The sequence below is a fragment of the Hymenobacter sp. H14-R3 genome (genome assembly GCF_030063445.1).
In the GTDB taxonomy this organism is placed as follows: domain Bacteria; phylum Bacteroidota; class Bacteroidia; order Cytophagales; family Hymenobacteraceae; genus Hymenobacter.
Map to the genome: position 1 here is coordinate 171,040 of NZ_JASITD010000004.1, position 57,671 is coordinate 228,710.

The 57,671-nt window shown below is 63.3% G+C and carries 44 protein-coding genes and 1 riboswitch (2 of these 45 only partly in view); of the genes, 23 read left to right on the forward strand and 21 right to left on the reverse strand.

What is annotated here, in order from left to right; all coding sequences use genetic code 11:
- The 9 genes from QMK33_RS05750 to QMK33_RS05790 all read right to left on the reverse strand — a co-directional run.
- A protein-coding gene (locus QMK33_RS05750) for a conflict system bpX4 domain-containing protein (protein ID WP_283563607.1) crosses the window boundary here: on the reverse strand, positions 1-222 show its 5' end (the start). It extends 411 nt beyond the left edge of the window; the window shows 222 of its 633 coding nt (coding positions 1-222); the start codon lies at positions 220-222; the stop codon falls past the left edge of the window.
- Between the two features lie 218 nt (positions 223-440).
- Positions 441-1,121 carry a 4'-phosphopantetheinyl transferase family protein gene (locus QMK33_RS05755; RefSeq protein ID WP_283563608.1) on the reverse strand — a complete coding sequence of 227 codons (681 nt, stop codon included), beginning with the start codon at positions 1,119-1,121 and terminating at the stop codon, positions 441-443.
- Positions 1,121-5,638, reverse strand: a complete 4,518-nt coding sequence (locus tag QMK33_RS05760; RefSeq protein WP_283563609.1) for a Pls/PosA family non-ribosomal peptide synthetase — start codon at positions 5,636-5,638, stop codon at positions 1,121-1,123. The genes QMK33_RS05755 and QMK33_RS05760 overlap by 1 nt, the downstream gene beginning before the upstream one ends.
- A 482-nt stretch (positions 5,639-6,120) precedes the next feature.
- Positions 6,121-7,545: a T9SS type A sorting domain-containing protein gene (locus tag QMK33_RS05765; protein WP_283563610.1), complete on the reverse strand. Its 1,425-nt coding sequence runs from the start codon at positions 7,543-7,545 to the stop codon at positions 6,121-6,123.
- 77 nt (positions 7,546-7,622) lie between these two features.
- Positions 7,623-8,498 (reverse strand): glycoside hydrolase family 16 protein, encoded by an 876-nt coding sequence (locus tag QMK33_RS05770; protein ID WP_283563611.1) that lies wholly within the window; start codon positions 8,496-8,498, stop codon positions 7,623-7,625.
- A gap of 182 nt (positions 8,499-8,680) precedes the next feature.
- On the reverse strand, positions 8,681-9,931 hold the full coding sequence (locus tag QMK33_RS05775) for a PKD domain-containing protein (protein ID WP_283563612.1): 1,251 nt from the start codon (positions 9,929-9,931) through the stop codon (positions 8,681-8,683).
- 58 nt (positions 9,932-9,989) lie between these two features.
- Positions 9,990-11,465 carry a RagB/SusD family nutrient uptake outer membrane protein gene (locus tag QMK33_RS05780; RefSeq protein WP_283563613.1) on the reverse strand — a complete coding sequence of 492 codons (1,476 nt, stop codon included), beginning with the start codon at positions 11,463-11,465 and terminating at the stop codon, positions 9,990-9,992.
- A gap of 107 nt (positions 11,466-11,572) precedes the next feature.
- The gene (locus tag QMK33_RS05785) at positions 11,573-14,737 is read right to left on the reverse strand and encodes a SusC/RagA family TonB-linked outer membrane protein (protein ID WP_283563614.1); all 3,165 of its coding nucleotides are present in this window, start codon (positions 14,735-14,737) and stop codon (positions 11,573-11,575) included.
- A gap of 336 nt (positions 14,738-15,073) precedes the next feature.
- Positions 15,074-17,104 (reverse strand): 7TM diverse intracellular signaling domain-containing protein, encoded by a 2,031-nt coding sequence (locus tag QMK33_RS05790; RefSeq protein ID WP_283563615.1) that lies wholly within the window; start codon positions 17,102-17,104, stop codon positions 15,074-15,076.
- A gap of 205 nt (positions 17,105-17,309) precedes the next feature.
- Between QMK33_RS05790 and QMK33_RS05795 the strand changes: the two genes are divergently transcribed.
- Positions 17,310-18,410 (forward strand): sensor histidine kinase, encoded by a 1,101-nt coding sequence (locus QMK33_RS05795; RefSeq protein ID WP_283563616.1) that lies wholly within the window; start codon positions 17,310-17,312, stop codon positions 18,408-18,410.
- A gap of 13 nt (positions 18,411-18,423) precedes the next feature.
- Here the strand turns inward: QMK33_RS05795 and QMK33_RS05800 are convergent, their stop codons facing one another.
- Positions 18,424-19,374: a hypothetical protein gene (locus QMK33_RS05800; RefSeq protein WP_283563617.1), complete on the reverse strand. Its 951-nt coding sequence runs from the start codon at positions 19,372-19,374 to the stop codon at positions 18,424-18,426.
- 148 nt (positions 19,375-19,522) lie between these two features.
- Between QMK33_RS05800 and QMK33_RS05805 the strand changes: the two genes are divergently transcribed.
- The 6 genes from QMK33_RS05805 to QMK33_RS05830 all read left to right on the forward strand — a co-directional run bounded on the left by QMK33_RS05805 (position 19,523) and on the right by QMK33_RS05830 (position 26,459).
- Positions 19,523-20,257 (forward strand): LytR/AlgR family response regulator transcription factor, encoded by a 735-nt coding sequence (locus QMK33_RS05805; RefSeq protein ID WP_283563618.1) that lies wholly within the window; start codon positions 19,523-19,525, stop codon positions 20,255-20,257.
- Positions 20,258-20,562: 305 nt separating this feature from the next.
- Complete coding sequence (locus tag QMK33_RS05810) at positions 20,563-21,378, forward strand: glucose 1-dehydrogenase (RefSeq protein ID WP_283563619.1); 816 nt, start codon at positions 20,563-20,565, stop codon at positions 21,376-21,378.
- 201 nt (positions 21,379-21,579) lie between these two features.
- Positions 21,580-24,204 (forward strand): MGH1-like glycoside hydrolase domain-containing protein, encoded by a 2,625-nt coding sequence (locus QMK33_RS05815; RefSeq protein ID WP_283563620.1) that lies wholly within the window; start codon positions 21,580-21,582, stop codon positions 24,202-24,204.
- Positions 24,205-24,359: 155 nt separating this feature from the next.
- Positions 24,360-24,989 (forward strand): cyclase family protein, encoded by a 630-nt coding sequence (locus tag QMK33_RS05820; protein ID WP_283563621.1) that lies wholly within the window; start codon positions 24,360-24,362, stop codon positions 24,987-24,989.
- A gap of 96 nt (positions 24,990-25,085) precedes the next feature.
- Positions 25,086-25,607, forward strand: a complete 522-nt coding sequence (locus QMK33_RS05825) for a gluconokinase (RefSeq protein ID WP_283563622.1) — start codon at positions 25,086-25,088, stop codon at positions 25,605-25,607.
- Positions 25,608-25,742: 135 nt separating this feature from the next.
- Positions 25,743-26,459 (forward strand): hypothetical protein, encoded by a 717-nt coding sequence (locus tag QMK33_RS05830; RefSeq protein ID WP_283563623.1) that lies wholly within the window; start codon positions 25,743-25,745, stop codon positions 26,457-26,459.
- Between the two features lie 13 nt (positions 26,460-26,472).
- On the opposite strand, the gene QMK33_RS05835 is transcribed toward QMK33_RS05830, so the two are convergent.
- Positions 26,473-27,330, reverse strand: coding sequence for a hypothetical protein (locus QMK33_RS05835; protein ID WP_283563624.1), 858 nt, complete (start codon positions 27,328-27,330; stop codon positions 26,473-26,475).
- Positions 27,331-27,570: 240 nt separating this feature from the next.
- Between QMK33_RS05835 and QMK33_RS05840 the strand changes: the two genes are divergently transcribed.
- Complete coding sequence (locus QMK33_RS05840) at positions 27,571-29,715, forward strand: hypothetical protein (protein ID WP_283563625.1); 2,145 nt, start codon at positions 27,571-27,573, stop codon at positions 29,713-29,715.
- 47 nt (positions 29,716-29,762) lie between these two features.
- Positions 29,763-30,527: an ATP-grasp domain-containing protein gene (locus QMK33_RS05845; RefSeq protein ID WP_283563626.1), complete on the forward strand. Its 765-nt coding sequence runs from the start codon at positions 29,763-29,765 to the stop codon at positions 30,525-30,527.
- Here the strand turns inward: QMK33_RS05845 and QMK33_RS05850 are convergent.
- Positions 30,524-31,606, reverse strand: coding sequence for a metallophosphoesterase (locus QMK33_RS05850; RefSeq protein ID WP_283563627.1), 1,083 nt, complete (start codon positions 31,604-31,606; stop codon positions 30,524-30,526). The two genes, QMK33_RS05845 and QMK33_RS05850, sit on opposite strands and share 4 nt — an antisense overlap.
- Positions 31,607-31,998: 392 nt before the next feature.
- On the opposite strand from QMK33_RS05850, the gene QMK33_RS05855 reads away from it, so the two are divergent.
- Positions 31,999-33,660, forward strand: a complete 1,662-nt coding sequence (locus tag QMK33_RS05855; RefSeq protein ID WP_283563628.1) for a CotH family protein — start codon at positions 31,999-32,001, stop codon at positions 33,658-33,660.
- A 9-nt stretch (positions 33,661-33,669) separates the two neighbouring features.
- On the opposite strand, the gene QMK33_RS05860 is transcribed toward QMK33_RS05855, so the two are convergent.
- Positions 33,670-35,799: a TonB-dependent receptor family protein gene (locus QMK33_RS05860; RefSeq protein ID WP_283563629.1), complete on the reverse strand. Its 2,130-nt coding sequence runs from the start codon at positions 35,797-35,799 to the stop codon at positions 33,670-33,672.
- 69 nt (positions 35,800-35,868) lie between these two features.
- Positions 35,869-36,402 (reverse strand): right-handed parallel beta-helix repeat-containing protein, encoded by a 534-nt coding sequence (locus QMK33_RS05865; RefSeq protein ID WP_283563630.1) that lies wholly within the window; start codon positions 36,400-36,402, stop codon positions 35,869-35,871.
- Between the two features lie 119 nt (positions 36,403-36,521).
- Here QMK33_RS05865 and QMK33_RS05870 point away from each other — a divergent pair, with 119 nt between their 5' ends.
- Both QMK33_RS05870 and QMK33_RS05875 read left to right on the forward strand, forming a co-directional pair.
- Entirely contained in the window at positions 36,522-38,999 is a 2,478-nt protein-coding gene (locus QMK33_RS05870) for a TonB-dependent receptor (RefSeq protein WP_283563631.1), read from the forward strand.
- Positions 39,000-39,275: 276 nt separating this feature from the next.
- The gene (locus QMK33_RS05875) at positions 39,276-39,602 is read left to right on the forward strand and encodes a hypothetical protein (RefSeq protein ID WP_283563632.1); all 327 of its coding nucleotides are present in this window, start codon (positions 39,276-39,278) and stop codon (positions 39,600-39,602) included.
- Positions 39,603-39,676: 74 nt separating this feature from the next.
- On the opposite strand, the gene QMK33_RS05880 is transcribed toward QMK33_RS05875, so the two are convergent.
- Together QMK33_RS05880 and QMK33_RS05885 are read right to left on the reverse strand one after the other, a co-directional pair.
- Positions 39,677-40,960, reverse strand: a complete 1,284-nt coding sequence (locus tag QMK33_RS05880; protein WP_283563633.1) for a chloride channel protein — start codon at positions 40,958-40,960, stop codon at positions 39,677-39,679.
- 467 nt (positions 40,961-41,427) lie between these two features.
- The gene (locus QMK33_RS05885; protein ID WP_283563634.1) at positions 41,428-41,784 is read right to left on the reverse strand and encodes an ASCH domain-containing protein; all 357 of its coding nucleotides are present in this window, start codon (positions 41,782-41,784) and stop codon (positions 41,428-41,430) included.
- 182 nt (positions 41,785-41,966) lie between these two features.
- On the opposite strand from QMK33_RS05885, the gene QMK33_RS05890 reads away from it, so the two are divergent.
- The 3 genes from QMK33_RS05890 to QMK33_RS05900 are packed head-to-tail and all read left to right on the forward strand — an operon-like array spanning position 41,967 to position 44,455.
- Positions 41,967-42,614 carry a cytochrome-c peroxidase gene (locus QMK33_RS05890; RefSeq protein WP_283563635.1) on the forward strand — a complete coding sequence of 216 codons (648 nt, stop codon included), beginning with the start codon at positions 41,967-41,969 and terminating at the stop codon, positions 42,612-42,614.
- Entirely contained in the window at positions 42,611-42,868 is a 258-nt protein-coding gene (locus QMK33_RS05895) for a hypothetical protein (protein WP_283563636.1), read from the forward strand. The genes QMK33_RS05890 and QMK33_RS05895 overlap by 4 nt, the downstream gene beginning before the upstream one ends.
- A gap of 45 nt (positions 42,869-42,913) precedes the next feature.
- Positions 42,914-44,455: a WD40 repeat domain-containing protein gene (locus QMK33_RS05900; protein ID WP_283563637.1), complete on the forward strand. Its 1,542-nt coding sequence runs from the start codon at positions 42,914-42,916 to the stop codon at positions 44,453-44,455.
- Between the two features lie 79 nt (positions 44,456-44,534).
- Here the strand turns inward: QMK33_RS05900 and QMK33_RS05905 are convergent, their stop codons facing one another.
- Complete coding sequence (locus QMK33_RS05905; RefSeq protein WP_283563638.1) at positions 44,535-45,671, reverse strand: XdhC family protein; 1,137 nt, start codon at positions 45,669-45,671, stop codon at positions 44,535-44,537.
- A gap of 119 nt (positions 45,672-45,790) precedes the next feature.
- Between QMK33_RS05905 and QMK33_RS05910 the strand changes: the two genes are divergently transcribed.
- Together QMK33_RS05910 and QMK33_RS05915 are read left to right on the forward strand one after the other, a co-directional pair.
- A complete protein-coding gene (locus QMK33_RS05910) occupies positions 45,791-46,675 on the forward strand; it encodes an AraC family transcriptional regulator (RefSeq protein ID WP_283563639.1) in 885 nt (294 codons plus the stop codon).
- Between the two features lie 121 nt (positions 46,676-46,796).
- The gene (locus QMK33_RS05915) at positions 46,797-47,678 is read left to right on the forward strand and encodes an NAD(P)H-binding protein (RefSeq protein WP_283563640.1); all 882 of its coding nucleotides are present in this window, start codon (positions 46,797-46,799) and stop codon (positions 47,676-47,678) included.
- A gap of 433 nt (positions 47,679-48,111) precedes the next feature.
- Here the strand turns inward: QMK33_RS05915 and QMK33_RS05920 are convergent, their stop codons facing one another.
- The 3 genes from QMK33_RS05920 to QMK33_RS05930 form a co-directional block, all read right to left on the reverse strand.
- Positions 48,112-50,388 carry a xanthine dehydrogenase family protein molybdopterin-binding subunit gene (locus QMK33_RS05920; protein ID WP_283563641.1) on the reverse strand — a complete coding sequence of 759 codons (2,277 nt, stop codon included), beginning with the start codon at positions 50,386-50,388 and terminating at the stop codon, positions 48,112-48,114.
- Positions 50,389-50,393: 5 nt separating this feature from the next.
- Positions 50,394-51,419, reverse strand: a complete 1,026-nt coding sequence (locus QMK33_RS05925) for an FAD binding domain-containing protein (RefSeq protein WP_283563642.1) — start codon at positions 51,417-51,419, stop codon at positions 50,394-50,396.
- Positions 51,420-51,548: 129 nt separating this feature from the next.
- The gene (locus QMK33_RS05930) at positions 51,549-52,127 is read right to left on the reverse strand and encodes a (2Fe-2S)-binding protein (protein ID WP_283563643.1); all 579 of its coding nucleotides are present in this window, start codon (positions 52,125-52,127) and stop codon (positions 51,549-51,551) included.
- A gap of 383 nt (positions 52,128-52,510) precedes the next feature.
- Positions 52,511-52,629, forward strand: a riboswitch (SAM riboswitch).
- A gap of 143 nt (positions 52,630-52,772) precedes the next feature.
- Here QMK33_RS05930 and QMK33_RS05935 point away from each other — a divergent pair.
- Positions 52,773-54,002, forward strand: a complete 1,230-nt coding sequence (locus QMK33_RS05935; RefSeq protein WP_283563644.1) for a homoserine dehydrogenase — start codon at positions 52,773-52,775, stop codon at positions 54,000-54,002.
- A 167-nt stretch (positions 54,003-54,169) separates the two neighbouring features.
- A complete protein-coding gene (locus tag QMK33_RS05940) occupies positions 54,170-55,204 on the forward strand; it encodes a Gfo/Idh/MocA family protein (protein ID WP_283563645.1) in 1,035 nt (344 codons plus the stop codon).
- A gap of 112 nt (positions 55,205-55,316) precedes the next feature.
- Here QMK33_RS05940 and QMK33_RS05945 read toward each other — a convergent pair whose 3' ends face one another.
- Positions 55,317-55,595 carry a GNAT family N-acetyltransferase gene (locus QMK33_RS05945; protein WP_283563646.1) on the reverse strand — a complete coding sequence of 93 codons (279 nt, stop codon included), beginning with the start codon at positions 55,593-55,595 and terminating at the stop codon, positions 55,317-55,319.
- Between the two features lie 178 nt (positions 55,596-55,773).
- Between QMK33_RS05945 and QMK33_RS05950 the strand changes: the two genes are divergently transcribed.
- The 4 genes from QMK33_RS05950 to QMK33_RS05965 all read left to right on the forward strand — a co-directional run.
- Complete coding sequence (locus tag QMK33_RS05950; RefSeq protein WP_283563647.1) at positions 55,774-56,211, forward strand: hypothetical protein; 438 nt, start codon at positions 55,774-55,776, stop codon at positions 56,209-56,211.
- A gap of 6 nt (positions 56,212-56,217) precedes the next feature.
- The gene (locus tag QMK33_RS05955; RefSeq protein WP_283563648.1) at positions 56,218-56,568 is read left to right on the forward strand and encodes a hypothetical protein; all 351 of its coding nucleotides are present in this window, start codon (positions 56,218-56,220) and stop codon (positions 56,566-56,568) included.
- Between the two features lie 113 nt (positions 56,569-56,681).
- Positions 56,682-57,416, forward strand: a complete 735-nt coding sequence (locus QMK33_RS05960) for a hypothetical protein (RefSeq protein ID WP_283563649.1) — start codon at positions 56,682-56,684, stop codon at positions 57,414-57,416.
- A gap of 10 nt (positions 57,417-57,426) precedes the next feature.
- Positions 57,427-57,671, forward strand: partial view of a hypothetical protein gene (locus tag QMK33_RS05965; protein ID WP_283563650.1) — the beginning only. Its footprint extends 313 nt past the window's final position; 245 of the gene's 558 nt are visible here — the first part of the coding sequence; its start codon is at positions 57,427-57,429; its stop codon lies beyond the right edge, outside the window.

Here is a 57,671-nt window from a genome sequence, read left to right on the forward strand (position 1 = left end):
CTGCATGGTGCGGTACAGGAACCCGGCGGCCCACTGCGCCGCCGCGGGCGCAAAGGCCGGCACCTGGTGGGCCTGGTGCAGGGCATCGGCGGCGTGGTAGCGGCGCAGCAGCTCGGTGGCGGGGGCCAGGTCGGCGGCGGCAAACGGGGTGAGCTGGCCGGCCACCGTCACCTCGCCGGTAGCCAGCAGGGCACGCAGAAAATCGAGAAGGGAGGGCGGCATGGGCGGCAATATAGCGCGGCGACCCGCGGCCGGCGGGTCGCCCGCCACGGTTCACCCCACCTCTTGGCCCCTTTCTATATAGAGGGGAGAAGTCTAGGGTCAGCGCCGCTAAGTTCGGGGTTTGTGGCCCTCCGTGGGCGTCCACGGAGGGCCACAAACCCCCAGGGTAAACCGCGCAGGGCAACCTCAAACGCACTAGCCCTGAAGGTAGCAAAAAGCTATAAGTCAATCGGATAGCTAAAGTGCTGAATTGCCGGCTCAGCCCTGCTGCCCAGCGTAGCAATTGCGCCCTGGTAGTCTATTCCAACGCTAAAACTAAGCAGCCGGCACCCCGCCGGCGCGCTGAGCGCGGGCGGCGCGCCCGGCCGAAATTCCAGTACCGAAAACGCGGCAAACGGCATTCCCAAACCCATACCCAAGGCCTTGGCATAGGCCTCCTTACGCGTCCAGATGAGGTAAAATAGTGGCCAATAATCGGCGGGCGCGGCGGCGCGCAGGGCCGCCTGTTCAGAGGCAGAAAACAGCTCCTGCACCAGCGCGGCCGCGTCGGCCAGTGGGGTTAGCGGCTCCACATCGGCCCCCACGGGCCCGGCATTCGACACGGCTAGCAGCGCCCGGCCGGGCCGGTAGGAGAGGTTGAAATGCAGGCCGCCCGCCGCTAGCTGAGGTTTGCCGTTGGCGTCGGGATTTAGAAGTAACTCTTTGTCAGTAAGCGTATTATAATTACTGAGTACGCTTCGTAAAAAGCCGTGGGCCCGGCCGTAGGTCTGGCGCAGGGCGGGGCTGCGCAGGCGGGCCAGCCGCGCTAGCTCGGCCGCTGATAACGTGGTTTCGGCCGCCGGCCAGCCGGGGTGGTCGGTGGCGAGGTCAGCTTGCCAGATGTGCAGAAAAGGGCCCACTATTGGCCGCCGGCAATGAAGGCGCTCGGGATGCCCTGCCAGCGAGTATTGGCGGGCAGCTGCTCGCCCTTCATCAGCAGCGAGAGGCTTTTGAGCGTTGCGCCGGGGCCGATAACGGAGTCGTAGAGCACCACGGAGGAGGTGCCCACGGTGGCGTAGCGACCGATGCGCAAGTTGGACATTTTCATGACTCGGTCCTCAAACAAATGGGTTTGAATGGTGGAGCCGTTGTTGAGAATGGCGTGGTCGGCGACCCAGGCCAGGTCGAATTCCGTGATTTCGGTGGTGTCCATGTACACCGAGTGGCCGAAGTGGCTGCCCATCAGCTGGAAAAACCAGGTGGCGAAGGGCGTGCCCAGCAATGCGGCTTCCCAGAAAGGGTATACGTAGCTTTCGCACAAGGAATTAACCAACTCGTTGCGCCATACCCACGACGACCATAACGGCTGCTCGGAAGGCCGGTAGCGCCCGATGAGCACCCACTTGAGCAGGGCCGTGAGCAGCGAAAAGCCGAAGATGAGGCCCACCATGGCCCCCGTGCCCACGCCCACGCTGCTCCAGAAGGGGTAGTGCAGCAGGTGCCAGTGGCAGTAGTGGTAGAGCACCGCAAACGTGACAAAGGTGAACGTAAACGGCAGCACGATTTTGACTAATTCGATGCTGCTGCGCGCCCAGACGAGGCGGGCCGGTGGGGCAAACGTGAGCTCGGGCGCGAAGGACGTGGATGCGGGCCGGTTGGGCAGCAAAAAGGCCGGCGAGCCCACCCACGACGTGTTATCAGGCGGCGTATCGAGGGGGGCGGAGGAGAGCGCGCCAATCAAGTTGTTGGTACCCAGTACGGTGCCGCCGGCCAGCACGGCCCCGTTGCCCACGAAGGTGCGCGGCCCCACCACCGTGGGCAGCACCGACACTAGCCCGTGCTGCACGCGGGGCGCGCCCACGCTCACCGAATCGGCCAGAAACGAGCCGGGGCCCACCGTGAGGTGGTCGGCCGAGATGTGGTTGAGGGTCGAAACCTCGGCCCGCGCGCCGATTTTGGCCCCCAGCAGCCGCAGCCAGTAGGGCGTGTAAATGGTGGTGTAGAGCGGCCGCAGCAGCGTGAGGCTCTGAGCCAGCACGGCATCGGCCACCCAGTGGCGCACGTAGGCGAGGCTATACAGCGGCAGGGTGCCGGCGGCCTGGCGGCCGGCTACCAGGCGCTTGGTGCCGGCCAGCACGGCAATCAGCAGCAGCACATAGAGGGCCGATAACGGCATGAGCGTCAGCAAAGAAGCCTCCGCGCCGAAGTGCGCCACGCTTTCATAAAGCAGCGCAATAATGGGGAGCGAAGCCACCGTGGGCACCAGCAGCAGCAGGGCAATGGCCGCCAGCTGGGCCGCCAGATAGCCCGCGCCCGGCGCGGCCACCGGCCGCAGCGGGCCGGCGGGCACCACCTGGCGCACGCGCTGGGCCGGCGAGCCCAGCCAGCCCTCGCCGGCCGGCACCTGCTGGCCGGCGGGCAGCACCGAGAGGTCATCTAGTTCGGCCCCGTCGCCCAAGCTAGTGTCGCCCTCCATGATGGCGCGCAGGCCCACGTAGGCGGCGCGGCCCACGGTGGTGGCCCCAATGATGAGGCGGTCGCGCTCGATGCGGTAGCCCAGCAGCGCCGCCTCGCGGGCCAGGCTGGCCCCGCTGCCCACCGTGAGCAGGTCGAAGCACAGCACGCGGGTGGTGCCCAGGTACACGTTGCGGCCGATGCGGGCCCCCAGCAGGCGGTAGAAAACGGCCAGGAAGGGCGTGGCCGACAGTAGCTGCACCGGGGCGGCTTCCACCAGCTTCTTCACTACCCAGAAGCGGTAGTAGTAGAAGCCCCACAGCGGGTATTCGCCGGCCCGGAAGCGGCCGATAACCAGCCACTTCACCGCCACTACCAGCAGGCAGGCCAGCGGCACGTACAGCACCACCGAGGCCACGCCGGCCGCTATTAATTCGGCCCACGACCACTCGGCAAACACGGGCCGGAAGTGCAGCGACAAATTCAGAAAAAACACCGGCACGGCGTAGAAAACCGCCACCGAAACCAGCTGCAAAATGGCCGTGGCCAGCCGGGTGGCGGTGCTGGCGCGGGCCAGCGGCATGGCCAGGGCCGGGGCGGCGGCGGGCGCGGCGGCCTGGGCGCTGGCCGTGGCGGCCACGGCGGCGGCCAGCGCCTCAATGGTGCGCCGGGTATACATCTCCTTCACCGAGAGGCCCTGAAAATCAGCCTGCTGGCGCAGCTCGGAGGTGATGAGCGAGGCCAGCAGCGAGTTGCCGCCAATGTCGAAGAAGTCGTCGGTTATGGAGAGGTCGGCGGTGTCGAAGCGCTTTTGCCACACGGCGTAGATGGCGGTTTCGAGCGGAGTGCGGGGCAGGGTCAGCTCGCGGGCGGGGGCCTGCGCGCCCACCACGGGGTAGGGCAGGGCCTTGCGGTCTACTTTGCCGCTGGTGAGCAGCGGGAACGACGCCAGCGGCACCAGTGCGGCGGGCAGCATGTAGGGGGCCAGGCGCTCGCGCAGAAAGGCGCGCACCGCCTTTTCGTCCAGCAGTTGGTTGGGCTCCAAAATGAGGTAGGCGATGAGCTTCTTCACGCCATCGGCGCTTTCCTTGAGGGCCACGGCGGCGTTGCGGATGCCCGGCCATTGCAGCAGCAGGCTCTCGATTTCGGCCAGCTCGACCCGAAAGCCCCGGATTTTTACCTGCGTGTCGATGCGGCCCAGGAAGTCCACGTTGCCCTCGGCCTCGAAGCGGGCCAGGTCGCCGGTGCGGTAGAGGCGGCCCGCGAAGCCGTTTGGCAACTCACTCACGGTGTTGAACTTAGCGGCGCTCAGCTCGGGGCGGTTGAGGTAGCCAGCGGCCAGCGCCGCGCCGCCAATGCACAGCTCGCCGGCCCCGCCCAGCGGCACCAGCTGGCCCAGCTGGTCGAGCAGCAGCACTGCATAGCCCGCCAGCGGCCGGCCAATGGTGAGGCGCTGGCCGGGCACGAAGTCGGCGGCGGTGGCCACTACCGTGGCCTCGGTGGGGCCGTAGGTGTTCACCACCCGGCACTGCCGGCTGGCCCACTTGGCCAGCAGTTCGGGCGGGCACACCTCGCCCCCCAAAATGAGCAGCCGTAGCGTGGGAATGGCGGCCGGCAGCAGCGAGAGCAGCGTGGGCACGGTGGAGAAGATAGTGACCTGATTTTCGACTAAAAAGCCGGGCAGCGCGTCGGGCGCTTTCATGGTTTCTTCGGGCACCGGCACCAGGGTGGCGCCCGCGCCCCAGGCCAGCCACAGCTCTTCGAGCGAGGCGTCGAAGGCCACCGAAAAGCCCTGCACCACGCGGTCTTGCGGGGTGGGCTGAAACAGCAGTTGCTCGGCCCGCACCAGGTGGCAGATGCTGCGGTGCGGAATGAGCACGCCCTTGGGCAGCCCCGTGGTGCCGGAGGTATAAATGACGTAGGCGATGGAATCGGGGCCCACCGCCACGGGCTCCATAAACGAGGGCACCGCCGGGGCGGGTACGCGCAGGTCGAGCACCAGGCCGGGCCAGCCGTCGAAGCCGGCGGGCAGGGGCTGGGTGGTGAGCAGCACCTGCGCCCCACAGTCGCCGAGGATAAACGTGACGCGGTCGGGCGGAAACGATAAATCGAGCGGCACGTAAGCCGCACCGGCCTTGAGCACGGCCAGCATGCCCACGTACAGCTCCACCGACTTGGCCATGAACAGGCCCACAAAGTCGCCGGCCCGCACGCCCTGGTGCTGGAGGCGAGCCGCCAGCTGGTCGGCCTCCCCGTTGAGCTGGCGGTAGGTGCGGGTATCGCCCAACCAATTAAGCGCCAGTTGATTGGGGTATAGCCGGGCGGTTTCCTCAAACAGCTGGTGCAGCTGCTGCGGGCCGCCCTTGGCCACGGTTTGCGGCACCGTCAAAAACTGGCGCAGCAGGCCCATTTCCTCCTCGGCCAAAAAGAACACGTAGCCCACGGTGGCCTGCGGGCTCGCCGCTATTTGCTCGAACACGCGCTGCACGTGGGCCGGCAGGTAGGCCGCGCCCCAGGGCCCCGGCAGCCCGCCGGTGCAGGCAAAGCTGACGGCCACCGGGCCGTCGGCCGCAAAGTCGAGGGTCACGCACCACTCGTGGTCGGGGCTCTGGGCCTCGGGGGCCGGGAAGGCGATGCGCGCCCGCGTAATAGCCGCCCCCAGCTGCTCGGCCACGCCGGCCAGGCCCATCACGAGCTGGCTGGCGGCCTCGGCAGCCAGCTCGGCCAAGGTTGCTATATCACTGATATGGAGTAGAATAGCCGCGGGTGGAAAGGCCGCCGTAGCGTTCTCGACCCGCAGCGTGGCTTGCAGCTGAATGGGGCTGCGCTCGGCCGGCTGGCGGTAGTACACCACCGCGAAGGCGGCCAGGTAGCTGGCAATCAGGGCTTCTTTTTGCCGAAAGGCCAGGGCAAAGTCGGCGGGCGGGGGCGTAGCGTTGGGTTCCGCAACGGGGGCCAGGGGCAGGTCGGTAATCGAACTCATGGGGAGGGCCGGCCGCGCCGGCGGGCAGCGGGTGAAAGAACAAACGGGAGAGCGCCGTACGAAAAAGGCAGGCTGGGCGGGGTGCACCACCATCACCCACCGCCAAATAGCGCCAGAGAAGGTGAACCAACCGTGAGGCCCGGCCGGCCGCGGTGCGGCGGCTCCTGGCCACTGCCCAGCTTATACGCTTTTGGGCCCGCCTTTGCCCAGCTGAACCGGCTGGGCACTAAAAAACCGGCGGGCACTTCGCTCAGAAGTGCCCGCCGGCCACCGGTTTAAGTCAAGCCGTTTTTAACGATAAGCAGTTGATATTAAATATTTTAGCATTTTAGACCGTCACGCTGAGCCCGGCGAAGCATCGCTACCGCTCATCACCTCAATCGTCCAACGATGCGAGCTAGATGCTTCGCCGAGCTCAGCATGACCGCCTTCTACATGCTCAATTCCACCAAACTACTTAGCTCAGAAAACGCTCGCGGGCGTTACTCCACGCTCAGGGCGCGGGTCAGGGCTACGCCATCTACCACGAGGCGGCAGGTGTAGAGGCCGGGGGCCAGGCTGGTGGTGCGCAGGTCGGCGAGGTAGTCGCCGGCGGGCTTGGCCTGGTTGTCGAGCACCGAGGCCACGCGGCGGCCCATGGCGTCGTACAGGGCCAGGCTTACTACGGCGGGCTTTTGCAGGCTGTAGGGCAGGTGCGTGAGGCCGGGGCTGGGGTTGGGGTAGGCGGTGGCCAGGGCGGCGGCGCTGGTCTGGCTGGCGCGCGTGGCCGTAATGGTAGTCAGGCCGGGGCCCGTCAGGTCATCAAAGTAATACGTGCTGCTGCTGGCCGAACCGCCCGCGATGAGCAAGCCAATCTGGTCGATGTTGGTGGCCGTCACCGTGCCGTCGCTGTTGCCAGCATTGAACTTAAACGTCAGCGTTTCCCACGTATTGGCGGCGGCCGAGGTGGTAGCATCGAAGGTGCCGGCGAAGTTGCCCTGCGGGTACACGTAAGGTGATGCGGTAGCCTTGGCTTTATTCTGGAGCACCAGCTGCACCGGCGTGTTAGCGGCCGGGCTGCGAAACTTCAGGGTAATGGTCTGCGCCCCGCTGATGTAGCCAGCTACGTCGGCAAACTTACCGGCCTTGGGCACGATGTTGATGGTAGCATACTGCTGCGAGCCATCGCGGGCATAGCTGGCGCAGGTGGCGCTGGTGTTGCCCGCGCTGCTGCCGGGGTTAGCGGCCGCCTCATCGAGGGTGCCCTGCGCCGAAGGGTAGCTGAGCAGACGGGTGGTTTCGAAGTTATCGAGCAAAACGGGAGCGGCAACTGTGCTGGTCACCAGCTCGGGGCCCATCAAATCGTCGAGGTAGTAGGTGGCCGCAGTGGCCATGGCAGGGGCTACCAGCATGGCTAGCTGGTCGATATCAGTGGCGGTGACCGTCGCGTCGGCCTGGCGCGCGCCAAACGTGAAGGTCAGGGTTTCCCAGATGCCGGCGGCCGCCGTGGTCGTGGCCAAGAAGCTGCCCGCATAGTCGCCCTGCGGATAGACATAAGGTGCCACGGCAGCCTTGGCTTTGTTTTGGAGCACTAGCTGCACAACCGTGCCCACGCCGGGGCTGCGGAACTTCATGGATATTTTCTTGGTACCCGCCATGTAAGCACTCACATTGGCCATGCGGCCGCTGATGGGATTGATGTTGACAACCGCATACTGCGAAGCGTCGCGGTCGTATTTGCCGCAGGTGGCGCTGGTGTTTACGGTGCCGCCTCCTGGGTTGGCAACGGGGGCCAGTGCGCCGCTCACGTTGTTGTAGGCCACAATGCGCGTGTTCTCAAAGTTGTCGTAGAGTACCTGCGCCGAGGCCGCGCGGCTGCCGAGGGTTACCAGCCCAGCGGCCAGCAAATACGTAGTAAAAGTGTTCATAATCAGCAGGGTGGGAAAATAAATTGGGTGAAAAAATGGGCGGCTCCACTACGAAGCCGCCCGGCACTGTGCAGCTGCTACTGCTTGTACTGAAAAAACTTCACGTAGTCGACCAGCATGGTTTGCGGGAAGGTGGTGCTGGCGTCGGGGTTGCCGTCGAAGTCGCCGCCCACGGCTACGTTCAGAATCACGTAGAACGGGTTGTTGAACGGATAGGGCGAGGCGTCGGCCGAGGTAAAGGTGTAGTAGCTAACGCCATCCACAAAAAACTCCATCTTATTCTGGCTCCGAATGCAGGTAAAGAGGTGGAAATCGGCCGAGAAATCGCCGCTCGGCAGCGAGTAAGCCGTGCCCTTATACTGGTGCGTGGCCACCGAATTGCCATAGTGCATGGTGCTGTTGTTCACCGACGGCGCGCTGCCGCGCAGCTCCATGATGTCGATTTCGCCGCAGGCCGGCCAGCTCACCTGGCTGTCGTTGGCGCCCAGCATCCAGATGGCGGGCCACACGCCCTTGCCCTTGGGCAGCTTGGCCCGCACGTCGAGGCGGCCGAAGGTAAACTCCTTCTTGTCCTTCGTAATGATGCGGCCCGAGGTGTAGGTGCGCCCGTTGTAATTTTCCTTAATGGCCGTGATGTTGAGGTTGCCCCCGGTCACGGTCACGTTGTTGCGCGAGCTGGTGGTGGCTTGCAGCTCGTTGTTGAACCACACATCCTTCACCTCAGGTGCCCACTTGTTGGCGTCGAGGCTGCTGGTTTCGAATTCGTCGCTCCAGGCCAGCTCGGTGTAGTCGGCGTAGGCGCGGGCGTCGGCGTTGGTGGCGGTGCTGCCCGCGGTGCCGGTGGCCGTGATGGTGGGGCCCGGCGGGTTCTGGGTGCAGCCCCCGGCCGACAGCGTGAGCAGCAGGCCGGCCGATAGCGCCCGCAGCAGCGGCGGATTAACTAGATAAGTCATTAGAATCAGAACTAGAAAAGGGTGGGAGATAAAGCGGTTTTACTTAGGGCTTAGGCAAAGCCGTCTGTCCTTGCGAGCGCAGCATGCTACGCTCGCGAGGACGAGCGGCTTTGCGCAAGGCCAGTAGCCAGCAATAGCTATCAGCTTACGATTTGATTGATAGAATGTTATAAGATAATCAGCTATTTAGCTACCATCTTAAACTCAAACAGCGGGTCGTCGGTGGGCCCGCCGGCGCGCAGCGTCATGTGCTTGTCATCAATCGAGATGATGCGGTAGATGCGGCTGGTGGCCGCGTTGGTGACCCCAATGAAGGAGCCGGGCGCGGCCAGCACAAACTGCGCCACGCCCGCGCCCGAAGCGGGCCCAAACGTGAAGGTGGTGTTGTTGGCCCGGGCGGCCTGGCAGGTGTAGTCGATGGCCACAAACGTTTGGCCATTGGCATTATAGGTGAAGTTGCCGGCGGTCGAGAACGTGTATTCGTCGTCGGCTTGGCAGGCGGGCACGCTGCCCGCCGAACCGCTCTTGTTGTAGCTGCTGATGTTGGCCTCGTTGCCCACGATAATGGCATCGGCTACCGAGTTGTCAATCAGCCAGGTGCGCGCGCCGCCACCGGTGAGCAGCTGCTTGGCCCGGTCGAGGGCCGAAAGCTGGGGTATGTAGGTAGTGACGGTTTTGGTGCCGTCGGGGTTGGTGCCTTGCAGGCGCAGGCGGGTGGCGGTGGCCTCCACAAGGTCGTAGGTCTTGTTCACCACCGAGTCGGGCAGGCCAATGAACGACTTGTTACGTTGCAACACAAGCTGCCCCAGCGTGCCGCTGGGCCTATACACAAAGTCGGAGTTGCCGGTGCGGGCTGTGCCGCAGGTGCCGTTGGCGAAGGTGCCCGCGCCCGCATCGTAGGCGTAGGAAAAGTTGCTGGTAAACGAAAACACGTCGTCCAGCTGGCAGGCGTTCAGCACGGGCGAAGTCGAGAGCACCGCCCCGCTGGCCGAGAGCTTCACCACCGCGCCCGGCTGGTCGGAGAGCGTCCAGGAAGTAGCGCCCGAGCCGCCGCAGGCCGTGAGCACCGCGTAGCCCGCGTTGCCGCAAATGGTGGGAATGGTAACCGGCAGCTGCGGCGACACGCTGGAGCCGCCCCGGCCGGCCGCCGTTAGGCGCACGCGGTAGGTATCGGGCAGCTTGTAGGTGTGCGTCACGTTCTGGCCCGAGGCCAGCGGCGAGCCATCGCCAAAGTCCCACTGATAAAGAAAGGCGTCGGTGGTGGTGTTGGTAAAAGTGGCCGTTACCGGGTACTGGCTGGTGTTGAGGGTCACCGTGAAGGCGGGCGTCGGAATAATGCCTTCCAGGCTGGTAGCGCCGGTGTCTTTGCGGCAGGCCGCCAGGGCCGCCGCCCCGGCCAGCAGCAGGGCCGCGTGGCGAAAATAAGTAGACATAAGATTAGTGCTTAGGAAGTTGGCAAGCTCGCAATGACGGGCCTGCTTAACCAGTAAGTTAATAGCCAGGGTTTTGGGTCAGATTGGGGTTGGCGTCGCGCTCCGATTGGGGAATGGGCAGCAGGCTATTAAACGGCTTCACGCCCTTGGCTACCAGCGCAGGCAACTTGGTGAGGTCGCCGGTGCGCTTGAGGTCAAACCAGCGGTCGTCCTCGAAGGCCAGCTCGTAGCGGCGCTCTTTCACCACAGCCTGCGTAAAATTGGCCGTATTGGCCGTGAGGTTGGGCAGGCCAGCGCGGGTGCGCACCTTGTTAACGGCGTCGAGGCCCTCCTGAGTGGGGCCAACGGCCTCAGCCAGAATCAGGTACATCTCCGACAGGCGTAGGACCGGGAAGTTGAGGGGCGAGTCCCAGACGTTGGTGTTGACCTTGCCCACAAACCACTTTTTGCAGTTGTAGCCATAGGGCGAGGTGGGGTCTATGAAGTCGGGCTGCACCTTGGCGGTGCTGCCGGCGGGGTAGGCATCGCCGGGCTTCCAGATGGTGACGTCGCGGCGCTTATCGCCAGCCTCGTAGCCATCTACAAATTCCTTCTCCGGCACGTTGAAGCCGTAGCCGCCCTGGGGCACCAAGCCCTGGCCGCGCGGCGCAAAAAACTCGTTGCCCACAAAGCCCAGGCCGTCGAAAATGTACTCGTTGAAACCGTTCAGGTACTGCACCTCAAATAGTGACTCTTGGCCATTTTCATTGGCTACCTTGAAGTTATCGCCGTAGTTGGCCCACAGCGCTTTGCCCGAGCCCGTAATGACGGAGCGGGCCTGGGTGGCGGCCCCGGCCTTGTTGCCTTGCGTGAGGTATACCTTGGCCAGCAGGCCCGTGGCGGCCCACTTGGTAGCCCGGGTGAGGTCGAGGCCCGAGTAGCTGCCGTCGAGGGCAATGTTGGCGGCTTGCAGGTCTAGCACAATCTGCTCATACACCTGGGCGGCCGGGGTGCGCGCAATGCGGGCTTCGTCGGGGCTGGCCGCCGGGATGAGAATGAGGGGCACATCGCCGTAGGCCCGTACCAGGTCGAAGTAGTACTTGGCCCGTAGAAACTGCGCCTCACCCAGGCTGCGCTTGCGCACGGCCTCGCTCATGGTAGCAATGCCGGGCACCTTCTGCAGCACCAGGTTGCACGCGCCAATGCCCACGTAGCTGCCGTTCCAGAGGCGCGTGGTCATGGGGTTGCTGGGCGGAATGTTGAACAAATCGAGCTGAATTTCCTCCACCGCGTCGCCGCCGCCGCCGCCGCCGGCCGTGGAGTTATCCGACATAATCTCGCCGATGCCCCAGAGCGCGTAGTTGTACTGCCCGCCCCGGCTCAATTGCGAATAACAAGCCGTAACGGCTTGAATAGCATCGGATTCGTTCTGGTAAAAATTCTCGGTCGTAATGCTATCGGTGGGCTTCAAGTCAAGAAATTGCTTGCCGCAGCTGCTGAGTAGGGCCAGGCCCAGCAGGGTACCGGTAGTGAGTTTGATGGGAAGGTAGCGCATGGGTGGATGGGAAGTAGGGGATTAAAAGGTAGCGCGCCGAAGAAGAGCGTTGGGCTTCGATAAGCAAAGCCTGCTGCTCTTCTCCGGGCTTCCAAATCCATAATCGTTTAAAAACCAATGTTTAAGCCAGCCAGGAACACGCGCGACTGCGGGTAGATGCCGCGGTCGATGCCTAGGCCGCCGTTGCCCACGGGGCCTACCTCAGGGTCGAAGCCGGTGTATTTGGTGAGGGTTACCAGGTTTTGGGCCGTCACGTACACACGCAGGGTTTGGCCGGCAAAGCGGTTGATGAGCGCTTTGGGGAAGTTGTAGCCCAGCGACAGCACCTTGAGGCGCACGTAGGAGCCGTCTTCCACGTAGTAGCTGCTCACGCGCTGGTTTAGGTTGGGGTTGGTGGCAATGGCGCGGGGCACATCGTTGCTGCTGCCCTCGCCCGTCCAGCGGCCCAGCACGCGGGTGCTGCTGTTGCCATTGCCATAGAGGCCACCTTCAGTATATACCCGATTGAGGTTGTAGATTTTACCCCCCTGCGAGCCCTGCACAAATGCGGTGAGGTCGAAGCCTTTCCACGTTACCGTGTTGTTGAGGCCGAAGGTGTAATTGGGGTTGGGATTGCCAATAAAGCTGCGGTCATTCGTGTCAATAACGCCATCACCGTTCAAGTCCCGAAACTTGAGGTCGCCGGGGGCAGTCCCTGTTTGCTGCGTGGCGTGGGCATCAATCTCGCCCTGGTTCTGAAACAAGCCGTCGGCCACGTAACCAAAGAACGAGCCCAGTGGCACGCCTTGGTCATAGCGCACAATGGCCGTGCCATCGCGGGTAGTGGTGCCATTAAAAGGCGCAGCCACGTTCAGGCTCTGAATCCGGTTGCGGTAGGCCGAAAACGTAAGGCCCGTGTTCCAGCTCACGCCCGTGGGGTTCACGATGTTGCGGGTGTTCAGGCTAATATCGATGCCCCGGTTTTTGAGCGTAATCGCGTTGGTCGGCACCGGGTCGTAGGTACCCGATACGTAGGGTGGGGGCACGTCGCTGATGAGGTTGGGCGAGCGGCGGGTATATATGTCCACCGACAGCTCTATGCGGTTGTCCAGCAGGCCCAGGTCCACGCCCAGGTTGGCCTGGTAGTTATCCTCCCAACGCAGCAACTGGTTGCCGGCGCGGGTGGGGGCGGCCCCGTTGAGCACCGTGCTATTAGCCCCAAACGGATAGGTGATGCCCGTGTTGATAGTGGCCAAGTAGGCGAAGCGTCTGGCATTGAGAGGATTGCCTACTTTGCCATAGCCGCCGCGCAGCTTCAGGTTGCTGATGGTCGAGATATCCTTGATGAAGCTTTCTTCCGAGAGGCGCCAGCCCACCGAAGCGCCGGGGAAGAAGCCAAACTGGAAGCCGGGGGCAAACTGCGAGGTGCCGTCGTAGCGGGCCGTGGCCGTGAGCAGGTACTTACCCGCAAACTCGTAGTTGACGCGCCCGAAGTAGCTGGCCAGCCGGTCGGTGGTGGGTGCCACGCCCGTGCCGCCGTTGGTGACCGGGTAAGCCGGATTGGCCGACGGCCCGGCATTGATGGTCTGGAGGTTGTTGTTGACGTAGCCCGCCCGGTTGGCCGAAACGTAGGAATACTGAAACTGCTGAGCCGACTGCCCCGCCAGCACCGTAACGTGGTGCTTATCGGCAAAAGTACGGTCGTAAGTAGCCGTGTTTTCGATGAGATACGTGGGGTTGTAGTTGCTCACCGAGTAGGCCCCAGCCACCGAGTTGCGGGGCGAGTTGGGGCCCAGCGACGGCGTAAAGCCGTTGCTGTTATCAAAAATGAGGTCGGCCCCCACGTTGGTACGGAAACGCAGGCCCTTAAGTGGCTCTACCTCAGCAAAAAAGCTGCCAATGACGCGGTTGCGGCTGAACTTAGAATTCGTTATTAGCGATTGCAGCACCGCGTTGGGCTCGTTGAAATTATCGGCCGCAGTGGTGGGTTGGTAGTAGGTGCCGTCGGGGTTATACACTGGAATGGTGGGCGGTAGTTGGAGCACGTTGTTGAGTACCCCAAACTCGTCGTTGCCGGTGTTTAACTGGCGGTCTTCCTGGTGCGTCACGGCCAGGCTGTTACCCACCTTCACGTACTTATTAAGTTGCAGGTCGCCGTTGGCCCGAATGGTAAAGCGCTCAAAATTAGAGCCATTGAGCGTGCCATCCTGCTGGAAGTAGCCCGCGCTCAGTGCGTAGCGCGCCTTGTCGCTGCCGCCGGTGGCCGATACGTTGTAGCTCTGAATCACGGCCGTGGGCCGAAACACTGCTTTCTGCCAATCAGTGCTGACGGGCAGGCTAGTGGGGTCGGCGTACTTGGCATTGATGGGCCGGCCGGCCGCCAACTGGCTCTCATTGTTGATGGTGGCGTACTGCTGCGAATTCAGCAAGTCGAGCCGCCGCCACACCTGCTGAAAGCCCCGGTAGCCATCGAGCGAGATGGTGGCCACGCCCGCCTTGCCGCGCTTGGTGGTGATGATGACCACGCCGTTGGCAGCGCGCACCCCGTAAATGGCGGTAGCCGAGGCATCCTTGAGCACGTCGATGCTCTCGATGTCGTTGGGGTTGATGGAGTTAAGTTGGTTTTCCACGGCGTTGCCGTTGGCATCGGCCGAGGGTAGCGGGAAGCCATCGACCACGTAGAGCGGCGAGTTATTACCGGCCGACGACACGCCCCGAATCCGCACCGAGGTGCCGCCCGCCCCGCCCGGCGCGCCCGAGTTTTGGGTAACCGTAACGCCCGCCGCCCGGCCTTGCAGGGCCTGGGTAGCATCGGCCACCGGCTGGGTGGCTATTTCGCGGCCCGAGATGGAGGAAATGGCCCCGGTTACATCGGCTTTCTCCTGGGTGCCGTAGCCCACCACTACCACCTCGTTGAGGTCTTGGGCCGATTCGCGCATCGTAACGCTGAGGCTGCCCGCCGTGGCGCCAGCGAGGGGCAGCGACTGCGCCACGAAGCCCACGTAGCTGAACAATAAGGTGCTGCCCTCGGGAGCCTCCAGGCTGAAGCTGCCATCGGCCCCGGTGGTAGTGCCGATGCTGGAGCCCCGCACGAGCACTGTTACGCCGGGCAGGCCCGTGCCGTCGGCCCCCGTTACCCGGCCGCGCACCGGGATGGTAGCGGCGGTGTGGTGGGGCACTGTTGCCTTGGTGGCAACCGGAGCTGCCAGGGCAAAGCTGGCCGGTAGCCCGCAGGCTACTACCACCGCCGAGCGGCGCAGCAGCCAGCCAATAGGGTATAACTTTTTATTCATAAAAAGAATGGGTGGGAAAAGACTTTAGGCAGCGGGAATTACCCAAAGCTAACCCGGGTGTTCAGCTAAATGCAAGCCCAAAAAGTGCCTTTTTGACCAGAAAATGGCTATTTTCACGGCTTTGGTGGCTTAGGCGTTACGCTTACTACACAAGCCAGTGCCGGGCATTATGGGGCTGGGGCTGGCCTAAAGCACTATTGTGCTGCCCGTGGGACAGGCTAAAAAACAACGAGCCCCCACCCATCTTTTTCTAAAAGATGGGTGGGGGCTCACTTACCAGGCCCGTAGTGCCGGGCAATAATTACGCAATCGTTACCGGTAGGTGCGGTGGCCAGCTCAGGCTTCGTCGCTCACGTCGGATAGCTCCTCCTGCTCCATCTCAGCGGTGGCATCCAGCAGCACATGCGTCCAGGGCTCGTGCTCGTCAAAGTCGGGGGCCTGGCTGCGGCGCTGTAGGGCGGCCAGCACCTTTTGGGCAAAGGCCCAGCTGGTGGCGGGGCGCAGCTCCAGCACCCGCGCCAGCTCGGCCGGGGCATAGCGGCCCCGGTGCGTGTGCAACAGGAAAACAGCATACAAGGCCTTGGGAATGGGAAACTTGCATTTTTGCAGCAGCGTGCCAGTAGTGGCCGACTCTACGTAGCGGCAGCGGGTGCAGCGCCGGGCAAAGGGTTCGCGGGCCTCGCAGCTCTTTTCGTGGCCACACTTGCGGCAGCGGTAGCCGCCCTGCCACTTGAGGTCGGCGAGGTAGCGCAGGCAGGCGTCCTTATCAGGATATAACTGGCTGAACTCGCCAAAGTCGAAGTCGCGGGCCTGCAGGCGGGCCTCCTGCTGGTGTTGCAGGTCGCGGCGCAGGTCGCGGTTCAGCTGGTCGATGGCGGCCGACTGCAAAGCCAGCAGGCTGTTGGTTTCGAGCAGCTCGCGGTTTTGGGTGGCAATGGTGTCGTTTTGCTGGCGCAACTCGTCGGTGCGGCGGGTCACCAGGGCTTCCAGCTCGGTGTTGAGCCGGTCCTTAAGTACTTGGTTTTCACGCAATTGGTCTACTAGTTGGTCCTGAGCCTGGTGGCGCTTGCGCAGCTGCTTCAGCAGGCGGCGCTGGGTGTGCAGGGTGGTGTCCATCAACCCCTTAATCTTATCGGCCAGCGCGTAGCTAAGCACGGCCACCTCCACCACAAACGCCACGTTGAGGCTGTACACGGTGTAGGCGTTGTTGTAAAAGTCGATGCCCAGCTTGCGGCTGATGAGAAACGCCAGGCTGCCCGCCACCAGCGCCTGGGCCAGCAGCAGGTAGCGAGCCGGCCGCAGCCCGCCCCGGTAGGCGCGCCAGGCCACGTAGTACAGCAGCCCATACGGCAGCAGGTACAGCCAGAAGCTGAACCCCGAGTGCACCACGGCCACATCGAGCACCAGCAGCACGCCACTCAGCGACACCACCCAGCGCACGGCCCGGTCGAGGGCGGGCAGCCGCGCGGCGGTGTCGAGAAACGAGCGGGCGTATTGCCCAAACGCCAGCAGCAGCAGCACCGGCGCCGCCGCCCCAATGAAGTGGTTGAGGAAGGCGCTGCCCGGCCACAGGTACTGAAAGCCCAGGCCATCTTCCGACAAAAACAGCAGCGCCCCGCTCAGCACGTAGAGCACGTAGTAGAGGTACGACTTCTCCTGCAAAAAGAAATACAGGAACAAATTGTAAACCAGCATGATAAAGAGCACGCCGTAGAAGCTGCCGAGCAGCCAGTATTGCAGGCTCATTTCGGGCAGCAGGCCGGGGCCGCTGTGCAGCATGGCCCGGAAGCTGGTGGGCGTGTCGGAGCGCAGGCGCAGGTAGTACGTGACGGGCGGGCCTTGGCGCAGCGCCAGGTCAAACAGGAAGTTTTTGTAGGGCAGGGGCCGGGTGGCAAACGGGTAGTTGGCCCCGGTCAGCACGCTGTCGTAGGCCAGGGGCGGGCCCGTGCCGGCCGGGCCCACGGGCCGAAACAGCGTAGCCGAGCCAATGTGCGGGTCGTAGAGCTCCAGGTACCAGTCGTTGGCGGGCCGGGCCTCGGCCCGCACCGTGAAGCGCAGCCAATAGGTGCTGTGGGGGTGCTGAATGTTGGGCGGCTGACCGGTGCTGGCCTGGTTCACGAAGCGCCCGGCCCAGGCCGGGCTGCTCACCGTGCGCAGGGGCAGGTGGCCGCTGGGGTCTTCGAGCACGCTGTAAAAGCGCTCGTGCAGGTACTGCGCCGGCTGGGCCGGGGTGGCCACCAGCGGGGCAGTGGGTGGGGTGGTAGCAGCACACGGGGCCAGCGCCAGCAGCGCGGCAACGCCGGCCAGCAGGGCCCCGCGCCAGCCGGGCCCAACGCCACCGACCCAGCAGGTCAGCCAGCGAAGCAAGGAGTGGAAAAGTAGCAAGAGCAGCGTGCGGTTGGGTGGGAGGGAAGCGCGCAACGAGGGATAGGGGTAAAAGTAACCCAAAAAAGCGGCCGGCCGGGCGGTGAAAGCCGGGCCCCAGTCGGCACAATTGGCCCGGTGGTCGGGCGCGGGCGGGGCGGGCGGCGGGCCCCGCTACTTTTGGCCTGCTTATTTCTTGGGAGGCCCTATGTCCACATTTTCTTTCCAGCGCTTTCTTACGCCCCTTATTCACGTGCTGGCGTGGGGGTTGCTGGCCCTCACGCTGTTGCTGTTTCAGCCCATGCAGGGCCGGGTGGTGCTGCCCCCGCAGTACTGGGTGCGGCAGGGCGCGCTGCTGGTGCTGTGGCTGGCGGCGTTTTACCTGACTACCCGGCTCAGCGTGCCGCGCCTGCTGCTGCGGGGGCGCACGGGCTGGTTTGTGCTGGCCCTGGCGGCTACGGCGGCGGTTATTATCCTGCTGGGGCAGTTTCTGGAAAGCACCCTGCACCTTTCGGAGCTGATGCGCCAGGCTTTTCACGCGGCCGGGGAGGCCGGGCGGCGCGGCGCGGTGCCGGGCGCGCCGCCCCGGCCGCGCGGCAACCGCTTCGACCTGGTGAGCCTGCTTATTACGCTGCTGGTGCTGGGCATTGGCACGGCCATTACGGTGGTGCAGCATTGGCAGCAGGAGGCGCGCCTGCGCGAGCGCCTCGACCAGCAGCGTGTGGAGGCCGAGCTGAGCCTGCTTAAGGCCCAAATCAACCCGCACTTCTTCTTCAATACCCTCAACAACATCTATTCGCTCACGCTCATCGATGGCGACCGGGCCCGCGCCGCCCTGCACCGCCTCTCGCGCATGATGCGCTACGTGCTCTACGACACGGCCTCGGGCCACGCCCAGCTCAGCCAGGAAGTAGCTTTTATTCAGGACTATATCACCCTCATGCAGCTGCGCTTCACCGACCGCGTGCAGGTCACCTTCGAGCACCCCGAGCCGGTGCGCGAGGTGCTCATTGCCCCTATGCTGCTGCTGCCGTTTGTGGAGAATGCCTTTAAGCACGGCGTGGCGGCCACCGCGCCCAGCCACATTGCCATTGCCCTGCGCCAGCCCACGCCCGGCCAGCTCGAAATCGACGTGCGCAACACGCTCTTCCCCAAGGCCAGCACCGACCTGGCGGGCTCCAACGGCATTGGCCTCACCAACACCCGCCGCCGCCTCGACCTGCTATATCCCGGCCGCTACTCGCTGCAAGTAACTGAGCACACGCCCGATAACGAATTTGAGGTGAAGCTCAGCCTGCAAGTAAGCTGAGGCCCACCAGGCGTTATTTCAGCCTGACGGTGTGGGCAAAATCCCGGACTGCCTGCGCGCTGCCCTCGGCCCCGGCCGGAATAACCCCCTGAATGATAACCGCTTTGCTGCCATTCGTGACGAATAGCTCGTAGAAATGGGCTTTTTTCCCCTTCATCATCCCCGTAACGTCGGCCTCGTAGGCGTCGTAGTTGTTCACGCGCTTAGTAGAGGCGTTAGTAATCTTCTTATCAGTCAGGCCGTTGCGCTCCAACGTCTCCTCCAGCAAGGTGGCCATCGCCGCTGGCGTGTTGTCGGGGTCGGCCGGCAGGGGCGTAACGGTGACGACGGCGCTGGCGGCCGGGTCTTGGTGGCCTTCCTTGACCCCGCCAATGGAATAGATGTACATGTTGCCCGAAAACATCGCAAACTTGAATTTTGACTGGCTTTCGTCCAGGCTAAAGGGCGCGGTGGCAAACGGGTCAACCTTCAGCTTTTTATCGTAGGTGGCCGCCAGCATGGCCTGTTTCAGCTGCTGGCCCGTTTGCGCATCCTCGGTTGGGAACGAGGCCATTAGCGTAGTTGCGAAAGTAGAATCGCCAAAAACCACCCAGTAGGCCTTGGTGGCCGGGGTGGGCTGCACAAACAAGTACTTGGCCGGGTATCCGCTGATGGTAGTGTCTTGAAAATCAAATACCTCAACTCCTTTCCCTTCCACTTCGGCGCGGTTGAACGTAGCCGCGTTTTTATAGTAGTTGCCCACCATCAGGTCCATCACAATCACCGCGGTCTGCTCGTCGCGCTCCAGGCCCACGAAGCTGGTCGAATTCTTGAAGCCCGCGGGGGGAGCCAGGAATAGCCGGGTGCCGGGAATGTTGATTTTGGCCGGGCTCGTGCTGGTAGGCTGCGCCCCGGTGGCTACTTTGGGCTGGCTACAGCCCGCCAGGGCCACCGCGGCAAGTACTACAACTAAAAGGCGAACCATACGCTAGAAGCTGGCTAAGACGTAAGAAGTGACGGGCCGCATTCTGGCGGCCCCGGCCAGCATACGGCGGGCCTCCACTTTTGGCCGAAGCGGCGGGGCCACTTGCTCCGCCACCGCGTGCTTGAATTTCTAATTTCCCTTCCCTCACATGCCCATTACCTGCATCGCCGTCGACGACGAGCCCCTGGCCCTGGCCCTGCTCTGCACCTTTATCGAGCAAACCCCCTTTTTGCGCCTGGTGGGCCGCTACGGCAGCGGCGTGGAGGCCCTGCAAGGCCTGCACGAGCTCACCGAAAAGATAGAAGTGGCCTTCCTCGACATTCAGATGCAGGAGCTCACCGGCCTGGAGCTGGCGCGCGTATTGGGCCAGCAGGCCGCGCCGCCGCGCATCGTGTTTACCACCGCTTTCCCGCAGTATGCGCTGGAGGGCTACAAGGTCGACGCGCTCGATTACCTGGTGAAGCCCTTCAACTACGAGGAGTTTTTGCGGGCCGCCCACAAGGCCCGCGTCTACGCCGAGCTCACCCACGCCAGCGCCGAGGCTGCCGCGCCTGCCGCCGAGGAGGAGCACATTTTTCTGAAAGTGGAATACCAGCTCGTGCGCGTGGCGCTTGGCGACATTCTCTACGTAGAGGGCCTGAAGGACTACGTGAAAGTGCACCTCAAAAGCACGCCGCGCGCCCTGCTCTCGCTCATGAGCCTGCGGGCAATGGAAGAAAAGCTGCCCGCCCGGCGCTTCCTGCGCATTCACCGCTCGTTCATCGTGTCGCTCGACAAGATTGAGGCCGTGCGCCGCCTCACCGTGCAAATCGGCACCGAAACCATCCCCGTGGGCGAGCAATACAAGGAGGCCTTTACGCAGTTTTTGAGCCGTTGGAGTTGAGAACCGATGTTGCGCAGCTGGGGTCGCCCTCCGCGGTTACCTCAGCTAAGAATTTATCCGAATAGCCTGCCCAATGCCCGCTTGGATGGCTGCCAAGTATCCTGGTTTCCAGGCCGGCCCGGCCAGCAACTGATTCTAAGCTACCGCAGTAGGCGGCCGGCTAATGAAGCCTGCGTGAGGTTTGTAAATCAGCACCGCCCGCGGAAAACCTCAACCGCTAAACCTGCGTCTTTACGCTCGGCGGCGGCTCCAGCCCAGGGCGGGGCCGGCCGTTGCGCTCTTCGTTTCTTCCCCTTTTTTAGCCCATGTCTCCAACTACTTCAAATCGCCTCACCGGGCAATTTGCCCTCGTCACGGGCTCCAGCTCTGGTATTGGGGCCGCCGTGGCCGTGGCGCTGGCCGCCCACGGGGCCGGCGTGGTCGTCAACTACAGCCGCGATGCCGCCGGCGCCGATAAGGTCGTCAAAATCATCACCGACGCCGGCGGCCAGGCCTTTGCCGTGCAGGCCGACGTGAGCCAGGAAGCCGATGTGCTGGCTATGTTCAAGCAGGCCACCGATAGGTTTGGCACCCTGCACATTGTGGTGGCCAATGCGGGTATTCAGGTCGATGCGCCGCTGCTCGACATGACCCTGGCGCAGTGGCAAAAGGTAATCGACGTGAACCTGACTGGCCAGTTTCTGTGCCTGCGCGAGGCGGCCCGCGAGTTTACCAAGCGCGGCCCGCAGCCCGATATCAGCAAGGCGCTGGGCAAAATAATCTGCATGAGCAGCGTGCACGAGGTTATTCCGTGGGCCGGCCACGTCAACTACGCCACCAGCAAGGGTGGCATCATGCAGCTCATGAAAACCAGCGCCCAGGAGCTGGCCCCGCACAAAATCCGGGTCAACAGCATCGCGCCCGGGGCCATTGCCACGCCCATCAACCTCACGGCCCGCGACACGCCCGCCGAAGAAAAAGCGCTGCTCACGCTCATTCCCTACAACCGCGTGGGCGACCCCGCCGACATCGGTAACCTGGCCGCCTGGCTGGCCTCCGACGAAGCCGACTACATCACCGGCCAAACCATTTTCATGGATGGCGGCATGACGCTCTACCCCGGCTTTGCCGATAACGGCTAGGGGAGAGTCGGGAATTTGAAAGGAAGAAGGAGTCGCTTTTGCAGTTGCTTCGAGCTGCCGCTTTTCAATTCTTTCTTATGTACTAGTGCAAATTTCTGCTTATCAGCCGATAAGCAGGAAGCAAGGATTGAAGCTGTAGCCACTCGCAGCTTCCGCAGTTTCAATTCTTGCTTCCTCCTTCCAAATTCCTAACTACCAAGCATGACTGCCGAGCACCAGCGCCTCCACGAAGCCGATACCAAGCAGAAGCACTGGCGGCGATTTGGACCTTATTTATCTGAGCGCCAGTGGGGCACGGTGCGGGAGGACTACTCGGCCGGCGGCGATGCCTGGAACTATACCACCCACGACCAGGCCCGCAGCCGCGCCTACCGCTGGGGCGAGGAAGGCTTGGCCGGCTTCTGCGACAGCAAGCAGCACCTTTGCCTAAGCCTGGCCCTCTGGAACGGGCAGGATGGCCTGCTCAAGGAGCAGCTTTTTGGCCTGAGCGGGCCGCAGGGCAACCACGGCGAGGACGTGAAGGAGCTTTATTATTTCCTGGACAACACGCCCACCCACTCCTACCAAAAAGCGCTGTATAAGTACCCGCAGCAGGCTTTTCCCTATGAGCGGCTGGTGCAGGAAAACGCGCAGCGCGACCGCACGCAGCCCGAGTTTGAGCTGCTCGACACGGGTATTTTTGACGAGCGCCGCTACTTCGACGTCTTCATTGAATACGCCAAGGCCGACACCGACGACCTGCTGCTGCACTACACCATCGTGAACCGGGGCCCCGACGAGGCTACGCTGCACGTGCTGCCCCAGCTGTGGTTTCACAACACCTGGGCCTGGGGCTACGACGAGTACCGACCCAGCCTGACCGCCACCACCGCCAACCAGTTTACCGTGCAGCACCGCGACCTGGGCGAGCTGGTGTGCTACGCCGACGGCGGCCCCGAGCTACTGTTTTGCGACAACAACACCAATTGCAAGCGGCTGTACGGCACCTCGTCGCTGGAGCCGTACTTTAAGGACGGAATCAATAACTATTTGGTTGAAAAGGACTTACAGACCATCAACCCGGCGCGCACCGGCACCAAGGCGGCGGCGCACTACGTGCTCACGCTGGCGGCCGGGGCCACGCAGCAGGTGCGCCTGCGGCTGGGACCGGCCGGGCAGGCCCAGCCCTTTGCCGATTTTGAGGCGCTGCTGAGCCAGCGCCAGGCCGAGGCCGACGCGTTTTACGCTGCCATTCAGTGCGATATACCAGATGCTGATGCGCGGCTGGTGCAGCGCCAGGCGTTTGCGGGCATGCTGTGGGGCAAGCAGTACTACAACTACAACGTGCCGCGCTGGCTGGCCGGCGACCCCGCCCAGCCCGCCCCGCCGCCCGAGCGCCTCACTGGCCGCAACGCCGAGTGGAAGAACCTGGATAACAACGACATCATCTCGATGCCCGACATCTGGGAGTACCCCTGGTACGCCGCCTGGGACCTGGCTTTTCATTGCATTCCGCTGGCCCAGATTGACTCCGAGTTTGCCAAAAACCAGCTGCAACTGCTGTGCCACGACTGGTACATGCACCCCAATGGCCAGTTGCCCGCCTATGAGTGGCGCCTCGGCGACGTGAACCCGCCGGTGCACGCCTGGGCGGTGTTCCGGGTGTTTAAGATGGAGCAAAAGCGGCGCGGCGACGCCGGCGACCACGCGTTTTTGCAAACCATGTTTCACCGGCTGCTGCTCAACTTTACGTGGTGGGTGAACCGCAAGGACCGCGACGGTCGCAACATTTTTGAGGGTGGCTTCCTGGGGCTCGACAACATTGGGGTGTTCGACCGCTCGGCCACGCTGCCCGGCGGCGCCTACCTGGAGCAGGCCGACGGCACGGCCTGGGTGGCCATGTTTGCGCTCAATATGATGCGCATTGCGCTGGAGCTGAGCCAGTCCAACCCCGTGTATCAAGACTTGGCGGGTAAGTTTTTCGAGCACTTTCTCTACATTGCCGAGGCCATGACCAACGTCGGCAACACCGACCTGGACCTCTGGGACGAGGAAGACGAATTCTATTACGACGCCCTCAAAACCGAAGACGGCGGCCACGAGTTGCTGCGCGTGCGCACCATGGTGGGCCTCATCCCGATGTTTGCGGTGGAGGTGCTGGACGAGAACGTGCTGGCCGGCGCGCCCAAGTTTGTGGCCCGCATGAACTGGCTGCTCGCCAACCGCCCGCAACTCGCGGCCCTGGTATCGCACTGGCAGGAGCCCGGCAAAAGCGCCACCCGGCTGCTGAGCCTGCTGCGCGGCCATCGCCTCAAACGCTTATTATTCAGGATGTTGGATAGCAAGGAGTTTTTGTCGGACTACGGCGTGCGCAGTCTCTCGCGGGTATATCTGGAAAAGCCCTATGTGTTCCGCGACACCGACATTACGGTAAATTACCAGCCGGCCGAGTCCCAAACCAGCGTGTTTGGCGGCAATTCCAACTGGCGCGGGCCCGTCTGGATGCCGGTCAACTTCATGCTTATCGAGTCGTTGCAGCGCTTTCACCACTACTTCGGCGACGATTTTAAGGTGGAGTATCCCACGCACTCGGGCCAGTACGTGACGCTGCTCGACGTGGCCGATGAGCTGGCTAAGCGCCTCACGCACTTGTTTTTACGCAACCCGGATACCGGGCTGCGTGCCTGCTTCGGCAACCGCGCGCTATTGCAGCAAGACCCTCATTTCAAGGATTATCTTTTGTTTAATGAGTACTTCAACGGTGATACCGGGGAAGGACTCGGCGCCAGTCATCAAACTGGCTGGACGGGGTTGATTACCAAGTTGTTGCAGCCAAAAGGAGCGTAGGGTAAGCTTCAGCTTGCCGCCGTTGTTTAGTAAGCTGCTCTGTTAGCGGCAAGCCGAAGCTTATCCTACCTTGCTCCTGGCGGCGGCAAGCTAAAGCTTACCCTACATCTTCCTTACAATGGCAAGCTAAAGCTTGCCGCACAGCTACTTACCTTATGCCTATTCCTGCTCCCTGGCTCGATGCCACCACCGCCATGCGCGACCAGATGGTGCACTGGCCCGATAACCTCGGCGTGACCGTGACCCGCACCCTCAGCCAGGACCGCGGCGATGCCGCCAACGTAACCGAGCTGCACCTGAGCGCCCACACCGGCACCCACGTCGATGCGCCGTTGCACTTCAGCAGCGGGGCCGGCGACACCACCACCCTCGACCTGGGCCACCTCATGGGCCCGGCCACGGTGGTGGCCATCCAAGACCCCAAAAGCATTAGCCTGGCCGAAGTGCAAGTACTTGACATAAAGCTCGGTGCGCGGTTATTGTTCAAGACGCGCATCTCGGATAGCGAGTGGAGCACCGAGCCCTTCAAGCCCGATTTTGTGGCCCTCGATGGCGATGCGGCGCGCCACCTGCGCGAGGCGGGCGTGGTGTGCGTGGGCGTCGATTACCTCTCCGTGGGCAAGGCCGATGCCCACCACGCCCTGCTCGACGCGGGTATTTGCGTGATTGAGGGCCTGGCCTTGCAGCACATTGCGCCCGGCGAGTACGAGCTGCTGTGCCTGCCCCTCAAAATAGTGGGCAGCGACGGCGCCCCGGCCCGCGTGCTGCTGCGGCCGCTGGGTTAAGCTGTTAGCTAGTAGCTGCTAGCTGTTAGCTTTCCGTTGACTTACAAGTAGATAAAGAAGCTAATAGCTAGCAGCTATCGGCTAATAGCTGAAAAAATGGACCAACCAATTATCATTGTCATGGGCGTGTCGGGCTGCGGCAAAACGACCGTGGGCGCGCTGCTGGCCAGGCAGCTAGGCCGGCCCTTTTACGACGGCGACGACTTTCACCCGGCCGCCAACGTGGCCAAGATGGCCGCTGGCCACCCCCTCACCGACGCCGACCGCGCCGGCTGGCTGGCCACGCTGGCCACCAAAATCGGTGAGTGGGAGCAGGCCGCTGGGGCCGTGCTGGCCTGCTCGGCCCTCAAGGAAGCCTACCGCCAAACCCTGCAAGCCGGGGCCCACGCGCCCCTGCACTGGGTGTTTCTGGATGGCGACCCCGCCGTGCTCTACGCCCGCCTCGAAGGCCGCCACGACCACTACATGAAGGCCGATATGCTTGATTCGCAGCTGGCTACGCTCGAAAAGCCTGCCTATGGCCTGCGCATCGACATCGACAACACGCCCGAAAAGCAGGTGGCCGAAATAGTGGAAAAGCTGCACCTGAACGACGGGCCAGAGAAGCCGAACGCATAAAAACCACGCCCGCCAAACGGTAAAAAACCACGCCCGAGCGTGTGGGCTACGCGCCCGGCGTGGCAAGGCGGCGGCAGGTTATTATCTTGCCCCTCCATGCTGTATTGCACCGTAAAAGCCTGTATATCTTCACAATTGCTTCATGCAGCGCTGGGCTTTTGGGGGCTGCTGGTGGCGCTGCCGGCCCATGCGCAGCAACCGGCCGACAGTACGGCCAGCCCAGCCCCCCGCCCGGTGCGGGTGGCGCGGTTTGTACCCAGCATTATCCTCGATAATCGCAATTCCTTTGTGCAGGCCTCGGCCGTGCGCATCATCGGGCTCAACCTGGGCCTGACGCCGCGCGGCAAGCGCTACCGGCTGGGCCTGGGGGGCTACACCCTACGCCGCAGCTACTCGCAGCTCTACACGTACTCGGGCAAGGGCAAGCGGCAGAAGCTTAAGGACACGCTCACGCCCGAGCTGAGCCTGACGTATTTCACGCCTAATTTTGCCTATATCTTTTTTCACAGCCGCTGGCTGGAGCTGAGCATTCCGGTTGATGTGGGCATGGGCCGCAGCCACTACACCGTGACGGATGAAAACGGAAAGGTGACAACCGACAGCAAAGGCCTGTTTTTTCCGGCCGAAATTGGCTTGGGCGTCCTGCTCAGGCCCACGCGCTGGGTGGGGCTGAGTGGCGCGGCGGGCTACCGGGTGTCGCTCAAGGAAATAGATTACCAGGAAGATTTCAACGGGTGGTACTACAGCTACCGCCTCAATTTCTTTGTCGGGGCTATCTGGCAGGATATCAGGTACGCGCGGGCCCGCCGGGCCGCCCGGCGCGCCAGTAGTAGCCAGCACTGTGCTGATTAAGAGCCAATTTTCACTACCAAAACGTGCGGCTAATTCCCAGCGTGAAATAAAAAAACGACGCATCGTAGCCGCCCACCGGCACGTGCAGCGGCACGAGGTAGCTAGGGGTGGCCGCCACGCTAAAGCGCCCAGCTGCCAGCGTAACGGGCAGCGACAGCGTGTAGCCCAGCGTGCTGAACGCGGGCGTGGCCGGCTCCTTGAGCACGGTGGTAGTGCCGCCGCGCTTCCGGGTTTTCACCCGCGAGGTGGTGGCCAGCGACGCGGCGTAGAAGTGCTGGCTGCCGGCCCCCAGCTCTATGGTGGGCTCTATTGAGAGGGTGTCGTGGCCCAGCACGGGCAGCTGAAAGCGGTGGCTGAGGTCGGCGGTCAGGATAAAATCGTGGGTGCTGCCCACGAAAGCGTCGGCGCTGAGGCTGGCCGTAACGAGTCCAAAAAACTGCGTAACGCTGGCGCTGAAATCATTGCGCAACGAGCTCTGCACCAGCGCGCTCTCGCCGTAAATGAATAGCCGGGTGTACTGCACCGTCCAGTACGTGTCGGAGTTGCGCACCGATTGCCAGCCCACCATCGCCTCGCCATAATTTATAAAGGGCTCACCTATTATCTTGTACACGTAGGAATGGTTGAGGTAGAGCGAGCTGATGAAGCCCGCCGGGGCCTGGTAGGTGAGGGTGGTGCCCAGGTAGCCCTTGTCGTTGGTGCGCTCGGGCACGCGCTGCAAATACGTGGTGCGGCTGGCCGAGGTGAAGCCCACCGTGAGGCGCGGCGGTGGGGCGGTGGCGAGCGAGTCGGGCGGCGGGGCCGGGGCGGCGGCGGCCAGGTGCGCCGCCAGCAAGGCCAGCGGCAGGCAGCAACTAAAGGCGCGGGGCATAGGGTAGAGAACGGGGGAGTAGGAAGGTCCGAAAGGTTTGATTAGCACCCGTGTGCATTGCGTGAACGCGTGGGTTGCCGGCGTGGCCCGCAGCCCCTGGCGGCCCCGACTGGGATGCCGGCCCCCGCCCCGGGTTTAAGGGCCCGGCCCACAAAACCCGGGCGCTGCCTAAAAAAAATACTATTGGGTTGGCCTGTGGCCCCCTGGCGCGGACCTTTGCAGCGATAACCCGTGCTCGCTATGCTAAGAAAATACTGGCTCATTCTGCTCACGCTGCTGCTGGCGGCCGGCGGGGCCCGCGCCCAGGGCGCCGCCCCCAACACGCCGCTGCTGCGCAGCCTGTCGCTCACCTTCGACACCGTGCGCTACACCCTGGGCGAGCAGATGCTGACCGTGGCCGGCGAGCCGCGCCTCTACTTCTACTACCACAACGACGACCAGGTGGCCGAACTGCGCCTCGTGCCGCTGCGGCCCGGCCGCCCGCCGCGCCTGCTGCCCTCGCCCGAGTTTGTGGTGCAAGACTCGCTCGTTGCCGGGCCGGGCGGCGAGTACCGGGGCATGCTGCACTTCCGCAACCTCACGGGCGCGCCGTTTGTGCGGCTGGCTTTTGCGCCGGCCGCCGATTCGGCCGGGCAGCCGGCGCGGGCCCAGCAACTGGTGAGCCTGCTGCCCCTCACGCGCACCACCCTCGACCTGCGCCTCACCAGCCCCGAGCTATTCATTGGCGAAGAGAAAGTGCTGGAAATCAGCACAAATAACCTGGCCAATGTGCGCGTATCCAACGAGTGGACCAAGAACCAGGACATCGACTACAAGCTGACGCGCGAGAAAAACGGCCTCTTCCTACACCTCGTGCCCAACACCCTGGGGCCGCACACCGTGACGGTGCGCGCCCAGAGCGAGCGCCCCCGCCTCGACGGCGCGGGCCGCCTCACCTACCAGCTGCCCCCGCTCAGCCTGGCTTTCAATGTGCGGGCCAGCCGCCTGCGCTTCCTCACCGCCGAGCGCAAAGACGTGACCTACGACGAGGCCGGCCGCAGCCAGGGCACCGAGTTTGTGCTCGACGATGGCCACAACTTCGAGCTGCGCCACACCTACCGCATCGAGGCCCAGCAGGAGCCCGGCGGCGCGCTCGTGGCCGAGCTGTTTACCCGCAGCTATTTGTCTAACGACCGGGTGCTGTGTCAGTTGCGCGTGTACAACACCCACCGCCAGGCCGATGGCTACCTCTACATAAAGGACGGCGACGTGGCCAAGTACATCACCAACTTCGACATTACGCCCCGGCCCACCATCACCACGCTCAGCGTGCTGCACCGGGGCGGCGACTGGGGCAGCAACACCACCATCAACCCCGGCGAAACCGTGGACGTGCGCCTCGAAGGCGAGTCGCTGCTGAAGGGCCGCTATCACTTCGACGGGGCCAATATCATCCCGTCGGACTCGTCTACGCGCTCCGAAAAGGTGGTTATTTTTCGGGTGCAGGTGCCGCTGAGCAGCGTGCGCAAGCGCATTGTGGTGTTTGATGCCAGCACGCCCACCACCTTTGGCCTCACCGTGAAGGAGGCCCAGCGGCCCCACCCGCTCAGCTTTGTGCAGGTGAACTACGGCAACGGCGCGCGCCCCATCACCCAGCTCAACGGCCCGGTGCTCTACGACAAAACGATTCCCGACGTGGTGTTTAGCTTCAATGCCAACGCCATCGACGAGAGCGGCATCCTCTACGGCCGCCAGTACCTGACGATGGATGTGCGCACGGTGGACGAAAAAGGCAATCTCATTGACCAACGCACAGTGGACCAGCTGGTTGTGTGCCCCGGCGAGTCGTCGCCGCGCTACGCCTACTACCAGGGCAACGATTGCCAGGTGGGCAATTTCAGCCTCAACAGCATCTTGGGCCGCAAAACCTACGACCTCGACGCCTGGTACCGCATCATCATCACCGTGCGCGACGACGCCCGGCAGTACGGCGGCACCAAGGGCTACTCGCAGCAGATAGAGCTGGTGCTGCGCCGCCACGTCAACTTCGATATCAGCGTGAGCTTCCCGGCCGGCCTGCTCACCAAGTACGCCGGCGAGTCGAGCTACAACAGCTTCGGCGGCATCAGCCTGGCCACGCTGGCGCAGCTCAGCTTCTACGCCCCCGACCGCATCAACAGGCTGCGGCCCTACCGCATTGGGGCGGGCTTTGTGGCCCTCAACGCCTTCAACCTGTCCAACAACGCAACGGTAACGCGCGACCTGGGCATCGTCATCCTGGGCTCGGTGGTGCCGATACGCACGGGGGCGCGGCTCACGTTTCCGCTTTATCTGGGTGGGGGTTACCTGTTGTCGGCCGGTAAGCCGTTTCTGCTGTTCGGGCCGGGCATCGGGGTTACGTTGTAGGGGCGGGGAGTAATGGTTTTGATTAATAATCTATAAATCAGCATTTTATGCTCAATATTATTCTTCCCAGCCTGCCCTATAGCCGCGCCCTCGACCCCATGTGGGCCGCCGAAGCCGCCGAAGCCCGCCGCCTGGGCTGCCAGGTATGCCTGTATGATGCGGAGCAGCCGCGCCTCTATCAGCCGCCCGCCGTGGCCTGGCCCACCCTGTACCGGGGCTGGATGCTAGGCGAACCGGAGTACCGGCAGTTGGCCGCGCTTACGCCGCTGCTGGTCAGCCCCGCGCAGTACCTGGCCTCGCACTACGCCACTGGCTGGTACGCGGCGGTGGCGCCGCTCACGCCGCGCAGCGTGTTTGCGCCGGCCGCCGAGGCTGCGCCCGCTGTGGCCGATTTTCTGCGCGCCGATGGCCGCTGTTTTGTCAAAGGCCTGGCCAAGTCGTTCGGGGCCGACTCGGTAGTGACCTCCCTGGCCGACGTGGCGGCGCTGCTGCGCAAGCACGACGTAGCCCCCGGTGAGCAGCTGTTTATCCGCGAGTTTGTGGCGCTGGCCGACCAGCCCGAAGAGCGGTTTTTTGCCGTGCGGGGCGCGGCGTTTGGGGCCAGCGGCCAGCCGCTGCCGGCGCGCTTGCGGCCCGCGCTGGCAGCGCTGCAAAGCCGCTGGCTCTACACTGTTGACGTAGCCTATACGGCTGGTGGCGAGGCAATTATTATTGAAATCGGCGACGGCCAGGTATCCGACACCAAGGAGTGGCAGCTTGCTGAGCTCTACCACACGGTGCTGCGCCAAGTGGCTGAGCAGGCGGGGCGCTAGTCAATCTGCACCTTCGTTACCCGCGAGGAGTTGCCGCCGTGCAGCTGCAAATAGTACAAGCCGGCCGGTAGCCCGCTGCGCGCCCACTCCAGTTCGTGCCACCCGGCAGTGGCCAGCCCCTGGCGCAGGGTGGCCACTGCCTGCCCCAGCGAGTTAAACACGCGCAGGTCTATGGTAGTGGCGGTGGGTAGCGAAAAGGTCACCCGCGTCGTTTCCCGAAACGGGTTGGGGCTCACCGGGTAAAGCCGGGGCTCGGGGCTGAGCGCCTGGCGGAGCACGTAGGTGTCAACCAGCTCCTGCTTGCGGGTGAAAAACGCCATCGTCAGGCTGTCGGGCGTGGCCACGAAACGCATGGCGCCATAGTCGCTATTGAAGAAAAACTGGCTCCTGGCCATTCGCGGCCGGTTGGTGCGGTGGAGGCTGCGGCCCCCCAGCCCGTTCACGATGTAGGGCAGGCTATCCACCCGCAGGCGCTCGTAGTCATGGTCGTGGCCCGCCACTACCACCGAGGCCCCCCACTCCCGAAAAGGCCATTGCAGCGCCATCGTGCCGCCGTGGGGCCCCGATGAGTGTGGCGCGTGGTGCAGGTACACCACGTTCCAGCGCGAGGTAGACGCCGCCAGCGCCGCTTGCAGCCATTTGGCCTGCACCGAGCGGGCCGAAATGCCGTCGGGCTCGGCCGGGTCGCTGTCGAGAGCAAACAGGTGCACATCGCCGCGCACAAAGTCGTAGTAGCGGCCATTGCCGGGCAGCGTGAAGTAATCGCGGTACGCCTCCCCATTGCGGGTGTAGTAATCATGATTGCCCAGCGACGGAAAAAACCGGTTGCTGAACGTGCGCGGGCCGTAGCGCCCCTTGTAGTTATAGATGTACTCGTGGTAGTACTGCCCGATGTTCTGGTCGATGGTAGTTGAGTCGCCCACATCGTAGTTGTTGTCGCCTAGCGTGATGATAAAGTCTGGGTTCCAGCTCTTTACCAGGTTGGCCACGTCGCGCTCGGCCGGCCCCGCATAGCCGTAGTCGCCGATGGCCGCAAAGCGCTGGCCCCAGGCCCCGCCACTAGCCACGCCCAGCCACACTATGCTAAGTAAAAGCCTTGAAAGATAGGTAGATAGATAATTCATGCGGGAAGCGCGGTCAAAAGATAAGTAGCGGAGAAAAGCCAAGTTAACGCTGGTAAATCCCTGGCACCAAGCGTTGCACGGGTTGCTGGAAAAAGAAAGTAGTAGTTCTCTCTTGCACAAGGGAATTATTTTCTGTCGAACCCAGCGACTTGATAATCAAATATTTGCTGAAAGTAGAAGCGAGCGCAGGCATTTTCGCGGAGAAATACTAGTTTTTCGTACCGAATATTGCGGCACTTTTTGAGTATTCCGTCTTTTCTGCAAGCAAACATTTAAACAATATAATGTCAAGGTTTAAAGTTCATTTTTTTAGTAAAAAAATACTATTTTCTATACTACTGCTGGTAGTGGCCAGTGCTACGCATGCACAAGGTAGCCTGACCATCGACCCGCAATTTGCCCACGTCGATTCCGCCAAACACCTGGTGCTGATTAATGCACCCGTGCACCAGCTCAACGCCGGCCACGATACACTGCGCGCGCTCCGCCTGCGTGGGCAGGAGTTCGTATTGGCGCAGCCGGTAGCGCGGGTAAACACTCGCCAAGCCTACCCGGCTACCGCCGGCAGCACCCACTATACACTGTATTTTACCCAGCTACCTATTATTGAGATTAATACTCATTATCAAATAGTTGACGAGCCAGGTGTTCGCGCGGTCTTCTCGCTGGTAGACACGGCTGGCACGGCTATGCAGTCGGCAATGGGCATCGAGATTCGGGGGGGCTGGTCGCAGAGCCTGCCTAAAAAATCGTATGGGTTCGACCTGTGGGCCGACACGCTGGGCACGGCTTCCCAAGACCTGGCGCTGCTCGGGATGCGCACCAACAGCAAGTGGAACCTGCAAGCTATGTACACCGACCAGTTGCGGCTGCGGAGCAAAGTGGCCTACGAATTGTGGGATGAAATGAATAAATTGTATTATCAGGCGAAGGAGCCGGATGCTAAGAACGGCATCGCCCTGGCCTATGCAGAGTTATTTCTCAATGGAAGCTACCAGGGTATTTATTCGCTTACCGAACGGGTTGACCGCAAGCAGCTGAAGCTCAAAAAGTACAATAAGGGAATACAGGGCGAGCTCTACAAAGGCATTAACGCGGCCGATGGGGCGAGCACTTTCGTGAGCGTGCCGCCGATTGACAACAGCAGTCTCATCTGGGGCGGCTTCGAGTACAAGGAACCATCGGAGCTGACGGACTGGGCCAATCTGCGCAGCTTCGTAGACCTGGTGGTAAACGGCTCAGATGCTGAATTTTATAACCAATACCAGAGCCTGTTTCGGCTGGATAATGCGGTAGATTATTTCATCTTTATCAACCTGCTGCGGGCCGCCGACAACACCGGTAAAAACGCCTACATTGCCAAGTACAAGCCCAACGAGCCCTATTTCTACGTGCCCTGGGACCTCGACGGCACGTTTGGCAACAATTGGTTTGGGGCCAACGACGCGGAAACGGACGACCTGCTTTCCAACGGGTTCTACGACCGGCTGCAAAAGGACTACGCGCCCGGCGGCTTTCGGGCGGCGCTGGCTAGCCGCTGGGCCGAGCTGCGGGCCTCGGTCGTCACCAAGGAGCACATTGTGGCCAAGTTTACGCAGCACAACCAGTACCTGCTGGCCAGCAACGTGTACGAGCGCGAACACCTGGCCTGGCCTGACTACCAATACGATACCGCGCAGCTCACGTACCCCGCTAACTGGCTCACGGGCCGGATAGCCTACCTCGACTCGGTGTTCATCAAGCCGCACGCCGCACTCGGCGTGGCCGATGCCGCGCTGGCCACGCAGCTGCAAGTGTATCCCAACCCAGCCAGTGGCTACCTGTCGGTAACCGTGGGCCCGGCCCCCTGCCAGCTCGTGATTCGGGATGTGAGCGGCAAGGTGATGGAGCAGCTGGCCCTCGCTGGCGGAGTTAATAAATTAGATATCAGCAGCTTACCAAAAGGCATGTACTTGGTGAGCGCGCTGAGCAAGTCGGCCACGGCCGTGCGCAAGCTGGTGGTACAGTAGGGTTGCCCGCTACCAGCGCCAGCCCACCAGCGCGCCGCCGTAGTAGTTGCGGCCCGCTGCGGGTTGAAAATACCGCCCGCCAAAGGCGTTGAGGTCGTTGCCCAGGCTGTAGCGCCGGTCGGTGGCGTTCTCAATGCCGGCGTACAAATCGAGCTGCAAGCGGCCGAGCACCGTGCGCCGCCAGCCGGCGCGGCTGCTAAAAACCCAGTAGCCGGCCGCATAGTCGGTGTTGGCATCGTTGAGGGGCAGCGTGGCCTGGTGGCTGACCGTGGGGCTGAGGTAGAAGCCCAGCGCCTGGCTGAAATCGAGGCCCGCGCTCAGCGTGTGGGGCGCGGTGCCGGTGAGCCGGTTGCCGCCGTACTGCTGGCCGGTGGCCGACTCGTAGCTGCCGAAGCGAAAGCGGTTGTAGGCGTAGCTGGCCCAGGCGCGCAGGCCGGCCGCCGGGCTCGCGGCATCGGCCGGGGCCGCGGGCTGCCACAGGTAGCCGCTGGCCGCCACCTCGGCCCCGCGCTGGTGGGTGGTGCCCGCATTAGCAAACAGCTGGATACCCTGCGCATTGGAGCGCGACACGATGGTGTTGCGCAGCTCCAAATCGAACAGGGCCACGTCGAACAGCAGGCGGCCGCCCAGCAGCGTGCCCCGGCTGCCTACCTCATAGCTGGTGCCGCGCTCGGCCTGCAAGTCGCGACTGATGGTGCCATCGGAGGGGCGCAGCTCGGCCTCGGTGGGCGGCGAGTAGCCGCCACTCACGCTGGCGTAGGCCGAAACCTGACCCGTAATTTCCTTGAGTAGCGCCACGCGGGGCAGCACCTGGGGCCGGAAATCCTGCGTGACCACGTAGCCGCCGGGGTTGGTGGCGGCCGACGATACGCGGGCAATCTGGTAGCGCAGGCGGTTGTAGCTGGCCCCGGCCGTGAGCAGCAGCCCGGCCGGCAGCTCGTAGTCGGCCTGCGCAAAGGCGAAGCCCGTGCGGGTCGTTATCTCATCGTCGTAGCGCAGCGTGGTGGGCGCGCCGCCCACGTTCAGGTAGCTGCGCGAATCGACGAAGGCCGCCTGAAACTCGCCGCCGCCCTGCACCCGCAGGGTGCGCCCGGCCAGCTGGCCGCGGTAGTGCAGGGCCGCCCGGCCGCCGCCTTCCAGCCGCGCCTCACGCGTCCAGTCCACCAGGTAGGGCGTCTGGATGCTGCTGGCCCGGCCGTAGAGCGTGCTCACCGCCTGCCACTTATCCGAAAAGCGGTACGTGTGCGTGGCCCCCAGCAGGCCGGTTTGGGAGGCGTAGAACGTTTTTTGGGCCACCGTGCCGGGCGCGGAGGCCGTGCCCGGCCGCGCCTGGCGCGGGTCTTGCGCGGCCTGGGCGCGGGTGAGGCCGCCGGGCAGCTGGTAATCAATATCAGTATAGAGCGCGTGCAGCGCCAGCGTTTGCTTGGTGGAGGGCGAGAGCTGGCCATCGAGGGCAAATACCTCGCGGCGCAGCGCGCTCTGCTGGCGGTAGCCGGCCAGCTGCTGATGCGCGTACTGGGCGCGCCAGTAGTCACCGTTCGGGCCGTTGGCCTCGGCCGTGGCCGTGAAGCGCCGCAGCCCATAGGAGCCCACCGCGTAGCCTACCTGCGTCCGGCCCGTGCCGGCCGCACCGGTGGGCCGGCGGTTTTCGAGGCGCACTACGCCGCCCGTGCCGGCCCCGTACACGCTGCCCGCCGGCCCCTTCAGCACCTCGATGCGCCCGATTTGCGCGGGGTCGAGCAGGTTGAGCGGCGAGGTGCCGTTGGCCTCCGTGAAGGGAATGTCGAAGTAGTACATTTTCACGTTGCGCACCCCAAACGGCGAGCGCAACGTGCTGCCCCGCACGCTGATGCGGTAGCTGGCGGTGGCCCGCTCCTCCAGCCGCACGCCGGGCAGCGTATTCACCGCCGAGGCCAGCGAATTTTCGTTAAAGCGCTCAATGATAGTATTATCCACTACGCCCACGCCGGCCGCCATGCGGCGCAGCGGCAGCCGCTGGCCGTAGCCCACCACGGTGGCAGTGGGCAGGGCGCGGGCATTGAGGGTGTCGGCAGGGGCGGGGGCCTGCTGCGCCGCCAGGCGCAGGGCCGGCAGGGTAAGCAGGGGCAGCAGGGTGGCTAGCGAGTAGCGAAGTGGCATAGTGGCGTAGTGCAGTTGCTACGCCAAACGGTCGGTCGGCGGATAAGTTTGGGCAAATAGCAGGCTGGGTTAGCGTAGTTCCTCTTCAGCTTCGACAGTTAGAACCCCATTATTGCCCAGTCTGATAGGCGCAATGTCAAACGTGATGAGCTGCTTTTTGCTGTCAATATTTGTTCCCTTGCTGAATAGATTATCACGGATGATAACCTCGCCTTTGTACCAACAGTCGAAGAAATTTACGAAGCCGAGAAAGTGGCAATTCTCGATAACTACCGGGTATCCAGGGCTATTATGGCCGCCAGCCTGAAAATCCAGGTCGTTGTCAAAGGTGCAGTTTTCGATAACCAAGCCTTGCAGAAAGTAGGCAAATACGAAGGAGCAGTTCGTAAAATGGCAGGCCGTGAAGGTTACCGGCCTGGTAAACTGGGTGAGGCAGCCGTCGAAATCCTCGATAACACAGCGCTCAAACTGCACCGGGTGCCCCCAATTGTCGCCGATTGCAGGAGCCAGCTTATCCATAATCGTGGCGTTGGCCACAGCTAGTCCTTCCTGCAGCCGGGCTAGGGCTGCGGTGGCCGACAGGATGGGTGGTTGTGTGCGCATAAGTTAAGGAAATGGCCAAAGTGAGTGCCCCCGACGGGTAGTGCCAAGGCCCAAGCTACCGCCCGCCACTCAGAATTGCCCCAGAATCGGCCGGTAGCTTTGCGCTCTGCTTGCGCGCTATGCTGTCTTTTACTGAAAAAATAACCGGGCTGCTAACCATCGTAGCCCTGGCCGCCGCGCCCCGGCTGGCCCAGGCCCAAACCGGTGCGGTGCGCGGCACCCTGCTCGACGCGGCCACTGGCCAGCCGCTGCCCTTTGCCGCCGTGGTGCTGCTGAGCCTGCCCGACTCCACGGCCGTGGCCGATGCGCAAACCACGGAGGCCGGCGCATTTGCCCTCGAAAAGCTGCGGCTGGGCACTTACGTGCTGCGTGCCAACGTGCTGGGCTATCGCACTGGCCGGCGCGCGCTCAGCCTCACCGGGGCCGCGCCGGTGGCGCAGCTGGGCACGCTACGGCTGCGCCCGGCCGCCACCCAGCTCGCCGAAGTGGTGGTGCGGGCCGAGCGCCCGCCCGTTACGGCCGACCTCGACAAGCGGGTGGTGAATGTGGCCCGGGACCTCACCGCCGTGGGCGGCACTGCCACCGACGTGCTCCAGAACGTGCCCTCGGTGAGCGTGGACCAGACCGGCGCGGTGAGTTTGCGCGGCAACCCCGGCGTCACCATCTTCATCGACGGCAAGCCCAGTGGGGCGGCCGGCGGTGGCAACGGCACCAGCCTCGACCAGATTCCGGCCAGCAGCATCGACCGGATTGAGGTGATTACCAATCCCTCGGCGCGCTACGACGCGGCCGGCTCGGGCGGCATCATCAACATCATTCTCAAGAAAAACCAGCGCGATGGTCTTAACGGCACGGTAGCGGCCGGCGCGGGCACCCGCAACAAATACAACACCTCGCTCACGCTCAATTACCGCCGCAACAAGCTGAACGCGTTTGGCTCGTATGACTTTCGGCACGACCAGCGCTTCACCCTCGGCAGCCTCGACCAGACGACCACCGCGCCGGTGCTTGACCCCGCTACCGGCCTGCCCACTACGCTGCCCCACAGCCTGTTGCTGCGCCAGGACCGCAGCGGCCAGGCCTACCAAACCACCCACGCCGTGCGCCTGGGCCTGGAGTACACCCTGCCCGCCGACCAGACCCTGAGCCTGGCCGTGCAGCCCCGCTTCAACCAAAGCACTGCCGCCGAGGCGCTGCGCTCGCGCCAGCAAGACCTGACCCTCGGCCAGCCCGTGTACGTGGGTAGCACCGACCGCCAGAACGCCACCGCCGGCCGCAGCCGCTCGGCCGATTTTACGCTCGATTACCGCCGCGTGTGGCCCGCCCGGCCCGGCCGCACGCTCTCGGCCGGGGCCGTGTACACGCCCCTGCGCAGCGACAATGCCGTGGTCTCCGACGTGGTGTATATAGCTGATAATGTGCGCGCTGTGCAGCAGCAGTCCTTTCACAACCGCCTCGACCAGGGCGCGGCGCAGGTCGACTTTGCGCAGCCGCTGGGCGAAAAGGGCCGCCTGGAGGCTGGGGCCAAAAGCACCTGGCGGCGCTACAACAACCAGTACGATTTCGGCAGCACCCAGCCGGTTATATACCAGCAGTCTGTTTTTATGTACCAGGAGTACATTCAGGCGGCCTACGCTAGCCTGGGCGGTGAGCGCGGCAAGTGGCAGTACCAGGGCGGCTTACGCCTGGAGCAGACCAACACGCACGGGCTGCAAGTTATCACCGGGGAGGAGTTTCGGCGCAGCTACTTCAATTTATTTCCCAGTGCCACGTTAGCCCGCGAACTGCCCCGCGACCAGCGCCTGCAACTCGGCTACTCGCGCCGGGTGCAGCGCCCCGACCAGGGCGAGCTCAACCCCTTCGCCGACCGCGCCGACCCGCTCAACCTCAGCACCGGCAACCCCAACTTGCTGCCCGAGTACATCGACCTCGCGGAGCTGGGCCACCAGAAGTCGTTTGAGAACAAAGCCACGCTGGCTACCACGGCGTTTTATAGCGTCGAGAGCCAGACTATCAAGTCGTTCCGGCAGGTGATTGCCGACCCGCTCACCGGCAACCAGGTCACGAGCACGAGCCGCATCAACCTGGGCGACGAAATCAACTACGGCCTCGAAGTGGTGGGCAGCCTGCCGCTGGCCGCGTTCTGGAAGGTGAGTGGCACGGCCTCGGCCTTCCGGCGCAGCATCCGGGGCAGCGTGGCCAATACCGACATTACCAACAGCAGCTTCGTGTACACGAGCCGCCTGAACACGACCATCACGCCCATAAAAAAGCTCGATGTGCAGGTGTCGCTCAACTACCGTTCGCCGGTGGTTACGGCGCAGGGCCGCCGCCAAACGGCCGTCAACCTCGATGCCGCCGCCAAGTATACCTTCTTGCCCCAGGACCGGGGCACGCTCACGCTGCGCGTGTCCGACGTGTTCAACACGCTGCGCTACAACTTCAACGCCTACGGCCCCGGCCTCGATGCCGTGAGCTACAACAAACGCGAGTCGCGGGTGGGCTTCCTCAATTTCAGCTACCGCTTTGGCCGCGATGGCGAGGCCGCCAAGCCCCGCAAGGAGGAAAAGGACCCCGGCGGCGGCGGGTTTGAGTAAAGACGAAGCGGTAATTTCTTTATTTGGATAAATTCTAAATAAAGCTTGCCTGCTGCGGGGCTGGCCGCTACATTTGCTTTTATGTTTAGAAAGAGTCTAAACATAAAAGCAACTGCTTCCGCCCGCCCGGCACCGAACTGGGGCGGTGGGAGTGCGCTAAAGCCCGGCTTGGGTACCCCGACCATTAAATTGGTACTATTGGCTCTTGGTGAGGCCATTGCGAGCGGGGTGCCCGGGCCGGTACTAGGTACCACGCTCCTTTTTCCCTGCTGCCTTATGTCGCGCTGCCTCCATCATAACACGCTGGGCTGCATTGCCCAATGCGCCGGCCGGTGCTGCCTGCACCTCTGCTTTGGCCACGTGGGCCTGCGCCTGCTGCCCCACGAGCTACGCAAGTGGCGTGGCACCGTAGCCGAGCGTTGCGGCCACCACGCCCTGGCCACCCTCGACGCTACCGAGCGCTGCCTCAGTCTGCCCGGCCCCGTGGCCAGCCAGGTATTCCTGTTTTCGCTGGAGGAGCTGTTCCTGCTGCACGACCTGCTGGTGAGCGCCGTGCTGCTGCTGGAAGTAGACACGATACTGGAGCGCGCCGTAAACCCATAGGTTAGTAATTAACTGACAGAAAGATAGTTAAGAATATGTCTGTCTGCTAATCGTTTCGTCAGGTAGCCGCCTCGCTAGTCATCGTGCGCGCCCGGCACGGCCAACTGGGCGTTGATGAGCGGCGTTTTGGGAGCCAGAAAAAACCCGGTGAGGCTGGCAAACAGGATGGGTATCGGCTGCTGAAACCCGGTGAGAGTGGCCAGCAGAATAGCCGTGCTGATGGGCGTGCGCGTGGCGCAGGCATTGAGCGCCGCCATGCAGCAAATCATGGCCAGCGGCAGGTTTTGCGACGGAAAAACGGTGTGGATGAGCAGCCCCACGGTGGCCCCCACAAAAAACAGCGGAATGATGAAGCCCCCGCGCCAGCCCGACGTGACGGTGAGGGCAATGGCCACGATTTTAACCACCAGCAGGGTAAGCAGAAAAGCCACCGTGAAGTGCCCTTCGAGCAGTTCGGCCAACTCCTCGTGGCCGAAGTAGCGCGCCAGCGGCACGTAGTAGGCCAGCAGGCCCAGCAGCAGCCCCGCGCCGCCCATTTTCACATAAATGGGCACGGCCAGCCGCCCAAAGCCCTGCCGCAGCTGCCGCACCGTGGCAATAAAGAGCCAGCCCACGGCCGCGCCCACCACGCCATAGCCCACGGCATAAAAGGCGTCGGTGAGCTGCGGCGTGCCGCTCACCGGGAAGTGCCAGATGGGGCCAATGCCGATGCGGGTTATTAGAATGAAGATGATGAAGCTGGCGCAGCTGGCCACAAAGGCGGGTATCAGGGCCTGGAAATACTCGCTCAGGTGCTTGTGGTGCAGTATTTCGAGCGCAAACAGGCCGCCGCCCAGCGGCGCGCCAAACAGGGCCGTGAAGCCCGCCGCCATGCCCGCAATGCTGAGCGTGCGCAGGCCCTCGCCGCGCACCCGCAGCTTCTGGGCCAGCCACGAGGCCGTGGAGCCGGTTACCTGCACCAGCGGGGCCTCGGGGCCGGCGCTGCCCCCGCTGGCAATGCAGAGCAGCGACGAGAGCACCATGGAAAGGTTGTTTTTGGGCTCCAGCCGCCCACCCCGAAAGCGGATGTTGTTGACCAGCAGGCTCATTTCGCCGGGGTCGCCGAGGCGGTGAATGATGAGGCCGGCCAGCAGGCCCGCGCCGCCCATCAGCGGCACCACCCACCAGCCCGTAACGAGCGCCGTGACCCGCAGCAGCTGGGCCAGCACCAGCCAGTAGGCGCCCGCAATAATGCCGCCCACCAGCCCCACCAGCACCCACAGAAAAAAGGTGCGGCTGAAAACAAAAGGATTGAATCGGAGCGGCGCCGAAGCCTGCCGCCGCAGCTGAATGGCCCGCCGGCCGGTTTGAAAACGCATGAAACTGGGTAAAGGGTACCAGGCACAACCGCCCTTCGCCGCCAGGGTTGTGCCCGCCGGCGATAGGGCTGAAATCAGGCAAAATTAGTAGCAATGACCGGGATGTTGGTAGTGGCTTTGAACAGCTAGGCGAAATCAGGCGGACGATTTTATTTATAAGTTATTGATTGTTAATTAGATGCATAATAGGGCCTGGTGGCTGTTCGAATGGGCGTTGGGCGGGCTGCCGGGGTCGAGTCGGCTGGCCGCTTGCCCAACTGACGCAGAAGGCTCTGTTCTGGCCCCAGTGGGTCGATATATTGCCAGTAACTAGCTAGGTAAGAGCAACAAAGCCCTGTGGGGGTGGCCCTTGCCCCGCGGGGCATCCAAGTGTCGCCCCTACGGGGCTATGGTTCTGGTTTCGAGCGCTTTGCTAGTGACATATCGCCCCGCCGGGGCTAAAAAAGACCTTTCGCGTAAGCTCTGACTTAGTAGCGGCAGCTGGTCCAGTGCAGCAGCTGGCCCTGAAATGGCAGGGGCTTATCGGCAAAAAAGGCGAACAGCCCCTGCGTGGTCGGGAAGCCATCGGCTTGGGCCAGGGCCAGTAGCTCGGGTGCTGCGAGCAGGCGGCCATCTATTTGCATCGTATTGTTAGTCAGTTCGATAGCCTGTATGGCTAAGATTGGCCGCGCCCACCAGAACTCGCGCTGGTCGGGCTGGTGGGCGCGCACGCAAAAGTGCGCCACCTCACCCACCCGCCACCGCTGGCCTTCGCGAATAGTGTGCACCTTGGTGCCCGCCACGATGGCAGCCACAAAAGAGTCATTAAAACCCAGGATTTTCATTGGCTTACTGCTGCGGGGGTGGCCCGCGTAGTGATTTCTGTACGCAACAGGGGCGGTGCTGCCATAGCCCCGGGGGGCATCGAACTGGCTGCGGTGCTTATTGAGCGAAACCAAGCTTTTAGATATCTGGCCGCTTTTAGCTTTGTAGTACTACAAATTAAAAGCAAAATACAAACGGGGGCATGGTAATAGTTCAATATGGGGTGCTGGCCTTGTTGCTGATGGGCTGCGCCGGTCCCCGTGGGCGGTCCGTGGCCACCTCAGCCCACCCGGCCGCAACCCGTGAGCTGGGCAAGTTACTCTTCTTTGAGCCGGCCCTCTCGGGCAATGGCAAACGGAGCTGCGCCTCGTGCCACCGGCCCGAAAAAGCATTTACCGACCACCGGGGTACTTCGCGGGCGCTACGCTTCACGGCCAATCTCCCGCGCAACTCGCCCACGCTGCTGGCGTCGGCGGGGCAGGGGGCCTTTTTCCACGATGGCCGGGCCGCCAACCTGGGCGAGGTAGTGCGCCAGGTGGTAGAAAACCCCCAGGAGCTGGGCAGCAGCTACGCCCAGCTAACGGGCCGGCTGGCCGAAAGCCCTGCCTACCGGCTGGCTTTTCGGCAGGCGCTGGGGGCCGACATCACGGCGGCCAGCGTCAATGCGGCCCTGGCGGCCTACGTAACCAGCCTCGTGAGCAACAACGCGGCCTACGACCAGGCCCGCCGCGGCCAGCGGCCCTTGCCGGCGAGCGGCTGTTTAGGGGGCCGGCCGGCTGCGGGAGCTGCCACGCGGCCCCGGCCTTCCGCGATGGCCGCCGCTACTTGGTGCGGCCCGGCGAGTGGGTGAAAACCCCGACCCTGCGCAACGTGGTGCTCACGCCGCCCTACGGCGCCAATGGCCAGGCCGCCACCCTGCCCGATGTGCTGGGCGATGCCTTCCATACCGCGCACCGCCCCCAGCCCCTGGCCCCGGCCGAGGCCAGCCAGCTGCTGGCTTTTCTGGCCGCGCTCACCGACACCACTTCCGCCGAGCACCGCCCCCCGCGGGCGCTGCCCGCCCTGCCCAGCCTGCCCGACCGCCGGGTGGGTGGCCTGTATTAATTCTATTTACCCTACGCTGCCTACCTCTTACCCTTCTACTTACTTATGCGTTTTTTCTTATCTACTGGCTCCGGCCCCCTCTTTCTTTCCTGCCGCCTGGCAGCAAGCCTTGGCGCGGTGCTGCTGGCTGGCCCGGTGGCCCGGGCGCAGGCCCCGGCCAGCACGGCCAGCACGGCCGTTGCTATTCAGCCCGCCATGATTCAGCCTGGCTCGGCTTTGCTGATTGATATTGATGCGAAGTCGCCGCTGCTGGGCGTAGACTACAGCCCCGACGGCAAGCGCGTGGTGGCCTGCGGCCTGGGCCACTCGGTGGTGGTGTACGAGCTGGCCACCCACCAGCCCGTGCTCACCCTGAAAGGCCACACCGACGACGTGGTGGCCGTGAAGTACAGCCCCAATGGCCGCTACATTGCCTCGGGCGGCGTCGACCACGCGCTCATTCTCTGGGATGCCCTCACGGGCGAGCTGCTGCGTAAGAATATCGAACATACTGATTACGTGCGCGATGTCGCATTCAGCCCCGACAGCAAGCTGCTGGCTACGGCCGGTTGGGATGGCCAGTCGCTGGTGTTCGATACCTTTAGCGGGCAGCGCGTGGCGGCCCTCAAAGAGCCCAAGCTAGCCGATGCTTCCGCGGCCAATGCAGCCTACAACCCCACCAAAACCACCCAGGGCCGCTCCAACGCCATCACGTCGGTAGCCTTTAACCCGGCCGGTACCGAGTTGCTGACGGCCAGCGGCGACCACACCCTGCGCGTGTGGAACACCACCACCTGGGACCAGAAGAACGTGCTCAACGGCCACGCCGACGAAGTGTGGGATGGCCGCTACTCGCCCAACGGCCGCTACGTGGTGAGCGGGGCCTGGGACAATACTGCCCGCGTGTGGGAGCTGCGCACCCAGCAGTGCACGCAGGTGCTGGCCGCCCACGTTTCCGACGTGTGGGCCACCACGTTCAGCCCCGATGGGCAGCTGATTGCGACTGGCGGCGGCGACCGCAAAGTGAAAATATGGGATGCCGTAACCGGCCTGCTCGTGGCCGACCTGTCGGGCGACCTGCACACGGCCGAAATCGAAAACCTGGCCTTCAGCCCCAACGGCCACAGCCTGGTAAGCGTCAGCCGCGACGGCCACCTCAAGCTCTGGCGCATTCCCGGCACGGCCGACCGCGTGGGCGCCTACGCCCGCTACAACTACGAAAAGTGGGCGCGCAAGGGCGAGTTCGAAAAAACGGTGGATTTCGAGGCCCGCACTTCGCACAAGCTGGAGCGCGTGCAGGCGTTTCAGCAGCAGGGCATGGCCCAAATGCTCGCGGCTTACGCGGCCACCGGCAGCTGGCAGGGTTTTACGCTAAAAGAATATAATGCTGATAATGAGTCGTTTGTGGTAATGTCCAGCGCGTTCCCAACGACTGCTTACCGCGTTAAGGTGGCGCCCAAGGAAGCGGAGCAGTTCCGGGCCAACTTCGGGCGCGGCACCTACGGGGCACCCGTTTTCGAGGTTACCGACAGCGCCATTGCCCTCGGCAACGTGAGTGTAAACGTGGCCCAGGGCGCCGCCAGCCGGCAGTATGTTATTCAGCATTAAGCACTTCCCTGATAAGCAGAAAAAGCACGTCATGCTCAGCATGACGTGCTTTTTTGTCAAATTGCTTATATCTAATTGTCTAATCAGCAACTGCTTCCACTGCGGGTACGTGTACTGTGCCAGCGCGCTCACGCAGCGGCCGGCCCTGCCGCCCGCTGTGCTGCGCCTGAATTTCGGCCACAATGGCGAGGGCAATTTCCTCGGGCGTTTCGCTGCCCAGGTCGAGGCCGATGGGGCTGTGCAGGCGCTCGCGCAAGTGCACTACCAGGGCCACAGGCGCAGTGCCCAGTTCGTCGAGCAGGCGCTGGGCCTTGAGGCGCGGGCCCAGCAGGCCGATGTAGGGCGCGGGCGACGTGAGTAGCGTTTGCAGCGCGGCCAGGTCGTAGGCGTAGTTGTGGCTCAGCAGCACGTGGTAGGCCAGGGGGTCGGGCAGGGCGGTTTCGAGCTCGGCCACGGGCACGATGCGTACGGTGGCCGCTTCCGGAAAGCGGGCGGCGGTGGCCAGGCTGGGCCGGCCATCGACCACCGTGATGTGCCAGCCCAGCGAGCCGGCCAGGTGCACCAGCGGCTGGGCATCGTTGCCGGCCCCGTACACCACCAGGCGCAGGGGCGGCAGCAGCAGTTCGAGCGAGGCCCGCACCGGGCCGGCATCGGTTTCGAGGGTCAGCACCTGGGGTTGGCGCTGGGCCAGGGTGGCGCGGGCGGCCTCGGCCAGCGGGGCGGCTAGCAGCGGCGTGCCGCGCACCACCCCGGCCCCCGACAGCAGCACGCGCTGGCCCACGGCGGCTTTCAGGCCGCTGGCATCGGTTTCAAACACGGTGGCTAGCACGGCGGGGGCGGGGTGCTGGGCAAAGCCGCGCAGCAGCTCCAGAGGGTTGTCGGGGTTGGTAAAGTCGAGGGGTTCCAGCAGGATGCGCACCACACCCTGGCAGCCGGGGCCGAGGCCGTGGCGCGGGTCGTCCTCGTCGCGCGTGTCGTAGGTCACGAGGGCCGGCTCGCCCCGAAAAATGGCCCGCCGGGCGCGCTGCCGCGCATCGCCTTCGAGGCAGCCCCCGCTGATGGCCCCGGTCAGCTCGCCGTCTTCGGTCACGAGCATGCGCGCGCCGGGGCGGCGGTAGGCCGAGCCCAGCACCTCCACCACCGTGGCCAGCGCGCAGGGCCGGCGGGCGGCGCGGTGCTGGTCGTAGGCACTAAATAGCCGTTGTAGTTCAGTCATTATCGGAAAAAGATGCGCGTGGGCAGTACGCCCGGCGGCGGGGCGGGGTTGTACCAACCGCCAGCCCGGCGGCATGGTTTGGGGCCCGGCCCCGCGTGGCGGCGCGTACTTTGCCAGCTATGAGCGCCGCCATCCCCGTTTATCAATTAGCTGCCTTTACCGAGCCCGCCGGCCCGCCCACGCCCTTCTTCTTCCTGGGGCCGAACTCCGCGCCCACGCGGCTGCCCATCGAGCGGCCGTATCGCAGCGATTACTATAAACTCGGGATTTGCCTGGGCGGCAGCGCGCGCCTGAAAGTCAACCTCGAAACCTACGACATCGGCCCCGGCTCGCTGATGGTGCTCTCGCCCTACGTCATCAAGCAGTGGCCCTTTATGTCGGCCGATATGGAGGCGCTGAGCCTGTTTTTTACCAAGGATTTTATCGCCGCCCACGGCGGGCTGAACCTGGATGCGTTTGCTTTTTTTGAGCGTGATGCGCGGCACGTTGTGGAGCTGCCCCCGGCCCCGGCCGCGCGCATCGCGGAGCTGCTGCGGGCCATTGAGCAGCAATACGACGCGCCCCATGTCTACCGGGAGGAGATTTTACGCAGCTTCATGCACATTCTGCTGCACGAAACAGCCGCCATCTACAGTGCGCACCGGGGGGTGGCGCACCCTATTCAGACGCGCAGCCAACTGCTGGCTACCGAGTTTAAGAAGCTGGTTAACAGTCACTATACCACCGAGCGCAGCCTGGCCTTTTACGCCGACAAGCTCTGCATTACCCCCAAGCACCTCGCCGAAACCGTGAGAGAAGCCACTGGCAAGCGCGCCGTAGCGTGGCTGGCCGAGGCCGTGCTGCTGGAAGCCAGCGTGCTGCTCCAAAACCCGGCCCTCACCATCGCCCAGATTGCGGACATCCTTCATTTTGCTGACCAGTCCACCTTCGGCCGGTTTTTCCGGAAAAGCACCGGGGTTGCGCCGGCTGCTTACCGGCAGCGTTTAGCATTCGTGCCAGCTTAGCGCCTCACCCCCCCGGTGCCCCATTAGCGTAGTGCTGGTGCAGCATTACTCCCGCACTTTGGCCCAATCTTCCCGCCGTTTGGCCCTTCTGACCCGCTGCTATCCGGCAGAGCTTTGCCCCATGAAAATTATCCTCACCGGTTCCCTCGGAAACATCAGCCAGCCGCTGGCCGCGGCGCTCGTGCAGCAGGGCCACGCCGTCACGGTCATCAGCCGCACGCCCGCTAAGCAGGCCGCCATCGAAGCAATGGGAGCCACCGCCGCCATTGGCTCAGTGGAAGATGCCGATTTCCTGGCCGCCACTTTCGCCGGGGCCAACGCCGTGTACGCCATGGTGCCGCCGAGCTTCACCGAGCCCGATTCGCGCGCTTATTTCCAGCGCATCGGGCGCAACTATGCGCAGGCCATCGCGCAGGCAGAGGTGCGGCGGGTGGTGCAGCTCAGTAGCTGGGGCGCGCACCTGGCGGCGGGCACCGGCGGCATCCTGGGCTCGCACGACGTGGAGGAAATTCTGGCGGCGCTGCCCGGCCTCACCCTCACGCACCTGCGGCCTACTTCTTTCTACACCAACTACTACACCTACGCCGGCCTGATAAAAGCGGCGGGCATTATGGGGGCCAACTGCGTCGGCGACCGCAAAATTGCGCTGGTGCACCCCCGCGACATTGCCGCCGCCGCCGCCGAGGAACTAGCCCGCCCCGCCGCCCCAGCCGGCCGCACCGTGCGCTACGTGGCCAGCGATGAGCGCACCCAGCAGGAAGTAGCGCACGCGCTAGGAGCCGCCATCGGCCAGCCCGCCCTGCGCTGGGTAGCCTTCTCGGACGAGCAAATGCGGGAAAGCCTGCTCAAAAACGGCCTGCCCCCCAGCACCGCCGCCGACGTAGTGGCTATCTACGCCAGCATGAGCAGCGGCAAGTTGGGCGAGGACTACGAGCAGCACAAACCTGCCCTGGGCCAGGTGAAGCTGGAGGATTTTGCCAAGGAATTCGCGGCGGCTTTCTAAGGTGGTGAGTCTCAGGTAGCAGTGAAAAGCACCCCGTAGCTTCGGGGTTGCAGGACGCTTTTGCGGCTATTTGAGCAGCGGCTAGTACGCTGGTGCAGAGTACTTATCGCAGAAACGAGGTAGCTAGCTAGCTTAGGTTATGAACGATAAACTTATCAAACACAATAGCTTCGAGGGGACGAAAGCCCGGTTGCTTTGGCTGCTACGGAAAAGAAGAAGCTTGACGTAGAAACCATGCAAATGGTTGAATTATTCCAGGCGTTGCGAACCCGCAAGTATCACGGCAATGCGCGCAAATAATAAGCTGCTCGAAAGTATCCTGCTGCTGCTTGCAGTGGCCTTATGCGGTGAAAACATGCTAACCTTATAAAACCGAAACCGCCCCGCAGCCAATTGGCCACGAGGCGGTTTCTTTTGCTTCTACTAATCGCATTTATAGCAGCTTATCAATCGTCAGCGGTAAATCACGCACGCGCTTGCCGGTAGCGTGGTACACGGCATTGGCCACGGCGGCGGCCACGCCGAGCATGCCGATTTCGCCAATGCCTTTTACCCCGAGGGGGTTGAGGTGGTCGTCTTCCTCCTCCACCAGAATCACGTCGATTTTGTGAATGTCGGCGTTCACGGGCACGTGGTACTCGGCATAGTTGTGGTTCATGTAACGGCCGAGGTTATTGTCGAGGAAGGTTTCTTCCATGAGGGCCATGCTGATGCCCCACACCGTGCCGCCGAGCACCTGGCTACGCGCAGTTTTGGGGTTGAGGACGCGGCCGGCGGCCACGGCGTTCACCACGCGGGTTACGTGCACGGTGCCCAAGTCTTCGTCCACTTTCACCTCCACAAACACCGCGTTGTGCGAGTGCATGGAGTATTTCAGCATGTTGACGGGGTTGGGTTCGGCGCCCGACTCGGCCTCCACGGTGGCTTCGCCGCTGGTGGCCAGCACGTCGGCAATAGCTACTGAGCGGTCGATGTCCTCGTTGGCGCGCAGGTGGCCGTCCACGAACTGCACGTCCTCGAAGGCGATGCCTTTGAGGGGCGAATCGGCCATTTTCTGGGCCAGCTTGAGCAGCTTTTTGCCCAGCTCCTGGCACGCGGCCTGCACGGCCGAGCCAGTGGAGGCGGCCGTCCAGGAGCCGCCCTGCACGGGGGCGGGGGGCAGGGTGGTGTCGCCCAGCACGGCGGTTACGTCGGCCATCGGCAAGCCCAGCGTTTGGGCTGCTACCTGGGTCATGATGGTGTAGGTGCCGGTGCCAATGTCGTTGGTGGCGCTGCTCACCGTGAGGTGGCCGGCGGCCGTGAGGCTGGCCTTAGCGGCAGTTTTTTGCATGGCGGCATCCCAGCAGCCGGTGGCCATGCCCCAGCCAACCAGCATGTTGCCCTCGCGCATGGAGCGGGGCTCGGGGGTGCGCTGGTCCCAGCCGAAGCGGGTGGCACCCTCTTGGTAGCAGTCAAGCAGGCGCTTGCTGCTGAAGGGCTTATCCTCGGTGGGGTCGCGGTAGGTGTAGTTGAGCCGGCGGAATTCCAGCGGGTCAACGCCGGCTTTATAGGCCAGCTCATCAATGGCGCACTCGATGGCAAACGAGCCCGTGGCCGCGCCGGGGGCGCGCATGTCGGCCGGGGTGTTCACGTCCACTTTGGCCAGCTCGTAGCTGAACTTAGTGTTGGCGCACTTGTAGAGAATGCCTGACCAGTTGACCACCGTTTCGGTTTCGTTCTCAAACTGCGACGTTTCGGCAAACGCGTGGTGCTCAAGGGCTTGCAGGTAGCCCTGGTCGTCGGCGGCCAGCTTGAGGTCCTGGATGGTGTGCGCCCGGTGGCCCATGCTGAACATCTGCTGACGCGTCATCGACACGCGCACCGAATGCGCCAACTCCAGCGCCGCCAGCACGGCCAGAAAGGACTGGTACTGCGGCCGCAAACCCGAGCCAAAGGCGCCGCCCGTGTACTTGGAAATTACCCACGCTTCCTCCTTGCTCAGCCCAAAAATCTTGCTGATGTACTGCTGCGTGTTGCCCGCGCCCTGGGTCTTGTCATAAATTTTCAGCTTCTTGCCATCGCCCAGCCACTCTACGGTGCTGGCAAACATCTCCATTGGGTTGTGGTGCTGCGTGTGGTGCGTATACGCGGCCTCTACCTGGTGCGGGGCGGCCTTGAAAGCCTTGTCGGCATCGCCTTTGGGCTTGGGCGGGGGCAGGAAGCCGGGTTTGCCCTTGGGCGCATCGAAGCCCTTGCCGGCGGCGCGGGCCTTTTCGAGGTCGGTGTTAAAGTCCTCATCCACTGCGTATTCAATGCGCAGGACGGACGCCGCGTAGCGAGCCAGCTCAAAGGTTTCGGCCACTACGAGCGCCACCGGCTGCATACTGAACAGCACGTCGGCATTGTGCAGCGGCCGGAAGGGCGAGCCGCCGGGGGCTATGTCGTCCTTGTAGCTGCGGTCAAACCAGGCCAGCGAGGGCACGTTCTCGTGCGAAAACACCTGCTGCACGCCAGGGATGGCGAGCACCGCGGCGGCGTCGATTTTGGTAATTTTACCCTTCGCGATGGGACTGCTCACGATGTAGCCGTGCCACAGGTTGGGCACGTTGTACTCGGCCGCGTACTTGGCCGCGCCCGATACCTTGGCTGCGCCGTCGGTGCGGCTCACGGGCCGCCCAATTACGTCGGAGTCCAGGCGGATGGTAGGCGGGGTTGCGATAGTCTGGCTCATAAGAATTACGGATTGGAATTCAGGAATGCGTTGGAATCGAGGGGCTGGCTCATCTCGGTGGCCTGCTTGAGGGCGCGCACGATGGCGCGCTTGCCCAGCTCGATTTTGAAGGAGTTGAACTCGTAGCCCTTGGCCGACGCAAACACCTTGGCCGCCACCTGCCGAAACAGGTCGGGTGAGGCCGGCTGGCCTTCCAGCAGCTGCTCGGCCGCCGGGTCGCGCCAGGGCTTGTGGGCCACGCCGCCCAGGGCAAAGCGCGCCTTCTTAATCGTGTTGCCCTCCATTTCGAGGCCCACCGCCACGCTCACCAGCGCAAAAGCGTAGCTGCTGCGGTCGCGCAGCTTGAGGTAGGTAAAGTTGCTGGCGTAGCCCTGCGCCGGCAGGTCGATGGCCGTTACCAACTCGCCGGCTTTCAGCGTGTTATCAAACTGGGGTGTATTGCCCGGCAGGCGGTGAAAATCTTCAAACTTGATGCTGCGCTCGCCATCTGGCCCCTGCACGCGCACCACGGCCTCCAGGGCGGCCAGGGCCACGCACATATCCGAAGGGTGGGTGGCAATGCAGCTCTCGCTGGTGCCCAGCACGCCGCACACGCGGTTTTGGCCGTGCAGGGCCGCGCAGCCGCTGCCCGGCTCGCGCTTGTTGCAGGGCGTGGCCAGGTCGGAGAAGTAGTAGCAGCGCGTGCGCTGCAGCAGGTTGCCGCCGTCGGTGGCCATGTTGCGCAGCTGCGGCGTGGCCCCGGCCAGGATGGTCTGGCTCAGCAGCGGGTAGCGCTTTTCCACCTCGGGGTGCCAGGCGGTGTCGGCGTTGGTGGCCAGCGCACCCAGGCGCAGGCCGCCCTCGGGCAGGCTGCTGATGTCGCCCAAGGGCAGGTGGCCCAGGCTGGTGAGGTGGGTGGGGCGGGCCACGTTTTCCTTCATCAGGTCGATGAGGTTGGTGCCGCCGCCCAGGTAGGCCGCGCCGGCGTGGCCGGCAAAGTCGCGCACGGCCTCGTCGGCGGCCGCCGCTTGGGTAAGGGTGAAACTGTTCATGTGTTAGCTGTTAGCTGCTGGCTAGTAGCTTTTTTTGCTACTAGCTGGTGGCTTGATGAGGTATTATGCTGAAAGACAGCGTGTCGCCAGCCGATAGCTAGCAGCTAGCGGCTGACAGCTAATAGCTTATTAAATGGCTTTGGTGGGCTGCATGGGGATGGTAACCAGCGTGCCGTTATCAACCACTACCTGGCCGTCGTGCAGCACTTCCATCACCGCCGATAGGATGTTGGTGTAGGCGCCGCAGCGGCAGAGGTTGCCGCTCATTAGCTCGCGCACCTCGTCTGCGGTTTTGGCGCGGCCCTCGTTGATAAGGCCCTGCGCCGAGCAAATTTGCCCCGGCGTGCAGTAGCCGCACTGAAAGGCGTCGTGGTCGATAAACGCCTGCTGCAAGGGCGAAAGGTTATCCTCGCCACCAATGCCCTCGATGGTAGTGATTTGCTTGCCCTGGTACACCGTGGCCAGCGCCAGGCACGAGTTAATGCGCTTACCGTCAACCAGTACCGTGCAAGCCCCGCACTGGCCGTGGTCGCAGCCCTTTTTGGTGCCGGTCAGGTCCAGGTACTCGCGCAGGGCGTCGAGCAGGCTGGTCCAGGGCGCAAGCTGGATGGTGCGGTCTTCGCCGTTGATGTGCAGTGTTACGGCCTGGGCGGGCGCGAGGGCCGGGGCGGGCGGGCCCAGCGGCGCCTGAATAAATGGTGAGCTCATAAAGCGGTAAGTAGAAGGGAAGAAGGAAATCGTAAAGGCTGGCCGTGGCTAGTATCTTAAGATTGCCTTAAATTCTACGTGCCCGGCATCACTTTTGATGTTTTTAGTAGTTCTAAATAAGCCTTTTTACTTTACCTCCGGCCGCATATGAGCTTGAGTGCTAGCAAGTGTTTAAGCCCAAAGCTGCAAGCGGGCCGATGTGAATTGCTGGAAAATACCCGGGTAGCGCAATTAAAGTAAGGCGTTATATATCAACGGATACAGCGTAGGATTTCGGCCTTAGGCAGGGCAAGCCGGCGCGCTGGCAGTACCGGCTGCCGCCACGCCAGTAGCGTGGGCGCGGCGTTCGCCGCCTACCTTTGCGGCACGCTCCGTCACCGGGGCCCTTATCAAGAAAGGCGGAGGGACAGGCCCTGTGATGCCTTAGCAACCAGCAGCGATGCGAAGGTGCTAATTCCTGTTTCGAGACGCCGCTCTGGCCTGTTTCGGGAGCAGATAAGTTATGAGTAGCCAGCACCGCCCTAGCGGCCGCGCAGCTCTTCTGACTGGTCGGAAGGGCTTTTTTTGGCTCTTGCGGCGAGAATTTTTTTGAGAGAGGGTAGGGGAGGCGGCGCGCGTTTCAGCGTCCATTCCAACTCATTTTTCATGACTCGTACCGACCTCAACATTGGTCTTTTTGGCTTTGGCGTGGTGGGCCAGGGCCTGCACGCTGTGCTGGCCCGCACGCCCGGCCTGCGCGCCCGCATCGGCCGCATCGCCGTGAAAAACCGCGATAAACCCCGCTCGCTGCCCGCCGAGCTGTTCACGTTCGACAAAAACGACCTGCTCGACGACCCCACGCTCACCGTGATTGTGGAGCTGATTGACGACGCCGACGAGGCCTACCTCATTGTGAAGGAGGCCCTGCGGCGCGGCAAAGCCGTAGTAACGGCCAACAAAAAGATGCTGGCCGAGCACTTGCCCGAACTTATTGAAATTCAGCAAACTACCGGTACGCCGTTGCTCTACGAGTCGGCGGCCTGCGCCAGCCTGCCCGTTATCCGCAACCTGGAAGAGTACTACGACACCGACCTGCTGGAGTCGGTAGAAGGCATCGTGAACGGCTCGACCAACTACATTCTCACGGCCATGCACCGCGACGGCCAGCCCTACGCCGCCGCCCTGGCCAAGGCCCAGGAGCTGGGCTTTGCCGAGAGCAACCCCGCCCTCGATGTGGAGGGCCTCGACGCCCGCAACAAGCTGGTGCTGCTGCTGGCCCACGCTTTCGGCCTGGTGGTGGCCCCCACCGAGTTGCTGACGGTGGGCATCACCAGTATCAGCCCGCTGGCCACGGCCTATGCCCGCGAGCAGGGGCTGGTGCTCAAGCTGGTAGCCGAGGCGCGGCGGCTGCCGGGTGGCGGGCTGGCGGCGGCGGTGCTGCCCACGCTGGTGCGCCCCGGCCACGAGCTGGCGCAGGTGCACGACGAGTTCAACGGCATCATCACCCAGAGCGGTTTTGCCGACCGGCAGTTCTTTCTGGGGCGCGGGGCGGGGGCGTTTCCCACGGCCTCGGCAGTGCTCAGCGACCTCTCGGCCCTCACCTATGGCTATCGCTACGCCTACAAAAAAATTCAGCAAAACGCCCACCTCGCCCTCACCCCCGACGCGGCCGAGGTTGATGTGCTGGTGACGTTTGAGGAAGAAAATGGTGCGCCCGATGTGAGCGACTTTACGGCCGTGCACGAGGAGTTTCGCTCCGGCACGCGGGGCAACTACCTCACGGGCAGCATCGGGCTGGGCCAGCTGGCGCGCTCGGTGTGGCTGCGGGCCCCCGGCGTGTGCGTGGTGCGGCTGGCCGCGCCGCTGCGAGAGATAAAGCACCTGTCTGATTTGTAAATAATTTGAAAATCAGGTACTTATAACTAAATAGGCTGGTGCCGGCGCGGGCGCCGCAACCCTGGCTGCCCGCCCGCCCCGCCCGCCAGCCTGGCTGCCGGTGGTGCCGGCCGTGCCGGCGGGCGGCGGCGCTTTTGCCCGGCTCTGCCCGCCGGCTATATTTGGGCATGACGCTTTCTTCCTCCAATTCGCCCATCGCTACCGGTTTGCTGGCCTACGGTATGTCGGGCAAGCTTTTTCACGCGCCTTTTCTGGCCCTGCACCCCGGCTTCGAGCTGCGCTCGGTGGTGGAGCGCCACCAGCAGCGCATGGCCGCCGACTACCCGCTCATTGGCAGCCAGCCCAGCACCGCCGCCCTGCTCGCCGACCCCACCCTGGAGCTGGTGGTGGTGAATACCCCCAACGACACCCACTACGACCTCACCCGCCAGGCCCTGCTGGCTGGCAAGCATGTGCTGGTCGAAAAGCCCGTGGCTACCTCCGTGGCCCAGTGGCACGCGCTCACGGCCCTGGCCCGCCAGCAGGGCCGCCACCTGCTGGCCTACCAAAACCGCCGCTGGGACACCGACTTCGCCGCCGTGCGCCGCGTGGTGGAGAGCGGGCAGCTGGGCCGCCTCATCGAGGTGCATTTTCGCTTCGACCGCTTCCGACCTGTCCTGCACACCAAGATTTTTAAGGAGGATGGCCGCCCCGGCTCGGGCCTGCTCTACGACCTGGGGCCGCACCTGCTCGACCAGGCTATTAGCTTGTTTGGCAAGCCGTTATCATTTGAGAAAACCACCGGTAGCTTTCGCCATGGCTCGCAGGTAACCGACTGCTTCACGCTGCAATTGCGCTACCCGCAGGGCCTCACCGTGTGGCTGAGCGGCAGCCTGCTCGTGGCCGACCCCGGCCCCGCCTTCGTGCTGCACGGCACCCAGGGCAGCTACCAAAAGGGCCGCACCGACCCCCAGGAAGCCCAGCTGCTGGCCGGCATGCGCCCCAACGACCCCGCCTACGGCCGCGAGCGCGCCGACCAGGCCGGCCGCCTCGTGCTGGCCGACCCGGCCGGCCACAACCACGTGCTGCCCCCCGTGGCCGACCCAGCTGCGCCCGCCACGTTTATGGAGTTGTTTGAGGCTGTTTATCAGACCATTCACCACGGCCAGCCTTATCCCATTAAGAATGAAGAGTTGGAATGGCAGCTGGAAGTGCTGGCGTAGGGTAAGCGGTAGCGTGGAATCTGTGAGTCCGCGCGTGGGTTCAGTGAACAACGTTTCACAACGTGCCCACGCGCGGACTCGCAGAGTTCACGCTGCCTTACCAAATGCGCAGTTACTTATCCAGTAAGTCGCTGTATTTCGACTCATTGCGCTGCACGTAGCCGGCCATAAACTCGCAGCTGGTGCGCACGCGCAGCTGGTGCTGGCGGGCATAGGCCAGGGCGGTTTCGGCCAGCTCCTCGGCAATGCCCTGGCCGCGCTGGGCCTCGGGCACGAAGGTGTGCACGAAGTCGATGACGCCCGCCGCGGGCAGCGAGTAGGCCAGCTCGGCTTGGTTATCAATGGGGCCACTGGTAAATGATTGACTGCTAGTGCTATGTTGAACAGACATGGAAGAGGTGGAAAAAGAAAGCAAGAAAAGATACCGCCTCCTATACGGAGCCGCGCCAAAAAATGCGGGGCCGCCGCGCCGCTAATAGCAACGCGAAACCGAAAAGTGGAGTAAACACCTCCGTAGCCGGCCGGGCCCGCCCGCTGGCTCTCTTCCGAACTCCATTCCCTCCCTCCCCATGAATCCTAGTATCGCTTTCAACTCCGACGAAGACGACCAACTGCCCGCTGGCCAGCAAGCCCGCGCCGAGGATGCCCACCTGAACCCCAACGACCCCGCCCGCCACGCCGAGGCCGGCACGCCCGCCTACGGCGAGTTTGGCAAGCCCGAAAACGTGGACGCCGCTCAAAAGCCCGGCCGCGACGGCTCCAACGATAACCCCGACGAGTTCAGTGAGCTGCGCGACCCCGAGGACGCCAACCAAGCCCCCGCCAAGCCCGAAGACCAGCGCGGCCACGTAGAGCAAAACCAGGACCCCCACGGCGTACGCGCCGCGCAGGATGCCGAAGCCGACGAGCAGCGCGCCGCCTGGGCCGACGATGACCCTCGCTACGCCGGCGGCAAGCCTAAGGCCACCTGGCAGGAGAACAACGACAAGGAACACTCTAATAAATAGTACACTATGGCCTCTATTCCGCAAGTAGCTCCCGGCAACGACCTCAATGGTAAAAACGCCGCCCAGCCCAAAAACGAAGACACGAAAGACGCTCGCACCGCCACCGAAAAGGAGTCGGACAGCTTCCTGAACCGCGAAACGGCCGGCCAGGTATTCGACGAGAATACCGGCCAGCAAATGGCCGATATGATGGACGACTCGATGCGCTCGGATATGCAGGCCCCCATGGGCTCGGCCCCCGCTTCGGCCGAAAACGTGCCCGAGCAGCTCTCCAACCCCAGCGAAGCCAGCTTCACCCTCCCCGAAATGCAGCACCAGGGCAAAACCCTGACTGCGGAAGAGGACGAAGCTAAGTAATTGATTATTAGCAAGTTGAAAAGCCCGAAGTTGAAAAGCTGCGGGCTTTTTTGTGCATTAGGAGTTCGAATAGCATCTGCTTAAAAGGCAACATCAACTGCCTGGCTACTCCTATGTTTATTCCGCGCCGGGTGCGTCGCCGTTTGCTGTTGCCGCCGGGCTGGGTGGCGCTCGGTTTTTTGCTGCTGCTGGGCTGCCAGGCGCTGCGGCAGTGGCAGGCGCAGCTGAAGCAGTGGCGTTTTATACCGATTACAGTACCCGCCCGGCTCATCAACCAGCTCTATACCTGGAATGCTATCGTCTATCAGCCTGTAAGCAAGCTAAATACCCTTCGGCCCTGGCATGATATAACATTCAAAGGCCGCGAGTTGCCGGACTTCTTCAGCGCGGCGGCCACCGAGTCGGCTATTCGCCAGGTTATGGCCGACTCCGGCCACGCGGGCGGGGTGCGTGTGCGCTTTTGGCCTGGCGCAACGTATGCCAATCTGGTAAAGGTTTTGAACATTATGAACTATACCAACCAGAAAAAACACTGGCTGGATATTCGCCAGCAGCCGCTGACACTTTATGCGATTACGGATAAGCTTCTACCCGTTAAGCCAGCGCTAGTAGCTGACCTCAAGCCAATTAATTGTGCAACAGGATATTATCAAGTAGAGAATAGTGGAATAGGAGTTGGTTTCCAAAAAATAGTATCCGGCCTTTGGCAAAAGTCACGGCCCCTGTGGCGGCAGGTTTGGTTGCTGCCAGTCGCCCTGCTTTTCCTGCTTGGCGTTTTAAATTCGGTGCACTTGTTGCGCCTCAGAACCGGCTGTCGCAACTCCTTATTCACCCCACGTAAACCCTGAACCTTCAAACTTGTCCACCCTGCCACCCGCCCTGCGCCGCGCCCTGCTCGACCTTCCTCAGAAGGAAAAAGACCAGCTGCTCACCCGCCTCGTAGCCCAGGATGCGGTGCTGGCCGAGCAGCTGGCCTACCGCCTGCTCGAAGGCCCCGATGCCCTCGAAACCCGCCGCGCCGCCCTGCGCCAGCAGGTAGACGACCCCGTGCGCGGCTACCACCAAACGCCCAACGACCTGCTCGCTATCCTGCGGCAGCTGCA

Coding starts and splice junctions, on each gene's coding strand:
- QMK33_RS05760 (WP_283563609.1), bottom strand. CDS start 5,638: ATGAGTTCGATTACCGACCTGCCCCTGGCCCCCGTTGCGGAACCCAAC.
- QMK33_RS05765 (WP_283563610.1), bottom strand. CDS start 7,545: ATGAACACTTTTACTACGTATTTGCTGGCCGCTGGGCTGGTAACCCTC.
- QMK33_RS05770 (WP_283563611.1), bottom strand. CDS start 8,498: ATGACTTATCTAGTTAATCCGCCGCTGCTGCGGGCGCTATCGGCCGGC.
- QMK33_RS05775 (WP_283563612.1), bottom strand. CDS start 9,931: ATGTCTACTTATTTTCGCCACGCGGCCCTGCTGCTGGCCGGGGCGGCG.
- QMK33_RS05780 (WP_283563613.1), bottom strand. CDS start 11,465: ATGCGCTACCTTCCCATCAAACTCACTACCGGTACCCTGCTGGGCCTG.
- QMK33_RS05785 (WP_283563614.1), bottom strand. CDS start 14,737: ATGAATAAAAAGTTATACCCTATTGGCTGGCTGCTGCGCCGCTCGGCG.
- QMK33_RS05795 (WP_283563616.1), top strand. CDS start 17,310: ATGTCCACATTTTCTTTCCAGCGCTTTCTTACGCCCCTTATTCACGTG.
- QMK33_RS05800 (WP_283563617.1), bottom strand. CDS start 19,374: ATGGTTCGCCTTTTAGTTGTAGTACTTGCCGCGGTGGCCCTGGCGGGC.
- QMK33_RS05805 (WP_283563618.1), top strand. CDS start 19,523: ATGCCCATTACCTGCATCGCCGTCGACGACGAGCCCCTGGCCCTGGCC.
- QMK33_RS05810 (WP_283563619.1), top strand. CDS start 20,563: ATGTCTCCAACTACTTCAAATCGCCTCACCGGGCAATTTGCCCTCGTC.
- QMK33_RS05815 (WP_283563620.1), top strand. CDS start 21,580: ATGACTGCCGAGCACCAGCGCCTCCACGAAGCCGATACCAAGCAGAAG.
- QMK33_RS05820 (WP_283563621.1), top strand. CDS start 24,360: ATGCCTATTCCTGCTCCCTGGCTCGATGCCACCACCGCCATGCGCGAC.
- QMK33_RS05825 (WP_283563622.1), top strand. CDS start 25,086: ATGGACCAACCAATTATCATTGTCATGGGCGTGTCGGGCTGCGGCAAA.
- QMK33_RS05835 (WP_283563624.1), bottom strand. CDS start 27,330: ATGCCCCGCGCCTTTAGTTGCTGCCTGCCGCTGGCCTTGCTGGCGGCG.
- QMK33_RS05840 (WP_283563625.1), top strand. CDS start 27,571: ATGCTAAGAAAATACTGGCTCATTCTGCTCACGCTGCTGCTGGCGGCC.
- QMK33_RS05845 (WP_283563626.1), top strand. CDS start 29,763: ATGCTCAATATTATTCTTCCCAGCCTGCCCTATAGCCGCGCCCTCGAC.
- QMK33_RS05860 (WP_283563629.1), bottom strand. CDS start 35,799: ATGCCACTTCGCTACTCGCTAGCCACCCTGCTGCCCCTGCTTACCCTG.
- QMK33_RS05865 (WP_283563630.1), bottom strand. CDS start 36,402: ATGCGCACACAACCACCCATCCTGTCGGCCACCGCAGCCCTAGCCCGG.
- QMK33_RS05870 (WP_283563631.1), top strand. CDS start 36,522: ATGCTGTCTTTTACTGAAAAAATAACCGGGCTGCTAACCATCGTAGCC.
- QMK33_RS05875 (WP_283563632.1), top strand. CDS start 39,276: ATGTCGCGCTGCCTCCATCATAACACGCTGGGCTGCATTGCCCAATGC.
- QMK33_RS05880 (WP_283563633.1), bottom strand. CDS start 40,960: ATGCGTTTTCAAACCGGCCGGCGGGCCATTCAGCTGCGGCGGCAGGCT.
- QMK33_RS05885 (WP_283563634.1), bottom strand. CDS start 41,784: ATGAAAATCCTGGGTTTTAATGACTCTTTTGTGGCTGCCATCGTGGCG.
- QMK33_RS05890 (WP_283563635.1), top strand. CDS start 41,967: ATGGTAATAGTTCAATATGGGGTGCTGGCCTTGTTGCTGATGGGCTGC.
- QMK33_RS05900 (WP_283563637.1), top strand. CDS start 42,914: ATGCGTTTTTTCTTATCTACTGGCTCCGGCCCCCTCTTTCTTTCCTGC.
- QMK33_RS05905 (WP_283563638.1), bottom strand. CDS start 45,671: ATGACTGAACTACAACGGCTATTTAGTGCCTACGACCAGCACCGCGCC.
- QMK33_RS05910 (WP_283563639.1), top strand. CDS start 45,791: ATGAGCGCCGCCATCCCCGTTTATCAATTAGCTGCCTTTACCGAGCCC.
- QMK33_RS05915 (WP_283563640.1), top strand. CDS start 46,797: ATGAAAATTATCCTCACCGGTTCCCTCGGAAACATCAGCCAGCCGCTG.
- QMK33_RS05920 (WP_283563641.1), bottom strand. CDS start 50,388: ATGAGCCAGACTATCGCAACCCCGCCTACCATCCGCCTGGACTCCGAC.
- QMK33_RS05925 (WP_283563642.1), bottom strand. CDS start 51,419: ATGAACAGTTTCACCCTTACCCAAGCGGCGGCCGCCGACGAGGCCGTG.
- QMK33_RS05930 (WP_283563643.1), bottom strand. CDS start 52,127: ATGAGCTCACCATTTATTCAGGCGCCGCTGGGCCCGCCCGCCCCGGCC.
- QMK33_RS05935 (WP_283563644.1), top strand. CDS start 52,773: ATGACTCGTACCGACCTCAACATTGGTCTTTTTGGCTTTGGCGTGGTG.
- QMK33_RS05940 (WP_283563645.1), top strand. CDS start 54,170: ATGACGCTTTCTTCCTCCAATTCGCCCATCGCTACCGGTTTGCTGGCC.
- QMK33_RS05945 (WP_283563646.1), bottom strand. CDS start 55,595: ATGTCTGTTCAACATAGCACTAGCAGTCAATCATTTACCAGTGGCCCC.
- QMK33_RS05950 (WP_283563647.1), top strand. CDS start 55,774: ATGAATCCTAGTATCGCTTTCAACTCCGACGAAGACGACCAACTGCCC.
- QMK33_RS05955 (WP_283563648.1), top strand. CDS start 56,218: ATGGCCTCTATTCCGCAAGTAGCTCCCGGCAACGACCTCAATGGTAAA.
- QMK33_RS05960 (WP_283563649.1), top strand. CDS start 56,682: ATGTTTATTCCGCGCCGGGTGCGTCGCCGTTTGCTGTTGCCGCCGGGC.